The following is a 49,944-nucleotide window of genomic DNA, read 5'->3' as shown; positions in this document are numbered from 1 at the left end:
TCTCCACCCTCGAACGCGGAATCCGCCGAGACGACGACCTCGCCAACGCCTACCGCGACTGGCTCACCACCGCTTGACAGCCCATAGGAGCATCAAGTCACCCCGGAACGAGGGGAGATGAAGGCGTTGCATCAAATCCCTCCGGGCTGCCTACTGATCGAACTGAATCAACCAGTGCCTCCTGACGCCAATCACCGCTGGTCAGGAAGTGTCGGTCCCGCGCTCGCGGGGATAGCTCCCAGATGAAGAAGCCGAGGCCGGCCACGCAGACGTCGGTCCCGCGCTCGCGGGGATAGCTCCTGGCGGCTGTGGTCGTCGCGGTCGGACAGCTTGTCGGTCCCGCGCTCGCGGGGATAGCTCCCGCCCAGGCGCTCGGCCACCTGGCCGGAGGTCGTCGGTCCCGCGCTCGCGGGGATAGCTCGAAGCCCCCGCGGTGCCTGCGGGGGCGTAGGTCGTCGGTCCCGCGCTCGCGGGGATAGCTCTCTCGACCGCGATCCCCACCTCCAAGGCCCGCAGTCGGTCCCGCGCTCGCGGGGATAGCTCTGATGTCCACGGTGTCCATGCCGCTGACCTGGAGTCGGTCCCGCGCTCGCGGGGATAGCTCCGCCTACAGGCCTCACGGAGCCGAGTACGTGCCATCGGCCCCGCACGCGCGGGGATAGCTCGACCAAGCCCAACGACTGCCAGCCCGTCAGCGGGTCAGCCCCGCGTTCGCGAGGATTGCTCGGGGCTTGACCGACCGTCACAGCGCGCAAGGAAGTCGGCCCCGCGCTCGCGGGGATTGCTCCGTCCGTCGGCGCACGTCGCGCTCCTCCATCTGGTCGGCCCCGCGCTCGCGGGGATTGCTCCTGCGGGATCTCCACCGGGCTGTCTGCCCCGTTGTCGGCCCCGCGCTCGCGGGGCTGGCGGACTCATCGGCCCCGCGGTCGCGGGGGTCACTCCGAGCTTGCGGTGCTTCGGAGTCGGGGCGCTCTGTCAGCCCGCGCTCGCGGAGTCTTGGATTCGTACTGAATGGGACGGGCTACGCTGGGGCGAATCACTGCTGGTCAGGAAGTATCGGTCCCGCGCTCGCGGGGATAGCTCCCAGCCTCAGACCAGGGTCTGTTCCATCTACGCCGTCGGTCCCGCGCTCGCGGGGATAGCTCCTCCTCGGCGAGCTCCCGGTAGATGCCGTTGTGGTCGGTCCCGCGCTCGCGGGGATAGCTCCGCCTCGGCGCCCACCGGCCGAGAGGGGTTCGTGTCGGTCCCGCGCTCGCGGGGATAGCTCCGGTCGGGGCCCGTTCCACCGCGTCGGATGGTTGGTCGGTCCCGCGCTCGCGGGGATAGCTCGAGTTCGGCCCGGCCCTCCTCGCCGAGGCGGCAGTCGGTCCCGCGCTCGCGGGGATAGCTCCAGCCACAGACCGGGCCGGTCCGCCCCCGTCCTGTCGGTCCCGCGCTCGCGGGGATAGCTCTGGTCGGCTCCGGAGGCGCGGGCTGGCTGCAAGGTCGGTCCCGCGCTCGCGGGGATAGCTCCGTGCCGGAGGCGTTCGCATCCGCGCCGGAGACGTCGGTCCCGCGCTCGCGGGGATAGCTCGAGCTACCACCTGCCGGCCGAGCAGGCGACGACGTCGGTCCCGCGCTCGCGGGAATAGGTCCGCGCCGCTGATCGACGCGGTGGGCATCCTCGATCACCGGTCGGTCCCGCGCTCGCGGGTGTCCTCTGACTGGCGACCGTGACCGATTGCCAGGTGAGTTTGACTGCCGAGTGGATAGCCGAAGCCTGGTCAGCCGCAGAGTTCCGCGATGGTGTCGTCGAAGTCGGGGAACTCCTGGGTGGCCAGCTCGACCACCGTGGCAGCCGATCGGTTTCGCCCTGGTGCGAACCTTTCTGCGACGGACCTCAGCTCCGGGTTGGGGCGCGTTGCACGCTGGCGCTCGTGCGGGTCTGCTGCTTCGCAAGGTCCGAGGCCGTCGGCCAGCAGCCACAGGAAGTCGCCCAGGTCGCGCGCGATGACCGCGGTCTCCCCCTCGGATCCGAGGAACACGACCGGCTGCTCGGTGAGTGCCAGGGCAGGGTGGGTCAGCCAGAGCGCCGCGTAACCGCCGGTGCCGTCCTGGCCGAAGATGCGGAACCCGTCGCCGTCCAGGTCCTTGTTGCCGGTCCAGGCCCGGAACCAGCCGGTGGTCTCCTCGGCGGGCAGGAAGGCGGGGAAGGGCTCGAAGTCGACACCGTCACCGCCGTCGTAGTCGAACGGAGCCGCCATCGCAGAGGCGAGTGCCGGAGGGAACTGTCGATCATCGGTGTACATCACGCGCACAGGTTAGCGATCGGTCAAAGTCACCTGGCAAACGGTCAAGGTCGCCTGTCAGAGGACAGCGGGGATAACTCCTCGCTGCCCTGACCCAGTTCTTGGAGGCGGTCGTCGGTCCCGCGCTCGCGGGGATAGCTCCCCGGCTACCGAGACCTTGGCCCGCGAGGCCGGCCAGAGCGAACGGGCCGTCAACCTCTTCCGCGAGCACCTCGCCACCAGAGTGCTCGCGCCACGCGACCGCGCGTTCTTCACCGCGCAGCCCTCCGGCGCCCTGGTCGAGGCTGGCGAAGCGGACCAAGCCGCCACCGCCGCGCAGGAAGCCCTCGTCCTGGCTGCGGGCGCCCGCTTCGGGCAGGCCCTCGCCGAACTTCACCGCACCGCCGCCGGCCTCGCGCCGTACGCCCGGCGCCCGGCCGTACGCGAGTTCCGCCGGCGCCTCGGCGAGCTGACGGTGGTCTAACCGGCGAGGAAGGCGCCCACCTTCTCGATCACCTCACGCTGCCACGCCTGCGACTGCGGGTGCAGGTACCGCGGGTCGTCGTGGACGGCGAAGCCGTGCTGGGCGCCCTCCAACTCCACCAGCTCCACCCGGCCGCCGAACATCGGCCGGTGCCGACGGGAGGACTCCACCGGCACGAAGGTGTCCGCAGTGCCGTGCACCATCAGCACCGGCGCCCGCACCCCGGCCAGAATGCTCGGAGTGTCCAGGTAGAACACCTCGTTCAGCAGGGCCCGGTTCAGCTCGAACGGCGACTTCTCGGTGAAACCCTGCTCCGCCAACCACACCGCCCTGTCCCCGGACAGGTAGTCCTCCGACCAGCCCGGCCGGGAGGTGACGTACCGCTCCTTGTAGTCCAGCCGCGGGTTCAACAGCACCAGCTTGTCGACATCGTTCGGCCGGTGGGCCGCGTGCAAGGCGGCGGCACCGCCCGAGAACGAAGCAGCGATCACGTGCACCGGCCCCTGCCAGCCGATCCGCTCGCGCACGTGGTCGCAGGCAGCCCGGATGTCATTGGCCACCGCGGCGATCGTCAACTCCGACTCACGACCGCCGCTCGCCCCGTGAGCCCGCAAGTCGAAACGCAGACTGGTCACCCCCGAGGCAGCCAACCCGGCGGCCAGACGCGTGAAGAACCCGCCCTCCTCCCGAGTCACCCCCGACCCGTGCACAAGCACCGCCACCGGCCCCCGCGTCCTGGCCTCACACAACGTGCCGAACAGCGCGGTACCGTCCAGGGACTGAAACGCCGACTCGTGATCAACCATGAACAGATCGTAGTCACCCGGGCGACCGGCTGCTCCCCTTCGCCGGATCCGGCCTACCCGGGCAGTTCGGCTCGGCGGGCAGCAGCCGAACGCTCCGGGCGCAGAACCTTGACCGGCCCCGTCGAACCGTCACCCTCGGTCGAGTACCCGAACCCACGGCTCCGGCAGTGGTGACCCGCTACGCCAGACCTACCCCGCCCCGCACCTGACGCCCGCTCCGCCAGCCCGAGGCGGCCTGCCGGCCTGGCCGCCTCAGGCTGAACCGACGACGCACACACGCCCCAGTCTCTCGGTTGCACCGGGCAGTTCCGACTGGAGCTGCTGGCCGCCGGACGTGGCACCATGAACGCGCTCCTTGACACCAAAACAGCACAACCGACAAGCCTCCTCCGGGCAGTCAAGAACTGACAAAGGCGCCGCTGCGCCGCAGGTCAGAAAGTGCCCGGTCCGCCCACGCGGAGGTGCCCCGGAACTGCGGGGACGTGCAGGCGTCCGCCCGGTGTCCGCTCCGCCCACGCGGAGGTGCCACGATGAGGCCGGCGGCGAGGGCGAGGGGTCGGGGGTCCACTCCGCGTGCACGGAGGTGCCCCGTTCGACACCACGGGCTAATTCGCACTGAATGGGATGGGCGTACTCTGAGGCGAGCACTGCTGGTCAGGAAGTGTCGGCCCCGCATGCGCGGGGATGGCTCCGGGACGCTCTGGACGACGTGGATGTCGAGGAAGTCGGCCCCGCATGCGCGGGGATGGCTCCTGCCATCCGTCAGCCTGGAGGCTGACCGCCGCGTCGGCCCCGCATGCGCGGGGATGGCTCTACTCGGGGCGCTCCCCGGGCCGCCGCAGGTGAGTCGGCCCCGCATGCGCGGGGATGGCTCCAGTCCATGTCGCCAGCAACCGACCGTTGCACGGTCGGCCCCGCATGCGCGGGGATGGCTCCCTCGGAATGATGGGCTACAAGAACGCGCGGGTGTCGGCCCCGCATGCGCGGGGATGGCTCTGCGCCCGCGTCGCCCGCCCCCGCCGAAGCCGCGTCGGCCCCGCATGCGCGGGGATGGCTCCTGACAACGCCTGCGGGGACTTCCTGTGGATCGGTCGGCCCCGCATGCGCGGGGATGGCTCCTGGCAGACGGCCCCGCCGTCGCCGGCCGTGATGTCGGCCCCGCATGCGCGGGGATGGCTCCACCGAGCTGATCCCGGTCACCCACCGCAGCAGGTCGGCCCCGCATGCGCGGGGATGGCTCCTCGCCGAAGGCGCGAAGCTACCGGCGGTGAAGGTCGGCCCCGCATGCGCGGGGATGGCTCCAAAGAACGGCCCCGGGGATTGCGCCCCCGAGGGTCGGCCCCGCATGCGCGGGGATAGCTCTCCGGGAGTCGGAGCTTCCTCCCTCCCCTTTAAGTCGGCCCGCGCTCGCGGGGATAGCTCCCTAGGCAATAGGGAAGGTCGACATGATGCAGCGTCGGCCCCGCGCACGCGGGGATGGCTCCCAGTAGCCCTGAGCCAGCCACCCCCGGATGTCGTCGGCCCCGCGCTCGCGGGGGTTGCTCGTCTTCATGAGGATGGCGCGCACGCCGTCTCCGTTCGCCCCGCAGACGCGGGGCTCTGGATTCGTACTGAATGGGACGGCTACGCTGGGGGGAATCACTGCTGGTCAGGAAGTGTCGGTCCCGCGCTCGCGGGGATAGCTCCGTCCACTCCGCCGAGGTGCGGTCGTGGCGGGCGTCGGCCCCGCGCTCGCGGGGATGGCTCCCCGCCGCCCACGCCCACCGCGCGGAGCTGCTGGGCCGGCCCCGCGCTCGCGGGGATAGCTCCCGGCCTACCCGGATGGTCCAGGCGACTGAGCGGTCGGCCCCGCGCTCGCAGGGGTTGCTCCCCCGAAGCCGCAGTCCTCGGCCCCGAGTCGACCCCGCGCTCGCGGGGATAGCTCCATCGGCCACGACTCCCGGCAGTGGCGGGAGGGGTCGGTCCCGCGCTCGCGGGAATGGCTCCGGCGTTGTGCGGACCCTGGTCAAGGGCCGCAAGGTCAGCCCCGCAGTCGCGCGGGTTGCTCCGTGAGCGACACCATCCCCCGGAACGCCACGTTCGTGGTCTTTACTCCCGAAGAGACAGCGCCACCTCGGCGGCGCCCAAGGCACCAGGTCACCGTGTGAGCACAAGGACAACGGACCACGCCCAGTAACTCGCGCAGGCCAACGCCCATAGGGAATGATGAACGTCGGCCCGCTGCGCCCCACGCACCAGTCCTTCGAACAACTGGGCCACTAGTAGAAGGAAGACAGCAATGCCAACCGATAGCTCTGACCAGGGGTTTTCTCCAGAGGATCTCGGAAGTGATCATCTGGGACTCCTGGCACTGTGCGCCCTGCGCGCGGACAAGTCCTCGGTCGACTGGAGCCTGGTCGCACGGACCTGCCAGACGCCAGCCGGAGTTCAAGCACTGCTGGCCGGGGACATCCCCGAGGACTCTGCTGTAGCGCGTAAGAGCCTGCTCGTCCTGCGGTCAGCCTTGTCGGACCTCCACGACGCCCGTGCACGGGTCGAGATGGAGTTGAAGGCCGCGGCGGCGGCAGACGCCCGGGTCGTGACCGTCCTCGACAGCGCGTACCCCGCCAATCTGAGACTTGTTCCCAACCTCCCTCCGTTCCTCTTCTACAAGGGGAAGCTTTCGGCCGACGACGCCCGCTCGGTCGCGGTCGTGGGCACTCGAAGCGCCACTGACGACGGACTTCGTCGTGCGGCCCGCATGGCACGTGAGCTGGTACAGCACGATGTCGTCGTGTACTCGGGCCTGGCCAAGGGAGTGGACACAGCCGCTCACACCGCGACTCTGGACACCGGCGGCCGCACAGTCGCCGTGATGGGAACCGGTATTGCGGCGAAGGTCTACCCGGCCGAGAACCGCTCCCTGGCCGAGAAGATCATTCAGAGTGGTGGGGCACTTCTGTCCCAGTTCTGGCCGACTTCGCCCCCTGCAACCTGGACCTTCCCGCGACGCAACGTGGTCACCTCCGGTTCCACCATGGGAAGCATCGTCATCGAAGCCTCCAGCACCTCCGGGGCAAAGATGCAGGCCCGCATTGCTGCCGAACACGGCAAGCAGGTCTTTCTCATCAAATCCCTGGCCACCAAGGAGGCCTGGGCAGCCAAGATGATCGCCGACGGAAGAGCGGTTGAAGTGACGGAACTGGATGACATCCTGCGCCGGCTCGCCACCGCTCGACGAGCACAGAGGACCGGACAGCAGAGGCTCCAGCTCGCGCTGGCCGGCCTGTGACTCACATCTCCGATCTTCCTGAGCCCCTCGGATTCCCCAGGTGCCGCGAGTGCGCCTACCGGATCGTCGGCACCGCGACGGTATGTGCCGCGTGCGCGGCCAAAACGATCAAACCCATCGCGGACGCGCACTGCCTCACCTGCAGTCAGTCGCTTTCCGAACCGGACGCCCGGTGCGGAAACATTATCTGTGGCTGGCCGCCCGACTTACGTGCTTTCTCTCGGGTGAACGCTGTAGCACTCCACACCGACCACCTCCGAACCAGCCTCGCCGCTCTGAAATACGACGGTAAGACCGGATGGGCCCTGATCTTCGGCCGGCTCATCGTCGGATGGCTGGAGCAGCACGCTCACGAGGTCGCCGACATCAGTGTCATCCTCGCCAATCCCAGCGCTCCCGGCCGACAGCCCGTCCAGCACATCGAGACCATAATGAAGGCCGCCCGTGCGGAAGACCCCCTAGCTCGCTGGCCGCTAGGCGACCCGGACGACCCCAGCCAACCGGTCCTGGTGAAAAGCCACCCGACCGCCAGATCCGCTGGCTACGGCTGGCAGGCGAAAATGACCGCGGCACGCGAACACGCTGATGCCCTCGAACTCCGCGGCGACGTGAAAGGAAAACGGGTCCTTTTAATCGACGACGTTTTCACCACCGGGGCACAGTTCCACACCGTCGCCCGATACCTCAAGAACAACTGCGGAGCCGAGGAAGTCCGCGGCCTCGTTCTCGCACGCGCCCCCTTCCGACCGCCACCAAGCACGTGAGCACAGGCGCTCTCTTCTCCGTCGACCTTGCACGCGCAGGGGTTGCTCCAGGCCATCCGACTGTGGTGAGTCGTGCGCCGCGTCGGCCCCGCGTTCGTGGGAATCGCTCCGGCGAGGCCAGGAAAGCCGACCTGCAGCCAGGGTCGGCCCTGCGCCCGCGGGGGTTGCTCCGTGCTCGACCTGGGCGAGGCGGGGAGCGCTGCTCTTCCAAGGGCGCTGGCTCCGAGGCGGTTGACCCCTAGCTCGGGGGCTCTGGATTCGTGAGATGGGCGTACTCTGAGGCGAATCACTGCTGGTCAGGAAGTGTCGGCCCCGCAGGCGCGGGGATTGCTCCGCCATGTCCCAGGGCAACGACGGCAGTTTGAGGTCGGCCCCGCAGGCGCGGGGATTGCTCCGGACCCACCGCCGTCGTCTCCCTCGACGACCGGTCGGCCCCGCAGGCGCGGGGATTGCTCCGGACCCACCGCCGTGTCGGCAACGGCCCAATTTGAGGCCGGTCTCAACGGTTCAATCGTTGGCCATCGTGCGCTCTCGCTGGCTCAGTCGTTGTCGGCGGCGGTGGGGACGCGGCCGAGTTCGCGGCCCCGCATGCGGTAGGACTCGCCCTTGAGGGAGTGGACCTCGGCGTGGTGGACGAGTCGGTCGATCATCGCGGCGGCGACGGTCTCGTCGCCGAATGTCTCTCCCCAGCGTCCGAAGGGCTTGTTCGAGGTGACGATCACGCTCGCCCGTTCGTATCTGTTCGAGATCAGCTGGAAGAACAGGTTCGCCGCCTCGGCCTCAAACGGGATATACCCCACCTCGTCGATCTATGCCGATGTCGGCATAGATCGACCTATGCCGAGACCGCGACTATGCCGAGGACTGCCGCGACTCGCCCTCGTTCGTGTGAATCGGGGCCTTCGGGTCTCTGCATAGTGCCGGGGGTGGGCAGCACCTGACCGCGGGGCAGGGTGCCTTGCGGGAAGGGGGTCGCGATGGCGGGCACACGTAGGAAGGCCGGTGCTCTCGGGCCGCAGGTCGAGGGCTACAGGTCTTGGTTGGCGGCGAGGGGATACACCGAGCTGACGGTCCGGAACATGCTCAAGGACCTGGGCCAGGTCGGGATGTGGTTGTCCCGGCTGGGGCTTGGGATCGCCGATCTCGGCGAGGAGACCGTGGAGCGGTTCCTGTCCGACCAGCGGCGGGCAGGCCGCCGCCGGCTCCCGGGACCGCGTGGGATGCGGCCCCTGCTCGCGTACCTGCGAGAGGCCGGGCTCGTCCCGCCGCCCAAGGCCGAGGTGTCGCCGCTGGACGGCGTCTTGGAGGAGTTTCGCGACTGGATGACCGGTGAGCGCGGGCTGTCACCGACCACGGTGCTGCGTTACGCGAACACCGCCCGTCGCTTCCTGGCCGAGCAGGCGATGCCGGGCGGGGTGTTCTCCCCGGCCGGGTTGAGCGGTGCGGACCTGAACGCGTTCCTGCTGCGGGAGTGCGCGCGGGTCTCGGCCGGCTCGGCGAAGGGGAAGGTCGCCGAACTGCGGTCGCTGATGCGGTTCCTTCACCTGCGGGGGCTGATCCCGATGAAGCTCGGCGCGTCCGTGCCGCCGGTCGGCGGCTGGCGTCTGGCGGCGGTCCCGCCGACGATGTCCGCGGCCGATGTCCAGCGGCTCCTGGACTGCTGTCCGTGTGCGGGTGGTGTCGGGGTCCGCGACTACGCCATCCTGACGCTGCTGGCCCGACTGGGCCTGCGCTCGGTCGAGGTGTCGCGGCTGCGACTGGAGGACGTGGACTGGCGGTCCGGGGAGATCGCGATCCGCGGCAAGGGGCGGCGGGAGGACCGGCTCCCGCTGCCGGTCGATGTCGGCGAGGCCCTGGTCGCCTACCTGTCCGAAGCCCGTCCCCAGGTCAGCACCCGCCGCCTGTTCGTCACGGACCGGGCGCCGCGCGGGCCGATCCGAGCCGACCTGGTGGGCGACGTGGTGGAACGGGCCTGCAAACGGGCCGGCTTGCCGACGGTGGGCCCGCACCGGCTCCGGCACGCTCTGGCCGGGGAGATGCTGCGGCAGGGCTCAGGGCTGACGGCGATCAGCCAGGTCCTTCGGCACCAGGACCTGGCCACGACCGCGCTCTACGCGAAGGTCGACTTCACCGCGCTCCGCGCGGTCGCCCGCCCCTGGCCCGGGACGGAGGCGGCATGACCGGACTGCGGCAGGCCCTGGACGACTACCTGCGGCTCCGCCGGTCGCTCGGGCACAAGCTGGCCGAGGCGGCCTGGCTGCTGCCGGACTTCGTCGCCTTCCTGGACGAGCGCGGGCAGACCACGGTGACCGTCGCCGCCGCGCTGGCCTGGGTCCGGGCGCGGGAAGGCGAGGTGGTGACGACCGTGAGCCCGCGCCGGATCACCGCGGTCCGCGGCTTCGCCCGCTATCTCAGCGGCATCGACCCGGCCACCGAGATCCCGCCGCTGGGCCTGCTGCCGCACCGGCAGCGCTGGCGGCAGCCGTTCATCTACTCCGACGCCGACGTCACCGCGGTGATGGGGCAGGCCGACAGGCTCGGCCCGCCGTTGCGCGCGGCCACCTACCGCACCCTGGTCGGGTTGCTCGCCGCCACCGGACTGCGGGTCGGGGAGGCGATCAAGCTCGACCACGACGACATCGACTGGGCCGAGGGCGTGCTGCGGATCAGGGAGACCAAGTTCGGCAAGTCCCGCCTGGTCCCCCTGGACGCCAGCAGCGTTGACGCGCTCCGCGCCTACGACAACCTCCGCGACCAGGTCACGCCACGTCCAACGGATCCGTCGTTCTTCGTCTCGCGCACCCGGCGGCGCCTGATCTACGCCGTCGTCGCCCCCACGTTCCGGCAGATGGTGACCGGGTCCAGCGTCGGGACCGCTGCCCCCAACCCACCCCGGCTGCACGACCTCCGCCACACCTTCGCCGTCCGGACCCTGCTGACCTGGTATCGCACCGGCGTCGACGTCCAGGCGAGGATCCCGTCGCTGTCCACCTACCTCGGGCACCGGGAACCGTCCTCGACCTACTGGTACCTCTCTGCGGCACCGGAACTGCTGGCCCTGGCGGCCGCCCGCCGCCAGGGCATCGGAAAGGCGGCACGGCCATGACCTCGATCGCTCCCACCCTCCAGTCGTTCTTCACGGACCGGCTGGTCCTCCAACGCCAGGTGAGCCCGCGCACCGTCGCCGCCTACCGCGACGCGCTCCGACTCCTCCTCGGCTTCGTTCACCAGCGCACCGGCACCGCCCCGGAGAAGCTGGACTGGACCGACCTGGACGCCGACGCCGTCTCCGCCTTCCTCAACTACCTGGAGGACGAACGCGGCAACAGCGCCCGCACCCGGAACGTCCGGCTGACCGCGATCCGCTCCCTCTTCTCCTACGCGGCCCTGCAGCACCCCGAGCACGCCCTCCTGATCCAACGCGTCCTGAACATCCCGCCCAAGCGGTTCGACAAGAGGAGCGTGACCTTTCTGACGGCCGCCGAGGTCGACGCCCTGTTGGCGGCGCCGGATCCCCGGCGCTGGGAGGGCCGGCGGGACAGGGCAATGCTGGCCCTGGCGGTCCAGACCGGCCTGCGGGTCTCGGAACTCACGAGCCTGGACTGCGACGATGTCACCTTCGGCGACGGCGCGTCCGTCCGCTGCGAGGGCAAGGGCCGCAAGCACCGCGCCGTCCCACTGGACCGAAGCATCCAGGACCTGCTGCGGGCCTGGCTCGGTGAACGCTCCGGAAAGCGCGGTGAACCCCTGTTCTGCATCCGAACCGGGCGGCGTCTCACCCGCGACGCCGTCGCCCAGCGCCTGGCCATCCACGTCCGAGTCGCTGGCGAAGCCTGCCCGACCCTCCTCGACAAGCGCGTCCATCCGCACGTCCTCCGCCACAGTTGCGCGATGTCCCTGCTCCAGGCCGGTGTCGACACCACGGTGATCGCGCTCTGGCTCGGCCACGCCGGCGTCCGCTCCACCGACGCCTACGTCCACGCCGACATGACCATCAAGGAGAGGGCGCTCTCCTTGACTGCACCGGTCACCGCCCGCCCCGGCCGCTACCAGCCCACCGACAAGGTCCTTGCGTTCCTCGACCGTCTGTGAGTCGTGAGCGGAGCCGGGGGTGACAGTCCGCTTCGATAGCCTGCGGCGGTGGCTGATGATTCGTTGAAGTTCCTGATCGATGCCGATCACGGGCAGTTCTATGTCCAAGACCTTGAGCCCTATGACGCGTGGATGGCCGAGCACGCGATGGACCCGGACCTACCGCCGGCTGGCTGGACCGACGAAGCGGTACACGTTCACCGCATCGGAGTGGAACCGCACTCGATCTCCGTCGGCACCGCACGGGATGACATGGTCGAATCGCTGATCACCGTCCACACGTCCGCGCCAATGATCGAGTCGGCGGCTGAACACATCGTGGAGGTGGACCTGGCTGCCCCAACTGGCCAACTCGCCGTGTCCAGCCCGGGAGTCCACCCGGAGGACGGGCCGAGCATGACCGTTCCCGCTGGGCTGTTGCGAGCCCGGGTCTCCTACATCCCGTCTGACCCACCGGCCGTCGACACCAACGGTGGGCCCGGCGATCACTTCCTCTATCGGATCGACCTCTGGCCGACCGACCAGTCATGCGGGCTCTTCGTCCTCAAGCAGGGCCCGAATCCCTGGGCAGGATAGATCCTCCCGCCGTCGACTATGCCGAGCAGAACAGCCCGCCGCACAGCCCACGATCAGGCTTGCCAACAGCCTTCTCGGCATAGTCGCGGTCTCTGCATAGGTCGATCTATGCCGATGTCGGCATAGATCGACGACATCGGCCTGCTGCCCGTCGGCGAGGACTCCGCCGAGGCGTTCTACCGCATCATCGACGCCGCCTACGAACGCCGCTCGATCGCGGTGACCAGCAACATCCATCCCTCAGGCTTCGACACGATCATGCCCAAGACGCTCGCCGGAGCCAGCACCGACCGACTCATGCACCACGCCCACCTCGTCACCACCACCGGCGACTCACACCGCCTCGCCGAGGCCCTCGCCGGCAAGGGAGTGGTCCCCTTGACCTGACCCCCCACCCCCAGGAACACCACTGGCCACAGGCATGGATTTCTGATGGCCACCAGCCCGGACACCGGACGGCCGCCCACCTGGGCATCTCAATGGCCGTTGACACATCGGAGAAGCAGAACGCGAAGGCGGCCCCGGCGTCGGTCCCGCGCTCGCGGGGATAGCTCCCCGGCGACGGCCGCTTCGGCGTCGGCCTTGTCGTCGGTCCCGCGCTCGCGGGGATGGCTCCGCCAGCAGCAACGCCTCGGCCCACTGCTCGGTGTCGGCCCCGCACCTTGGGGGGCTTGCATTCGTACTGAATGGGATGGGCGTACTCTGAGCGAATCACAGCAGGTCAGGAAGTGTCGGCCCCGCATGCGCGGGGATAGCTCCGCCCACACCCACCTGCACGACTTCGCGTACAAGTCGGCCCCGCATGCGCGGGGATAGCTCCGTGCTCCATGGTCGTGTTCCTTTTCGAGTAGAGTCGGCCCCGCATGCGCGGGGATAGCTCCTCGCCGTACTGGGTCTGCAACTCTGCCAAGTCGTCGGCCCCGCATGCGCGGGGATAGCTCGGCCAGACCGGCGGGGCCGAGCCGGCGCGGCAGGTCGGCCCCGCATGCGCGGGGATAGCTCTCATGAGGGTCCGACACCGCGTCGCGCTGGCCGGTCGGCCCCGCATGCGCGGGGATGGTTCCCGATGCTGGATCTCACCCAGTCCCTCGGTTCCGTCGGCCCCGCGCTCGGGGGGATGGCTCCTCGCCGATGTGCTCGGCGCCCTCGCGCAGCTCGTCGGTCCCGCGCTCGCGGGGATGGCTCCGTGGTCCAGGAGCAGCAGCTCCAGTGGGCCGCGTCGGCCCCGCGCTCGCGGGTATAGCTCGGGTGGTCGGCGCCGTCGAATAGACGTCGGTCGGTCGCCCCGCATGCGCGGGGCTGGCCCTCGCCGGCTCCATGTCGAAGATGTCGGCCCCGCGCTCGCGGGGGTTGCTCCGGAGTGGTCGAGAAGGACACCGGCCTCGACCAGTCGGCCCCGCACTCGCGGGGGTTGCTCCCAGTACACGGCCAGCGGCACCGCTGGCCAGAAGTCGGTCCCGTGCTCGCGGGGGTTACTCGAACATGATGCAGGGCGAGCAGGCGAACGGGTAATTGGCCCCGCGCTCGCGGGGGTTGCTCCACGGTCGAGATCCCGCAGTCGATGTTGGCGTAGTCGGCCCCGTGCTCGCGGGGGTTGCTTACGAGAAGTCCTGCACCACGCCGTTCCAGTCGGCCTCGCGTTCGCGGGGGTTGCTCCCACGGTGCGCTTCCCGACAATGGGTACGTGCCGTCGGTCCCACGCTCGCGGGGGTCGGCTCCCCCTGCCGGAGTTCGGTCGCTTTGGTCGCTGTGTCGGCCCCGCGTTCGCGGGCGTCGCTCCTCGACTGGCAGATAGGCCTCCACCTTGGCGAGGTCGGCCCCGCGCTCGCGGGGGTTGCTCGATGTTCACCGAGGTCGAGCGGCTTGGGATGCCGTCGGCCCCGCGCTCGCGGGGATAGCTCGACCAAGCCCTGCGACTGCCTGCCCGTCAGCGGGTCAGCCCCGCGTTCGCGGGAATAGCTCCCTGCACGAGATCCTGCTGTTCAAGCCGACCTCGTCCGTCCCGCGCTCGCGGGGGTTGCTCGTCCTTCATGAGGATGGCGCGCACGCCGTCTCCGTTGGCCCCGCAGACGCGGGGCTTTGGATTCGTACTGAATGGGACGGGCTACGCTGGGGCGAATCACTGCTGGTCAGGAAGTGTCGGTCCCGCGCTCGCGGGGATAGCTCCGGCACCGCGCCGACGTCGCCCAGGAGCTCGCCGTCGGTCCCGCGCTCGCGGGGATAGCTCCCGCTGCTGTGGGCACTCCACGACTCGCCGGCCGTCGGTCCCGCGCTCGCGGGGATAGCTCGGGGAAACGTTCATGCGCTACCTCAAGCCGTTCGTCGGTCCCGCGCTCGCGGGGATAGCTCTTCCTCCGGGCCGAGCTTGGCGAGCGCGGCGAGGTCGGTCCCGCGCTCGCGGGGATAGCTCGCCGTTCTCGACGCTGCTCATCGGGGGCATCATGTCGGTCCCGCGCTCGCGGGGATAGCTCCTTCGGGTCGACCTCGGCGAGGCCGGCCTGCTCGTCGGTCCCGCGCTCGCGGTGTCGGCAACGGGTTTGGAGTGAACCCGCAGGATCTTCGGGACGTCGGTCCCGCGCTCGCGGGGATAGCTCCATCTGCTGCCACTGGGCGATGTCGGAGGCCTCGTCGGTCCCGCGCTCGCGGGGATAGCTCCGGCGTCTTCGTCCTCCAGTGGATCGACGACCAGTCGGTCCCGCGCTCGCGGGGATTGCTCTACCTCTCCATCCCCATCCCCGATGGCCCCGGCGTCGGCCCCGCAGGCGCGGGGATTGCTCCCCGGCGGCGGCGAGCAGCGCCTCCATGTCCTGGTCGGCCCCGCAGGCGCGGGGACAGCTCCAAGCTGCTGTAGACCCGGGCCGGTCGCCTGGCGTCGGCCCCGCACACGCGGGGATAGCTCCCGTCGGGCCGAGCGGACCCTCACCCGCGCGCAGTCGGGCCCGCGCTCGCGGGGATAGCTCCGGCAGGTTGTACCACCAGGCGGAGAGCTGGTTGTCGGCCCCGCACACGCAGGGATAGCTCCTGACCACCGACCGCGAATCGGTACGCGGAGGTCGGTCCCGCGCTCGCGGGGATAGCTCTCCGCATCCGGCGCGTTGGTGGTGAGCCCGATCGTCGGCCCCGCACGCGCGGGGATAGCTCTCGACAGTGGGCGGTCGGGACGGCCCCTCACCAGTCGGCCCCGCACGCGCGGGGATAGCTCGAGCCGACTGGCCGACCTCGGGTACGCCCCTCGGTCGGCCCCGCACGCGCGGGGATAGCTCCTACCGCTGCCCCGGCTACCCGGGCCGGGCCGTGTCGGCCCCGCACGCGCGGGGATAGCTCCGCGCCGCCCGCAAGGTCGCCCGCATGATCCTCGTCGGCCCCGCACGCGCGGGGATAACTCCGAGACCACCGAAGCGGTCAGGATCCCGCCGGTCAGCCCGTGCTCGCGGGGGTAGCTCCCCGCCGTAGAGGCTGACGAAGTTCGACCACGAGTCGGCCCCGCGCTCGCGGGGATGGCTCCCTCCTCTGGCGTGAGGGGCGCTGTCGGAACCCGTCGGCCCCGCATGCGCGGGGATGGCTCCCACGATCTTCCGCAGGGAGGACATGATGGCCCGTCGGCCCCGCATGCGCGGGGATGGCTCCGGGACCGACAAGCTCATCCGCGGCGCCCTCTTGTCGGCCCCGCATGCGCGGGGATGGCTCCCGCATCGAGGCCGAGCACACCGCCAGCCGGCCGTAGGCCCCGCACGCGCGGGGATGGCTCGGTCGGTGATGCGCTGGCCGAGACTCGTCCGGCCGCCATCGGTCCCGCACTCGCAGAGCCTTGGATTCGTACTGAATGGGATGGGCGTACCCTGAGCGAATCACTGCTGGTCAGGAAGTGTCGGCCCCGCACGCGCGGGGATAGCTCCGGGACCAGGGCGACGTCATGGTCGTGGACGAGGTCGGCCCCGCACGCGCGGGGATAGCTCCAGGTAGGCCAGGCGGTCCGCGCAGTCCTCGACGTCGGCCCCGCACGCGCGGGGATAGCTCTCAGGTCGTAGACCGACGCGATGGCGGCGGCGGGTCGGCCCCGCACGCGCGGGGATAGCTCCGGAACAACGGGATGCCGGTGTGGCCGGCCTCGGTCGGCCCCGCACGCGCGGGGATAGCTCCACGACCTGGTCCTCTTCGTACTCGAGCACCGGGTCGGCCCGCGCTCGCGGGGATAGCTCCACAGAGCGACAGGCAGAACAGCGGGACGAATTGTCGGCCCCGCGCTCGCGGGGATGGCTCCGCGTCAGGCGAGTCAGGGAGGCCGAGCTCTGCATCGGCCTCGCGCTCGCGGGGGTTGCTCCTACACCCGGCAGGGTGGTCACGGGGGTACCGCGTCGGCCCCGCGCTCGCGGGGATAGCTCTTGTCGGCTACCAAGACCGAGCTGAGGTGACGCGTCAGTCCCGCGCTCGCGGGGATAGCTCCCGTCGCCTGCCGGGCGGTGCGCGGGCGGGGGCGTTGCCGCTGGTGCGGGCGGCCTGGCGGGCGGCGCGCAGGGCGGTGCGGGCCAGGCCGGCACCGGTGGTCGCGGTCATCAGCGGCTCCCGACGAGTTCGCGCTCACGGCGGCGGGCGGCCAGCTGCTCGCGGAAGGCAACGCCCTCGGAGCGGTCCACGGTCATCCAGGCCGGGACCGTGACCGGAGGCAGCTCGGCGCCGTCGATCGCCCGAGGGACCTCGGACAGGGCGGGCTGGTCCAACAGCGGCACGCACAGGCCGCACGGCAGCTCGATCCGCACGTGCCGGTCGCAGTAGGCCGGACGCTGCTCCTCGGCCTGGTCGACGAGGCCGCTGGTGTCCGCCGACGTCGGGGCCGCGGCGGCACCGGACTGGGTGCGGGCCTGGGCCTGCTCCCGCTTGGCCTGGCGGCGCACCGCGTGCCGGTGCTGGGCAACCTCGACGTGGTACGCGCAGGTCTGGCACTCGCCACCGACCTCCACGTCCGTGCCGGACTCGCAGCTGGGCAGGTGGCAGCCGCGCCGGACCAGGCCGCGGTTGCGTCCCGGGGCGGCGAGCCAGGCGTACGGGTCACGGATCTCGTCGCGCTCCAGGACGTACCGGCGCTCCAGCCGCTGGGCGACGCGCTCGATGTCGCCGCCGACCTCGCGGATCGCCTGACCGATCGCCCGGGCCACCTCCCGCTGCTGCCAGCGGTTCATCCGGTCCACCAGCTCCGGTACCAGGCGCAGGACCCGGTGGACCTCGGCGCTGACCGTCATCGGCGCCAGGGCGGAAGCCCCGTTCGTGGGGTTGGTCGTGGTCGCGCTGGGGGTCTTCGGCGGTTCCGGCGAAGCCGCAACCAGGCTGGCCACGACGGCGGTCTGCTCGGCGACAGCGGTCACCGGCTCGCCCGGCCCAGCGTCGCCCTCGCACGCGTGGGTGTCGCGCGGTACGGACGTTGCGGCTACGCCGGAACCGCAACCACCAGCGGCGCTGGGGAGCTTGTTCAAAAAAGCTTGATCAAGGGAGCTTGTTTGGGGAGTCGAAACGAGGGGGGTGGTGGGAACCGAAACCGGGGGGGTGGTGGGAACCGAAACGAGGGGGGTTTCCTCGCTCTCCATCAGGTCCTGCGGAGCGGGCGCGCACGATTGCGGGGACGGACCCTCTTCGGCGAGTGCGGGACGCATCGGTGCCGGGTTCACGGTGTACCGGTACGCCTTCCCCTCGTCTCCGTGCCGGGTGACCCAGCCCTCGGCGACCAGTTGCTTGGCGACCTTGCGGGTCGTCTCGGCGTCCAGCGAGCATAGCTTCGCCAGCTGGCCCGCCGAGGTCGTCGTGCCCAGGTGCTCGCGGTAGCTCAGCCCCGAGTACACCTTGAACCGGCTCCCGGAAAGGGTGTCGCGGGCGTACGCCGAGATGCACACCGCCCGGACGTCCGGGCCGATCGGATCGACACGCCGGGCACTCGTGCCGCCACTGCGCGGCACGCTGTGCACCAGGACGCCCTCGACCTCGCGCAGCATCGCGGCCACCGCCTTCGGGTGCAGGTCCAGGCCAGCGGCGATGGTGGCGTTCGCCGCCCAGCAGTAGCCGGCCTTCCCACAGGAGTAGTCCGCCACGACGGTTACCGCGCGAACCTGGTCTCCTGTCGCCAGGCCCAGCCAGGCGACAGGGAAGCGGACCGGGAACGACGAGCCGGCGTCCGTCTCCCGCTCAGCCGGCGCCTGGCCGATGTCCTCCTGGCAGGTCCCCCGCGCGGCGGCGGCGAGTCCGGTTCGTGCCTCCGACCGCTGGCCGGGAACCCGCGGGGCGGCCTGAAGTACACCTACCAGGGTGGTCGCGGGGGTGCCGCCGCGCTCACCCGAAGGAGTGATATGTGTCACGTCGACCCGGGGGCTGGCCAGCGAGCTGATGGCCCGTCCGCCGACGACCGCGTCTCGACAGGCCAGGCAGGAGGCGGGATCCGACTCGGTCGGACGACCAAGAACAGTGCCAGCGTCGTCGAAACCTGTGGCGCCGACGACGGCACCACGAGCACGACGACACTGGCAGCCCGGACGGGGCTGCTGCATGATGACAGGGCCTCCTAGAGATAGGTGGGCACGCAAAAGGCGCCCTCGGCGTCGGATGCGGTTCTGGGGAGAACCTGAATTCGCCTGGTCACCCGGTTGGTAGCCGGAGATTGGGCCTTCGCTCCCGGGTTGGTAGCCCGGTGGCGGTGATGAGGGCCGTAGGAGTCGGTGGTGGTACACCGGCCACGGCCAGGCGGCGAAGAACCCGGTGGTACGGGTTGGCCGCCCTAGACGACTACGTCATCTCAAACCCCCTTCGGGGGCGAGGTGTATCCACAACGACAACGACGGCACCCCGCCGGAGCGACCGACTGGTCGCTTCCACGGCGGGGTGCCGTGTGTGTGCTCGGGAGCGCGTACGGGTACGCTGCATCATGTCGTGACCTACCTTCGATGGGTCTGACCACGGAGAGGGCCCCTTGCAGGGGGCGCCGATCCATTCGCGCCGTCCGGACTTGCCTAAGGTCCGGACGGCGAATTCTTTTGTGCCAAGCACAGCAACCCTACCCCCTCCAGCACGCCCCGCACGCAGCTGACAGCATGCCGTGTCGGTCTGACGCCTCGACGAGATGAAAGCCCGACAAGTTCGCCCCTCCTAGCTCGTTGTCAGGTCGTCAAGGCCATGCTGCGCGGGCTCGGCGGGGCGCTGTGCGACCCAGCCGGAACCGCCAGCCTCGGGGTCGTGGACAGTGCGCACATGCTGGAAGCCTCGCTCCGTGTAGTACCGCTGGAGCCGGGTGTTGCTGGTCCAAGCGTCCAGCCGCAACCACTGTGCCCCGCGATGTGCCGCCCGATCGCCAGCCCAGTCGAGCAGTCGAGTCCCGAGGCTCAGGCCGGCGAACTTCCTATCCACCGTTAGCTTGTGGACGTACAGTGCTTTGTCCTGGCGCTCCTGAGGCGTCCAGAGAAGGGGATCGGCTGCGCCGTCGAGCGTGATGGTTGCCACGAGTTCGTCGGCATCTGCTGACTCCCGCACGACGAAAACTTCGCCGGACCGGATGCTCTGCGCTATGTGGTCGCTCGGGAAGGGCGTGGACCACTGGTCGCTGCCGAGTGCAGCCAGCCACTTTGCTGCATCGACGCGGAACTGCGTCAGACGAGTCAGGTCCTTAATCTCAGCGCGCGTGATGATCACTCTGCAGCCTCCGAGTTCTCCTCGGTGCGCCTCTGCCGCTCGTAGACAATCACGTGACGGTCGCCAGGCAGCAGACAGATCGTCACCTGGACCGGCCTACCCGCGCGGTCGTGCCCGGTGCTGATCAGCTCTGCTATCGGGGTGCCGGCTGGGAGAGCAAGCCGTTCCAGCTCGGCAGGTCGAGGCATCCGCGGATAGATCTCGTCTAGCGCTTCGACCAGTTCGTGATCAAGCTCAGCAAGAACCTGGTTGGTGCCGCGTTCGACATCGTCCGGCGTCATCCACTCCGAGCCCTCCACGATCCGATGGGGAACGTAGGAGTCGTCGGTGGCGAAGGGCATGTCGTCAACGAAGCTCGTTCGCCGGCGGAACGCGACGGGCTCGCCCGGGGCGAGCTGCAGTCGCTGCCGTACGGTCTCGTCTGGAAGCTCGACGCCTACCTCGATGGTCTGCGTGCCGTCCCGCCCCTCGGTCTGGAGCAGGTTCGTGAAGATATCGACAGCTGGCGGCTTGCGCCGGAACTCGCTCTGCGGTCGGTAGACCAGAGGCCGCCACTCGCGGACGTAGACACCAGAGCCCTGGACTGACCTGACCACACCGGCGGCCTTGAGCTTGATGATCGCCTGCCGCACCGTTTCGCCCGTGACGCCGTACTGCTCGGTCAGCTCCCGCGTGAGCGGGAGCCGGTCGCCGGGCCCCAGTTGGCCAGAGTCGATCTTCTCGCGCAGGTCTTGCGCGATCCTGTCGGCTGCGCCTGGGCGCCGATGATCACGAGCAGCAGTCATGCGAGGAGAGTACCCGATTTCACTAGCGAAGTCTGCGGGGAGGGCCTGATGGTTCCGAAGCCACCTTGGTGCCGGCATCACCTGGACTTCTAGGTGGCTCCGTGGAACTTGGTGTGGAACTCCCTCAGGCCCACCTGGTTACGTCGTGGCCCGCACCGCAGCGGAGTAGTAGCAGCTCAGAACCGCCTGGGCACCCGAGCCCTGGGCTGTAACGATGCGTTGGAACCGGGCTGACCGGAGGTCACCGGCCGTCGCGACGAGCGGCTCCTGCGACTCGGATGGGCAGTAGCCATCCTCGTCCGCGGTCAACCCGGGGAGCGCGGCGGGCCTGCTGCCGATGTTCGTGAGTAGCGTGTCGCAGGCGTAGGCCGTGGCCGAGCCGTCCATCGCTTCGACCTCGACGATGTAGCCGCCGCCAGGAGCAGGGTTGAGCGTGACGTGGCGAGCGCGGCGCAACTGGGCGCGGGAGTCCTGCTGCACTTCGGCGATCTTGTAGTCGTCGGTGGCGGGATGGACGACCAGGAGTTGCCGCTGGACGTCCGGATGGGCGCGCAGCCAAGTACCCAGCGGCCGATCACCGCCGAGGACACATACGCGGCCCTTCAGGTCTGCGGGCCGTGCTCGCCAGAGCGGCGCCGGCTCGAGGTCGGCTGGCGCGGAGATCCAGCCAGCCTCAGCTGGAGTAACTGACGCGACGCCCGTAGCGGCGATCACCGAGTTGCCCGTGATCGTCGAGCCGTCAGCCAGAGTGACGCTTGCCGACCGGCTGTCGGCAGATACCGAAACCGCGCGGTTCCTGATGACCGTGCAGTGGCCTGATCCCTGGATCCGCTGGATATCGCGCGCAAGCGCCTTGGCGAGTGACGGCCCATCGGCCCAGTCGCCGGGCACGTTCGAGAGCGCACCGATGACATGGAGGCGCCCGCCGATGTCGTTGCCCTCGATCAGTACCGAGCGCAGACCCAGGCTGGCCGCCATCAGCGCTGCCGCACACCCGGCCGGCCCGCCGCCGACGATTACGAGATCCGGGTTGCCGAACGCAGTGCTCACGAATAGGCCCCTTCGGTACTGGTCAGACGCTCGATAGCGTCGTGGCTTGTGACGAGTTGAGCGCGACCGATGTTGCGGCGGGCCAGCAGCAAGGCCGCGGAGTGGTACTCCTCGCCACCGCTTGATGCGCAGGCGTCGACGGCGATCCAGGGGCGGAAGCCGGAGTGATAGGCGTCGACGGCGCTGTCGTAGACGCACGAGTCCGTGTCGATACCCACGAATACCAAGTCGGTCCAGCCGGCCTCGGACAGGGCACGTCCCGCGCCGTTGGCGAAGACGGAGGAAGTCCCCTTGTCGATCACTGCGGCTGCGTCCCCGACGTGGGGCTGGAGTTCCGTCACGATGGCCTGCTCTTCGGGCGTCCGCAGCCGGGTCCACCCGCTGATCTTCTCGTAAGGAGAGTTCGGCGGGTTCTGGAAACGGGCGAACACGACAGGGGCACCCGCCGACTTCCAGGCCTCGACCATGCAGACGATCACCGGGACTGCTCTGACGCTGTGTGCATTGATGAAGCCTTGCTGTACGTCGATGACGATCAATGCCGTGGTCCGAGGGTCCATCTCTGCCTCTCTCGCCTGCTCACACACGACTGTCTCGGAGGGCTTCCTGGGCGTCGCGGAGGCGGCCGGGCAGATCGCTCGTACTCAAGATCGCCTCTCGCATGGCCCGGTGTTGTGCGGTCTCGGCCGGGCGGGACGCTCGAAGCCGAGAGTACGCGCCCCTTAGGTAGCGCCAGCCATACTCCTCGGGCATGACCGGATCCTCCCCGTCCTCGATGGAGTCGAGGACCCGGGAGGAGAGCGCCCACAGGCCCTGGACGTCGACCTCCAGCGCGAGAATCTCGCGGACCGTCAGAGCGTGTTCGTCAGGCTGAGGGTGATAGGTGACGCCGGACCAGCCAGCGAGGCCCGGCGATGAGCCGCCGTGGAAGGCCACGACATCGGGATGCGTCCAGGCCGAGGTGAACTTCTCAGTCTCCACGTGCGGACCGATGGGTTCGACGGCGTCAGGGTTCTGCCGGTTGACCAGCACGGAGGGAGTCGTGAGGAGGTGCAGTGCCGTCGGGAGCGCCGACGCTGGCCAGTGCTGCTCGCGGAGCTCGTAGACGGACAGGACGTACTGCGGATCGTCGATCCGGGGCTGGTCAGGGAGTGCGGCGTCTAGAAGAGCGTTGAGGCCGGACCCAGCCCACGCCCGATCCGTCGGGTAGGTGCGGTATCGCCAGAGGGCGAGCTCGGTGATGCTCTCGAGCGTCAGCTCCTCGGCCAGGTGAACCACGGCCACGCCGCACGCCAGCAGATGTGCGGTAGCGGTACCCCCTTCCGGACGCTCCAGCGGCAGCACTCGCTGTTCCAAACCGCCCGGCCCTTCGGGATGAGGCAGGGCCTCCTCGAACACGGGTCGGAGCCGTGATCCCACGTAGGCCGGGATGAACTTGTGTGAGACGACCGCGAATGGGCCAGCCTGTTGTCCAGGCTTCGCAGCGGTGTCCACCGGCTGGCTGGCCATCTGGATGTAGAAGGTCTCGCGCTGCTCCTCGGACGCCAGGTTCAGAGTCAGACTCAGCACCTCCTGCATCTCATCGTTGCAGGTCAGGCCCTCTCCATGCTTTCGCCACTTGGTGACGGTGCGTGGGTCTACGCCCAGCTTCCTCGCGAACTCGCGGACCGAAAGCCCGAGCGTCTCCTGGAGTAGCCGCGCCTTCTGGCCGGTCCACCGGATCGCCGTGTCCACAGCCACCTCCCCGTCACTTCCCGCTGGTGTGGGCCTTGCCCGGTTCCACAGCAGTGCCACGCGGGAGGCTCGCGCCCACTCACGGTGCTGTGGATCCTGATTGACGAACAGTCATGGGTGAAGTACCCAAGGCCATCGCTGAAGCAATTTCACTAGCGAAGGCCTTGACGGTCAAGCCCAAAGCCTGTTCACTAGTGAAATCAGGAGGCCGCCTAGCGGCTCTCCAAGGCCCCCGAATGCCTCCCTTCCAGGGCTTATTCGGCGTGCCTAGCCGCAGGTAGTCGCCGCCCTAAAGGGGCGAGGGCTGGTAGCTCCACCAAACCGCCCGCGCGACCGCCACGCAGCGCTGATGCGCTGTCCGCCCTCTAGGGCGCCGGACCTTCCGGTCGGCCTGGCGGGCGGAGAGAGCACCGCGACGCGGCCCTCAGCCTTCCCTCCGCATCTCACGAGGAGCCTTGATGCCCACCTCGACCGCGATCCCCACCGCCCAGCCCCGCAAGCGGCGGACCCGTACGGCGAACATCTCCTCCCTGCCGGCGATCGTCGCCTCGACCTTGCCGGTCAACCTGATCGAGCTCACCCCCGGCAAGGAGCACTTGGCCTGCTCGAACTGCGACACCTGGTGCCCCATCACCACCGACAAGGGCAGCACGCAGTGGAAGCTCGTCCCGCACCACACCCTCCCGGCCGGCACGCCCGGCGCGCGCCGCTGCTCCAACTCCAACCGACTGGTCGTGATGGATCTGGCGGTCGAGAAGTGGCAGCGGCGGCGAGCCGAGGCCATCGCGGACGTCGCGTCCCGTCGGCCGACCAAGGTTTTGCGCAAGGTGAAGGCGCCGCAGCCGCCAGCGATCACCCAGCTCGACCCGGCGCCAGCCACCGCCGACTCCGCCCGCAAGACGTACGAGACCCACCGCTCCCGCTGCGCGACCTGCGTCGGCAAGAAGCACTGCCAGGACGGCGAGCGCCTGGGCACCGACTACCTGCGCCTGCTGCGCCGCGAGCCCCAGCAACGCCGCAACCGGGCGCTGTACGAGGAGCTCCGGGCCGCTGGTGACTGCGCCCGGGCCCGCCAGCTCCCGGCCCGCCGGGCGAAGGAGTGGGCCGCGGTCGAGCCGGCCGTCGCCCACGCCGACGCGGCCCGCCGCCAGGCGCTGGTCGGCTCCAGGTCCCCGATCCTCAGCGCCGGGGTGCCGACCGACCACGAGGACACCACCCAGCAGTCCCGGGCGCTGGCGAGGACCCGCACCGAGCGGGCGATCCGCGAGGCGAGCCCGCTGCGCAAGGCCGACGCCGCCTGACCGCCCCCCTCGATCCCACGAACTGAATCACCGACACCAGCTGCGGCGGCCCGGATTCTCCGGGCCGCCGCTTCGCATGCCCGTACAGCCACCACAGCAGCGCCACCCATCCCGAGGAGATCGCCATGCCTAACACCCCTAGCCAGCTGCTTACCGACGCCTACACCTGGTACTCGACCGGTCTGCGGGACCTCGTGCGGGAGCTGCTGGACGAGGCCGGCCTGGACACCGACAGCGACGTCGCGGATGACCTGTGCGGCGAGCTGTGGCTGCACGCGGCGGAGTTCACCGCGACCCGCAGCCTCTCCTTCACCGAGGTCCTGGACCTCCTGGACGGGAACGCCGACGTCCTGGTGAACCGCCTCCGCCACCAGCCGACGCCCATCTTCGCGGGCCGGCTCGACACCGCCGCCGACCCGGTCGACGTCGCCGAGCTCGCCACCAACTCCGTGGACGCCACCGGCCACCGGCCGGTCCCCCGCCCCCACCGCCCCGCCAACTCGAGCATCGCCTTCGAGCACCTGACCGCGCTGCGCTCTGCGGCCTGACCAGCGTGCTCTCTCTCCTGCGACGCTGCCCGTCGTTTCCGCCCCGGTCTGCCGGTGCGGGGGCGGCGGGGGGACGGCAGGAGTCGCCCTCACAAACAGCGACGGCCCCGGGATTGCCCTCCCGAGGCCGTCAACGTCGCGCCTAGTTGGAGGCAACGACTGTGCTGCACAACATCATTGCACGCACCCGGCAGGACTACACCCCCGTCCCCGGGGACAGCGACCCCGACCCGGAGGAGCTGCTGCGCCGGGCCATGGAGCACCGGGGAGGTCGTCGGTGATGGCCGGCCGCAGTTTCGCCGGCGGGACGCCGGTGGCCAAGCCCAGCAAGCCGAAGGGCGGGAAGCGATGACGCCGCCTACGGTCGTCGGTACCGGCACCGCGGCTGGCCTGACCGCCCACGACCCGGCCCTGCCCCCGCCTCGCCCCGGCCTGTACCTGCGACAGCGGCCCGGCGGGATCACCGCCCACCTGACCGCCGGCCAGGACGCCGTCCACACCGTGCGATCCCTGGCTCTGACCGTCCTGCTCGCCCACGGCATCGACCTGGAGACCGCGCAGTCCGCGCAGCTCGTCGCGTCCGAGCTGATCGGCAACGCCGTGCGCGCCTGCGGCGAGTACGTACCGCTGGTCGTGGAGGTCTACCGCTCCCGGGCGGCCGACGCGGTCGTCGCCGTCCACGACCCGCTCGCCGACGTCGCCCCGCGCCGCACCAACACCCCCGCGGACAGCGACGAGGCCGAGTCCGGCCGCGGCCTGACCCTCCTCGACATCCTCGCCCCCGGCTGGACCGTCGAACCCTCGCCGATCGGCAAGCGCATCTGCTGCCGCGTCCGCGCGGCCGGCTGACCAACCCTGCCACTCCCCTACGCCGCCGCACCCCCCTGAACCGGCCCTCCGGCCCAGGGGGTGCGGCGGCGCCCCGCGAACTTCCCCGGCCGGAGGCCACCCATGAGGCACCACGCCCGCACCTCCTCCCCCGCCCGCCGCGCCTACTACGACGCCGCCAGCTACCGCCGCTGGGTCGCCCGCCAGATCGGCCCGCGCCGCGTCGGCGGTATCTACCGCGGCGGCTACGCCGGCGTCGTCTACGAGGTCCTGGAGATCGAGCCCGGCCCGCGCGAGGACTGGCCGGTCTGGCAGATCACCGTGCGCACGCTCGGCCAGAGCGAGGCCCGCCCGCACTGCGGAGCCTGGGACGCCGACCGCGACGAGGTCGTCGCCGAGCCCGGCGAGGCCGCCTGGAACTACTGGACCAGCCAGGCCCTCGACTGCCCGGCGGCCACCGGCGCGCTCCTCGAACAGCGCCACCACCTGGACGAGGCCGCCCACCCCGGCACCGTCGCCGCGCTCCACGAGCTCGCCCGCACCGCCCGGCTCCCCCAGAACGCCTGAACACACCCCGACGACACAGAAGAAGGAGAGGCCGTCATGGACTGGCGCCACCGCGCGGTGTGCCGCGAAGAGGACCCGGAGCTGTTCTTCCCGATCGGCAACACCGGTCCTGCCCTGCTGCAGATCGAGGAGGCCAAGGCCGTCTGCCGCCGCTGCCCCGTCATGGAGCAGTGCCTCCAGTGGGCTCTCGAGACCGGCCAGGACCACGGCGTGTGGGGCGGGATGAGCGAGGACGAGCGCCGCGCCATGAAGCGCCGCGCCGCCCGCAACCGCGCCCGCACCACCTGACCCCGCAGCGGTCGCTGCCGTTCGCCCCCGCCCCGGACCGCCGGTCGCGGGGGCGTTCGACGGTGCCCGACGCACCCCGGCGTCACCGCCGTACAGAGAGGAGACGAGGTGACCATCACCATCGACAACCCGGCCCGCACCCACCAGGTGCCGGCCGCACGCCACCCCGCCCCCGCAGGCGGCCCGGCCCCGGTACCCACCGCCGGCCTGGTCCACGTGGTGACCCGCCAGGAGTACCTGGCGGCCAAGAAGGCGCTGGAGAAGCTGGAGAGTCTCGGCGACCTGATCACCCGGTCGCTGATGACGATCGGCGGCGGCGCCCTCATCTTCACCTGCGTCAACGTCACGTTGTTCGCCATGAGCCACGACATTCCCGCCTGGATCGCCTGGATGCTCGACCCGCTGGCCTCCCTGGCCCTGATCACCGTGCTCTACGTGGACGGCGTGCTCACCGAGCAGGGCGGCGAGCGGGCCAAGGGCTGGCCCTTCCTACTGCGCTGGTTCGCCGGCCTGTCCACCTGGCTGATGAACTCCTGGACCTCCTGGTTCCCCGACGGCGTCTTCCACCTGGTGCCCCAGCACCCGGACGCCGGCGGCTTGCTGCTCCACTCTGTGGCCCCGTTTCTCTTGATCACCCTGGCTGAGGCCTCCTCCGGCTACCGCGCCTACCTGGCCAAGCGGCTGGAAGCCGTCCGCGAGGTCCTCCAGGTCTACGAGGACCAGGAGCAGGGGGCCAAGAAGGAGCACGAGGACCGGATCCGGGCCGAGCGCGAGAAGGCCGAGGCGGATCGTGCCGAGGCCGTGCGGGCAGAGCGCGAGGAGCGCAAGCTTCGCGAGGACCGCGAGTACGAGCAACGCCGGGAACGCGAGCAGGTCGCGGCGATGGCCGAGCAGGCCGAGCGCGCCTCGAAGGCGGAGATCGAGCGGCTTCGCGAGCAGGGCCGGCTGGAAGCCGAGAAGGCGGAACGCGAGGAGCGCAAGCTTCGCGAGGACCGCGAGTTCGAGACCGCGAAGGCACAGCGCGATCGCGAGGCGGAAATCGAGCGGCTCCGCGAGCAGACCGCACTGGAGAACGCGAGGACGCTTCGCGAGACCGAGCAGGCCCGACTCGCCCAGGAAAACGAGGACGCCAAGGCCCGCCGCGAGCAGGAAATCGAGACCGAGCGCGAGCGCCTCGCGCGGGAAACCGAGGAGGCTCGCAAGCGGGTCGAGGCGGAGGCCGAGGCGCTGCGGATCAAGGCCAAGGGCGAGGCCCAGGCCAAGATCCTGCTGGCGGAAGAGCAGGTCAGGCAGCAGCAGGTGGCCGAGCAGGAGCGCCGGGAGAAGGAGGCCGCAGAGGCTGCAGAGAAGCGCCGCAAGGCGGAGGAGCGCGCATCGGCGAGGCAGCAGCGGCTGGCCTCGCAGACCGCTCGCACCTCCCGCACCGGCGCCTCGCGTTTCCCCTCGGAAATCGCCTCGCAGAACGGCGGCGCCACCGGCACGGTGCCTCGCGAACTGCGCTCGCAGTTGCGCGAGCAGGCCGAGCGCGAGGTCGCGCGGCTGATGCTGGAGGGCTCGCCGATTAACAACGACGCGATCGGCGAGCGCTACGGCAAGGGCGAGACGTGGGTCGGAGACCGCATCCGGAACGCGAAGAAGCGCCTCGCGGACGACTCGCAGTTCGGGGACGAGGTCATCGCCTCCGCACTGGAGGACGAGATGCCGGTCTCGGACGAGACGAAGAACAGCGACCAGGACGGCGGCGAAGCCGCTGCCTGACGGACCCGTCGGCTCTTCCGCTGACCACCAGGGCGCTCAAATCGCCCTGGTGACCGGCGAAGGCGCCGAAGCGCCGAACACCACGGTAGCGATCGGATCAGCCCCGGCGGGGCCGATCCCGGAAGGAGGCACCAGTGAGCAGCCCCGCCCAGCCGCCGGCCTGGCGGCGCAAGCGGACCGAGAAGCGCAGCGAGCAGCGGGCCCGGCGGGTCGGCGCGCACGCCGCGACGATCCGGAGCAAGGCGGCTGGAGGCGGCCCGAAGGAGGCCGCGGAGGCCGAATGGGACGTCCTGCGGTCGGTGATCGGCCGGCTGCCGGAGGCGGCAAGGGATGGGGAGTGGATGCAGATTGCCGCCGTTCTGCGCCAGATTTCAGGAAAGCTTGCAGGTCAGAAGCGGTGAGCGGCAGCTCGCCGACGAAGGCCGACTGCTCGGTGGTGTACGTCATCGGGTCCAGCCAGTTCCGTCCGGTGAAGATCGGCACGACCAACGACCTGTCCCTACGCCTAAGGGCGCTGCAAGGAGCCTCGCCGTTTGCCTTGTATGTCCTGTGGGCGGCCGAGGGTGGCAGGGCTCTAGAACTGCGGATTCACCAGTGGCTTGAGCGGTTTCGGGTCCGTGGCGAGTGGTTCGACTTCGGCGACGGCGACCCGGTGAGCATCGTCTCCGGGGCCGTCCAGGCGCTGACCGGCTGCCCTTGGCCCGCTGGGCCTGGGCGGCGGGCCAAGATGCGGACCCAGCCACAGATGAGGTTGAGACCGCGAGCCCGCAGGGCGGCGGCCAGTATTCCGTGGCCCCGTTCGCCGCGGCGGCCGGCGCCACGGATCTCAATCGCGGACCGCGTCCTGGAGCTCCTCGAAGATCGAGGAGTGGTCACCACAGCGGTGATTGTCGAGCAGCTGAAGGCCCGCCAGTCGACGGTCGTGACGGCGCTTCGGCGACTCCAGAAGGACGGCTTGGCGGCGCATATCGCGCACGGATTCTGGGCCGCCGCCGACCAACACGCACCGTAGCCGAGAACGCGAATTACGCATGGATGCGAAGTCGCGTACGCGTATCTGCCCGGGCCCAACGCGTAGGGGCGCGCAGGCGCGCGCGCGAGAGTACCGGCCCACGGTGCGTAACCGCAACTTGCGGCGTGGGCCTCCTTTTCCGGCTTCCTGACGGGGGTCCGGCACTCACTTTTCTTGATCCACTACACCCCCTTGGGAGGGGACGATCATGGCTGTCATCGAGTCCGTTGTCGGCGCCGGAGTCGGCGTCGCGAGCATGGCCCTGTCGGTGGCGATGCAGGTGCTCGCCAGCGGCGGGCAGACCGTCACCGCCGGCATGGGCCGGCGCCACCGCGGCGGCGCCGGCCGCTCCGGCGGCGTGTCCGGGGCGATCAACGGGGCGCTGTCGAAGCTGGAGATGCCCCGGCTGCACATCGCGATGTTCACCGCCGGCGGCGTCGGCCTGGCCGGTACCGGGCTGGGTCACCTCATCTCCACCTGCACCACCTGGGCCAACGACACGGTGGCGCACCTGATGACCGACTGGGTCGGCGTCGGGCTGGGCTGGCTGATCTCGCTCGGCGCCGCGGTGATCCTGCTGATCGACATCCGGGACGACAAGTGCACCCCGCGCACCCTCGCCCTCGCCGCCTGCATGCCGTTCTTCATCACCGCGATCCCCGGCAAGGTCGGCGACGGCGCCGCCACCGCGATCAGCGCGATCGCGAAGTTCATCGGCCACCTGGTCGCCTCCGCCTTCGGCATGCAGTAGAGGAAGGGGACAGCGCGATGGAACTGCTGATCGCGATGGCGCTGGCGTACGCGCTCGGCGGCGGGGTCACCGCCGGGCGCGAGAGCGCGGCGAAGCACACCAAGACCCCCAAGCCGCCGAGGCCGATCGACCGCACGGACACCGGCCGCAAGATCGCCGAGGGCGCGATCAACTCGGTGGCGCGCGTCTACACCTTCACCTCCGGTGTGAAGGAGGGCTGGCGCAAGGCGTGGCCCGAGACCAAGGCGGCCATCAGCGAGCGCCGGGCGAAGGTGAAGGCGGCCAAGGCCGAGCGGGAGGCGGCCCGCGAGAAGGCCGAGGTCGGCAAGGAGGCCGGGGCCGCGGGGCCGGAGGCGGCCGACGACGGGATCATCGACGCCGAGATCGTCGAGGACGAGGCCGTCAACACCGGCGGCCCGAAGGCCCCGACCGCCGAGGCGAAGGAGCCGGCGGAGGCGGCCGCGAAGGCGGACGCCTCCGTGCACGTCCACGTCACCACCGACCCGCCCGCGCCGCCGCCCAAGCCCGACTACCCGCCGACCGTCCCGCCCGGCCAGCCGCCCGCGCCGCCCGGCGGCGGTGGAACACCGCCGGTGCCGCCCCCCAGGAACGCCCCCTCCGGGACCGCCCCGGCGGGGGCGCCGCCGTCGACGGCCGAACCGCAGGACTACCCCCCGCTGCGGATCGTCAAGGACGACGACAGCACCTCACCCACGGCCCCCGCCAGCGACGGGGCCGCCAGCACCCCGAGGAGCCCCATGAGCAACCTGCCCACCACCGCGACGCGGGTCACCGAGGTCACCGGCGTCGATTCCCTGATGCAGTACCTCGCCCAGCTCTCCCGCTGGGCGCGGATGGAGAAGGACGACGCGATGGCCGCCGTCGCCCGCCTGACCGACCTGCGCGCCAAGGCCGAGCACGCCTACAACGCCGCCGCGGCCGCCAAGTACGACAAGGCGACGCTCGGCGAGCTCGCCGCGATCGTCGAGAAGCTCACCGAGCTGAAGGGCACCCGCGAGGAGGACCTGCGCGCCTCCGACCTCGCCGAGCGCAACGCGACCCAGGCGTCGACGAACGTGTGGGGCCGCCACGGCGGCATCCAGGAGGCCCGCAACGCCTCCGACGTCGACATGGCCGAGACCACCACCTACGGCGACTGACCACAGGTCAGCACCCGAGAAGAACTGCGAGGACCTGCATGGCAGAGATCACCTACGGCCAGATCCAGGAGAACCTGGTGCAGCTGGCGACCGCCACGGCCGCCGAGGAGGCCGCCGCCCGCGACCGCTTCGAGCGCCTGAACGCCAAGGTCGTCGAGGCGGAGCGCAACTACCACGCCATCACCGAGCTCGGCTTCGACCCGCTGACGCTGAACGACTTCCAGCAGGTCGGCGGCGCCCTGGTCGGCCAGGCGCAGGCGGTGGCGGCCGCCGCGAACTCCGCGATCGAACTCAACGGCATGGCCCGCGCCGCCGGGCTCGCGATCGAGCGCCGGCACGGCGGCTTCGACCGGGCAGTCGCCTCCGCCCCGGTCCCGGCCGCCAAGCGCGAGGCCTACAACAACCGCATGTGACCTCCCGGTCAGGCACCGCCCGCCCGCCCTGCGACCTGCCGCGGGGCGGGCGGTTCGGTGCCCGGCCGAGGTGCCGCACCCGGTACCCGGACACCCGCCAACCGAGAAAGGGGGGGCGCCAGATGCGCCGCGACCCCATGGACCTGATCTACCTGCTCGGCATGTTCGGGCCGGTCATCGTCCTGCTGTTCATCCTGCTCGCCCACTGAAACCCGGGAAGGAACCACGACCGCCGTGATGAAGAAGCCCACGACCGCCCCCGCCGCCCCGGCCGGGGCCGGCGCCGCCGAAGGCGGCACCCTCAGAAGCCGTATCGCGCGCGGCGCCTGGCGCCGGCTGCACCGCAACCGCCGCCACCTACCGCCCATCGCCGCCTCCCTCGCCCTGGCCGGCTACGGCCAGGCCCTCACGGCCGCCCAGCACGGCATCGTCGGCGCGCTCGCCGTCGACGCCGCCCTGCCGGCCGCCGTCCTCGCCACCCGGGCCTGGCGGGCCAAGCAGCCCTACACCGGCCGCACCGCCCGCTTCCTGAACCGGCACCGGGTGCTGCCGACCCCGCCGAACCGGCCGATGCGCCGCGCCGAACTGATCCGCACCAGCGCGGCGGCGGTCGCGGCCGGCGCCCTGCTGACCGCGATGCCCGTCACCGGCACCGGGCCGTTCGAGGCGCCGATGACCGGACTGTGGTGGCTGGCCCTCACCCCCGCCACGGCGATCCCGTGGTGGTGGCGCCGCCGGATCCGCGCCACCGCCGAGCCGCTCGGCCAGGAGGAGCGCATCGCCCGCTGGGAGGAGAAGGTCGCCACCCGCGGCGCCCTGCCCGGCTCCAAGCTGGTCAACCCGGTCGACACCGGCGACGGGGCGTGGGAGGCGCTGATCGAGCTGGACGGCGGCCGGCAGACCACCGCCACCGCGATCTCCGCGACCACGATGATCGCCTCCGCCTACGGCCTGCCGATCTCCTCCATCGCCGTCGACGGCGTGCCCGGCGGCGCCGCCGACAAGGCCAAGCTGCTGGTCTACGACAAGAACCCGCTCAAGACCGTGCCGGTCTTCCCCGGCCCCGAGGCCCTGGACGTGAAGACCGGCATCGCCCGCCTGGGCCTGCACATCGACGGGGGACCTGCGCAGTACCAGATGTGGCGGCCCGGCTGGGGCGCCGTGCACACCCACATCTCGGGCGCCACCGGCTCCGGCAAGTCCGCGCTGCTGCGGAGCCTGTTTTCCATCGAGCGGCACTCCGGCCTCGTCACCTCCTGGGGCGGCGACCCGCAGGAGGGCAAGTCCTTCGGGTTCTGGCAGGACTACCTGTCCTACTTCGCGCCGGGCGTCGACGAGTGCATGGGCATGCTGATCGCCGCCGACGCCGAGCTCACCCGCCGCTCCAAGGCCTCCGCCCTGACGGTGTGGGAGGACGAGGACGGCGACCTGATGTACGGCGACACCGACTGGTCCCCCACCCCCGAGGAGCCGCTCATCTCGGTGACGATCGACGAGTGGCAGGACGTCTGGGGCAACTACGCCGAAGCCCTCGACTACGCCGTGCGCATCGCGATCCTCGGCCGCAAGGTCGGCATCAAGCTGCGCCTGGTCACCCACCTGCCCACCCTCGACTCCCTCGGCACGGGCAAGCTGCGCCAGCCGCTGACGGCGGGCAACAACATCGCCTTCCGCACCACCGAGCGCTCCGCGGGGTACGTCATCAACCTGCCCGCCGACCCGAACGACATCCCCGCCACCTGGCCGGACGAGCCCGGCGTGCCGACCTCCGGCATGGGCTACCTCAAGGGCGTCGAGGAGCGGGCCGCGATGTTCCGCGGCTGGGCGCCGGAGCGGGCCGGGATCGCCACCCGCTGGGCCAAGCGCGGCACCCCGGCCGTCATCTCCGAGGAGGCCGCCGAGCACATCGGCCCCGCCTACACCGAGTGGCGCGAGCGCCTGGCGGCCCGCCGCCGGGGCGAGCTCCCGGCGGTGCCCGGCGTCACCGACGACGCCGAGACCACCACGGCGGCCGCCCCGGCCGCCAAGGCCAAGCCGCAGAAGAAGGGCAGCGGCACCGTCGCCCCGGCGAAGGTCTCCTTCGCCAAGCTGCCGGCCCAGGCCGGGCCCGGCTTCGAGCAGCAGCTGACCACCACTGCGACCAACGGCAGCACCCCGGCCCGCGGGGACAAGAAGAAGGCGATCCTCGCCTTCCTCGAGACCGAGGGACAGGCCACCACCGGCATCATCGCCGCCCGGCTCGGCATGCCGCTGTCCACCGTCTCCTCCACCCTCAAGCGGGCCGCCGAGAAGAACGAGGTCGTCGACCTCGGCCACGGCGCCTGGGCCTCCCCCGCCGCCACGGCCGCCGCCTGACCCACCCTCACCCACCCGCCCGCCGCCCCGACCCCGGGGCGGCGGGCACCACGCACCCCGCGAAGAAGAGGAACACCTCATGGACATCCGCCACCCGCTCATCACCGGCACCTCCACCAGCGGCAAGACGAGCCTGCGCCTGATCCTCGAGGCCGAGGCGGCGGCCCGCGCCTCGGGCGCCGTCACCTGGGAGAGCAAGCCCGCCGCACCCGCGCTGCCCGCCGCCGGCCGCGACGACCGGTACGCCGACACCACGGCCATGCTGACGGCCGCCCAGGCGCTCGTCGCCCTGCGCGGCACGGCCCAGAGCACCGGGCAGCCGGTCGTCGTCATCGACGAGGCCCCGCACGTGCTGGTCGCCGCCGGCCCGGCCGGCGATGCCGCCCGCACCGCGCTGCGGCGCATCAGCCGCACCAACCCCTGACCCGGCCTCTCCTGGGGCCGCCGGACCCGCCCGCTACCCGGGCCGGGCCCGGCGGCCCTGGAAGGCGCCGAGCCGCCCCCACAGCCCCTTCCCCACCCCGCCCTCAGCTTTTCGAAGGAGTCCCCGGTGAACACCCCCGCCAACGCCTCGCACACCGCCGCCGACCGGGCGGCGGACCCCCAGATCAACATCCTGGAGACCGGCTACACCCCGGTCATCCTCGACGGCCAGATCCTCGCCGTCCCGCTGCGCCCCACCCTGGACGGGCCCGAGTTCGTGCCCGCGATCGTCGGTGGCAAGGCCGTCGCGGTGCCGGTCCACAACCCGCTCGCCATCACGGCCGCCGCGCACCCGCAGCCGGCCCCGCAGCCCGCCGCCACGGCGCAGCCGGTGGCCGAGCAGGGCATGCCACTGGCGGTACGCCAGTACCTGCTCGTCGGCTCCGTCACGGCGCTCGCGGCCAGCGGCGCGGTGTGGGTGATCGGCGCCGCCGTCGCCGAGGTCGCCCCGCACGCCGACAAGCTCGGCGAGGTCCTCAAGTGGGCCGCGGTCCTGGTCGGCGCCGTCGTCATCGGCGTGGCCGCACTGATCGGCAAGCTGCGCTCCGTCACCTCCGGCGCCACCAGCGGCAGTGGAGCCTCCGCCACGGCCACCGGCGACGGGGCGAGTGCGACCGGCACCGTCCTGGCCCTGGTCCACCGCACCCACCAGACCAACATCGGCAAGCAGTCCGCCGGGTGGCGCGGCTCCATCACCAACAACAACGGCTGAGCCAACCGACCGAAGGAGACACCCCGTGCGACTGCGACTCGCCCGTCTGCTCCAGTTCCTCAACCGCCGCCCCGCCCCGTTGTGGGAAGACGACGACCTGCCCAGCGTCTACCTGCCCGCCGGCGCCGAACCGCCTGCCCCCGACCCGGACGGCGAACCCGACTGGTGTACCTGGCGCCAGGACCCAGCCGTCCAGAACCTCCTCGCGGCCGCCGAATCCGAGGCCGAGGCCCGCCGCCACGCGGCCGTCGAAGGCTGCTGAGCCCGGTCGGCCAGTCTCGCCCCCGGCCGCGCACCGCCCGCCCCTGCCACCCAGGCCGGGGCGGGCGGAGTGCTTCCGGGGGCGGGGCCGGCCGACCGGCCGAACCCGCAGCCGAGAGGAAACCCAGTCGTGGACGTCACCTTCGACACCCTCATCCGCCGCTACTCCGAGGACATCGCCTACCTCGCCGGCGGTGACGACGGCCCCCTGACGGTCCCCCAGGAGGGCTTCACCCCCGAGCGTTTCACCGAGCTCGTCGAGGACGCGGCCGCCTACCTCGACCGCATCACCGTCGACCCGTACTTCGACTACGCCGAGGAGCTCCACCAGGCCGCGATCTACCTCAACGACGCGCTGACCGCGGAGCCCGGACCCGTCCAGCACGCGTTCCTCGCCAAGGCGGGCAACTGCATCGACGTCGCCGAGCCCGCGGCCCAGGACCTCGCGCTCAGCTGCTGACCCGCCGCCGAAACTCCTGAACCGGACCACCGGTCCCGTCCCCAGCCGCGCCCCGCCCACCCCGCACCTGTCGGGTGGGTGGGGCGCACTGGTGGCGCCACCGGCCGCCCGGCCGCACCCACGACCCCGTCCGGAGGACCCCAGTGAGCGTCACCGCCGACCCGACCAAGCCCGGAGAAATGGCCGCAGCAGCCGTCACCGCCATCACCAAGGCCGCCCAGGCCGCCGCCGGGCGGCACACCGCCCCTGCGGGACCCCTGCCCACCGCGTCCTGGCGCAGCAACCGCATGAACGCCGGCGAGCTGCTGGAGCGCCTGGCCGAGCTGCCCGACTGCGCCCCGGTGATGGTCGACGGCGAGCCGCTGTCCGACACCACCTACGACGGCACCGTCCACCTCCACACCGCGCACACCGCCCCGCCCGTGCCCGGCGCCGGCCTGCCGGTCGCCCCGGCCTCGGTGTGGGGCAGCACCCGCACCCGGCTGCTCGACGTCGGCGAGCTGCGCGAGCGCCTCGCCCAGGCGCCGGACTTCGCGCCGGTCACCGCCGACGGCGGGGTGCTGACCGACACCGACTACGACGGCGACCTCCACCTGCACACCCCGTACACCGGCGTCCTCGACGAGGACGACGAGGACGAGGACTGACGCTCCGCCCTCCAACCGCACCCGCAACCTGCGCCACCACACCCGAGGGAAGTGCTCATGAAGCTGCGCCTGTTCGCCGGTCCGCTCGCCGACGCCGTCGCCTACGTCGCCCGCGCCCTGCCCGCCCGCACGCCGGTGCCGGTCCTGGCCGGCATCCTCCTCGCCACCGGCGACAAGGGCCTGACCCTGTCCGCGTTCGACTACGAGGTCGCCGCGACCACCAGCACCGGCGCCGAGATCGCCGACGACGGCACCGCGCTGGTCTCCGGCCGCCTCCTCAACGACATCGCCAAGACCCTGCCCAAGGGAGGTGAGGTCGACATCGAGGTGTCCGGAACCCGCCTGCTGCTCACCTGCGCAAGCGCCCGCTTCACCCTGCCCACCCTCCCGGTCGAGGAGTACCCGGCGCTGCCCGCCGCGCCGGACACCGTGCTCACCGTCCAGGCCGACGCGCTCGCCGACGCCGTCGCCCAGGTCGCCATCGCCGCGAGCACCGACGCCTCGCTGCCGGTGCTGACCGGCGTTCACCTGGCGCTGGACGGCGAGCGGCTCACCCTGGCCGGCACCGACCGCTACCGCTTCGCGGTGCGCGAGCTGACCGTGAAGCCGACCGGAACCCTGCCCGCAACCAAGCCCAAGCGCGGCAAGAAGAAGGACACCGACGTCGTCGTCGACGACGGCCGTACCGTCCTGGTCCCCGCGAAGTTCCTCCTCGAGGCCACGAAGGCGATGGCCGGCGAGCACCCGATCGGCCTCGGCTGGTCGGACGGACAGCTCACCCTCACCACCCCCGGCGACACCTTCGGCACGCGGCTCCTGGAGGGCGAGTTCCCCAAGTTCCGCAACGTCTTCCCCACCCCCGAGGACGCCGCCCTCACCCTGACCGTCGCCGTGGACGACGCGCTCGCCGCCCTCAAGCGGGTCTCCCTGGTGGCCTCCGCCAAGACCCCGATCCGCCTCACCGTCGCCACCGCCTCCGACGGCCGCACCGAACTGCTGCTGGAAGCCGGGCACGGCGACGACGCCCACGCCACCGACCGCATCCCCTGCAACGCCGACGGCGCCCTGGAGGGCGGCGCCGCCATCGCGTTCAACCCCGCGTACCTCACCGACGCGCTCAAGACCCTGGCCGCCCCCGAGGCGACCTTCCACATCACCCACCAGCACAAGCCGGCGCTGCTGACCGGCCGGGCCGGGGACCTCGCCGACAGCGACTACGAGCACCTGCTCATGCCGATCCGCCTCGACGGCTGAACCCCGCCGCACCGCACCACCAGCCATCCCGGCCCGGCCGCACGACGCGGCCGGGCCGCCCGCATCACCGACCCGACCCCCAGAGAGCGCAGGAGATCGCCGTGAACCAGCCCAACACGCCGCTCGACCAGGCCGTCACCGAGCCGGACACCGAGGACCCGGACCTGATCTGGCGCACCCCCCGCCGCACCCCGCGGTGGATGATCCGCGACATCTACGGCATGCCCAGCGTGAAGGCGACCCTCGTCCTCGCCTTCTTCGCGCTCCTGATGCTGACCATGCTGTCGCTCGCCGTCGGCCCGCACGCGCTGCGCGCCCTCCACTGGATCACCCAGCCCGAGCACTCCACCCTGCCGGCCTCCCGCCTGTGGCACACCGTCAACGACCCGATCTACCACTACCTCCAGATCCACTCCGCCGGCCTGCCCGCAGGAGCGCGGACCCTGTTCACCTTCTGGGGCCTGGCCGGCGCCGTGATCCTGATCCGGGCGCTGCGCCAGGGCGCCACCGTCGGCGTCCAGCTCGGCTCCCTCGTCTTCGGCGCGCTGACCGTCTCCATGGTCTGGTCCGGCACCGAGGGCCAGGGCAGGCCGGTGGCCGCCGGCTTGGCCGCGCTCGCGTGGGCCGTGCTCGCTGCCCTCGCCCTGACCGGCTCCTGGATCCACACCACCGTCATCAACGAGCCCCCCGCCGCGCCGCCCGCCCCCGCTCCGGTCCCGGCGCCGCCGGTGACGGTGCCGGTCACCGTCGAGGTGCCCGAACCGCGGATCGAGGCCGTCGTCGTCGACGTCCAGCAGCTCCAGGTCGACATCAACGGCCGCCGCCTCACCGGCGACGACAGTCAGCACGCCTGATCCCACCCCTGGGGGCCGCCCCGTGCAGCACCGGGCGGCCCCACCCTCCTTCGCCCGCTGACCGTCCCCCGTTCCGGGCACTGACGCTGCCCACCGGCCGCCCCGCCGACCCCGCCACCTGGCCGGGACGGCGGGGCGCTCCGGTGCGCGGCGCGGCCACCCGGCCGGGCAATCGCCGACCACCAGGAGACATCCGTGACCCTCCCCCGCCAGCAGCCCCACACCGGCGCACACACCCCGGTCCCCTACCGGACGCGGCAGCCGGCCCCGTACACCGGCCAGGCCGGTCCCGGCGAGCGGGTCATCATCGTGCAGCTGCCCGCCGACCAGCCGCTCGCCGACCAGAACGAGCCCACCGCGGCCGACGTCGCCGCCGTCCGGGCCGCCGTCCGGCGCGACGCCCGGTTCTTCGTCCTGCTCCTGGTCGGCGTGATGCTCGCCGCCGCCTCGCTGGCCGCCCTGCGCTGGGCCGCCAACGCCACCATCCCCGCCCCGGCCCCGGCCCAGACCGCCCCGGCCATCCGGTGATCCACACCCTGCTCCAACGGGCCGCCAACCGGCTGCGCCGACCCCGCATCATCTGTCCGCACTGCTGGGGCCACGACCTGGAACACCACCCGCCCGCCTTCTGGCGCTGCGCGAGCTGCCAGTACGAGTGGGGCCCGAACGCCACCTGGAACACCCGCAATGGTCGGCCCAGCCCGCCACCCGCACCCACGACCTCTACGCCTAACCGGACACCGTCCGCCCGCCACCACCACCTACAGACGGGAACGCCGCCCCGTGAACACCCACACCACCGACGACATCGAGCAGGTCTTCGCCGGACTGACCGCCCAGCGCCACTCCGGCCTGCTCGACCCGGACGACGCCTACGACGTCCTGCTGCGCGTCCTCGCCCGCGCCCGAACCACCGGCCAGACCCGCACCACCGCCGACGAACTCCACACCGCCATCCACCAGCTCGACGGCAGCCACGTCTTCGGCGGACGCGGCACCCTGCGCACCCTGCTGCGCAACGCCGCCGCCGACCGCGAGATCCGCATCACCGCCACCGGCCACATCCTGCTGCGCTCCGACGCCCCCAGCGACGGCGGCCCCGAACACACCTGGATCCGGCTGGAGACCAGGCGCGGAGCCGAGGTCGAGATCGTCGGCGCCGACCCGTGGCCGGACTACCAGCAACAGGCCCCCGGCCCGGCCTGGTGGCGCTGCACGGGCTGCCGGATGTCCAGCGGCAGGCTCGCGCAGGACCTGGACCTGATGCGCATCGAGGCCACCGGCCACGCCCGCGACTGCTCCGCCAGGCCCGCCCCCGCCGCCTCCACCGACGCCCACTGACAGCACCCAGCCGGCTCACACCACCAGGAAGGACCACGCCCGTGCGCATCGAGATCATCTCCTTCGGCCACCTCCACGGCCCCGCCCCCGCCGCCCACCTCGCCCTTGACGTCCGCGCCCACTTCCACGACCCCCACCGAGACCAGGCCGTACGGCACCTGACCGCCCGCCACCCCACCATCCAGGACAAGGTGGCCACCACCCCCGGCATCCCCCAGCTCCTGGACGCCACCGTCGCCGCCGCCCAGGCCTTCGCCGCCGGACCCGCCGCCGACACCGCACCCCTGACCATCGCCGTGGGCTGCGCCAGCGGAAAACACCGCGCCGGCTACCTCGCCGACCAGCTCGGCGAGAGCCTCACCGCCGCCGGCCACGACGTGCACGTGACCCACCGCGACATCGACAAGGCCGTCGTCGTGGAGCGCTGACCGCCGTCCCGGACGCTCACGCTGCCCACCACCGCACCCCGCCCCCCGAGCCGGCCAGGCCGCGGCGGCGGGGCACGGTGGTGCGCGGCGCGGCCGCCCGGCCGACACCACCCACAAACCTGTACCAGGGAGCCGAGAAGATGACCGAGGCATTCGAGTCCATCCGCTACACCGCCGACGTGGTCGCCATGACGCCGGACGGCCGCGTCCTGCTGATCGAGCGGGGCTGGGCCCCCTTCGAGGGCGAATGGGCGCTGCCCGGCGGCCACGTCGACCTGGGGGAGACGAGCCGCGCGGCGGCCGCTCGCGAGCTGGAGGAGGAGACGGGTGTGCGCGTGGACAGCGCCGACCTGCTCCAGCTCGGCGTCTGGGACGCCCCGGGCCGGGACCCCCGCGGCCGGTACGTCACCGTCGCCTACCTCGCCGTCGTCCCCGAAGACACCGCGATCACCGCCGGGGACGACGCCCGTGCGGCCCGCTGGTGGCAGCACGACGACCTGCCGCAGCAGCTGGCGTTCGACCACGCCGCCATCCTCGCCACGGCCCTCAAGGGGGCGTCGGCTGCCGACCCCGCCGGCACCGCGATCTGACCGGGCTCTGACGCCACCCACAACCGTGCCCGTCGCTCCCCGCCAGCCCGGCCGGGACGGCGGGCACGGTTTGCGCCAGGACCGCCCCTTCGCCGGCCGTCCACTCAGCTCTCACCAGCCGCCACCCGACCGGGAGGACCCCGTGCTCGCGGACGTCTTCGTCCTGCTCTTCGCCGCCCACCACCTGAGTGACTACCCCTTTCAGACAGATCACCAGGCCACCCGTAAAGCCGGATGGACCGAGGGCGAGGACGACCCCAACCCCGGCCGTCACCACCACGGCTGGGGCCCCAACCTCGCCCACGCCGGCACCCACGTCGCCACCAGCGCCGCCCTGCTCACCATCGGCGTCCTGGCCCTGGGCCTCGACGTGCGCCTGCCCGCGGCCGCCGCCGCCCTCGCCTGGATCGGACTGTCCCACTCGCTCATCGACCGCAGGACCGGCGTGCGGTGGTGGATGGAGCACACCGGCCAGCGCCACTACCTCGCGACCGGCGGCTCCGCCCAGGTCGACCAGGCCGCCCACATCGGCCTCGGACTGCTCCTCGCCGCCCTGCTGCTCACCGTCCTGAGCTGACCAGTGTCCCTGACCGACCCCGACGGGCTGTTCGACGCACTACGCGCCCTCGGGCTGCCGTCCGGCCACTGGGTGGTGTGCGGATCCGCCCCGCTGTACGCCCGAGGCCTGCGTGCCCGGCTGAGCGACCTGGACGTCCTCGCCCGCGGCCCCGCCTGGCGGCAGGCTCTCACTCTCGCCCCGCCCCCGCCGGCCGGATCCGGCCTCGGCCTGACCATCCGCCACCCGAGCCTGCCGATCGAAATCTTCGACACCTGGCTCACCGCCGGCCGCCCGGACGACCTGATCGACCGCGCCGACCTGATCGACGGCATCCCGCTCCTGACCCTCGACGACACCGCCCAGTTAAAGGCCACCGCCGCGCGCCCCAAGGACACCGCCGACATCGAGGCGATCCGCCAGCTGCAGAGCCGCTGGCACGGCTGACCCAACAGGCCGCACCAGCGCCGCCCCCGCTCCGCCCTTCCAGGAACCGACCACACCACCCCGGAGACAACCAGCATGACCACAGCCCAGACCCGAGTCCTCGAATCCGTCCGGCCCGCTGCTGGTAAGTCCGGCTATTCGAAGGTGCGGAGTACCGGGTCTTTAGGCAACGCGATCGAGAGCCATGCTGCTCCGTCCGGGCAAGGGTGGCGCGGCTGTCCGACCGTGATCGGCAACGGATTCGGAGCCACCTCGAGCGTGTCTCGAGGACGCAGCGGGGCAGGTTGCGATTGGGCTTCTGCAAGCTTGAGCCACCGGTCCGTCTGGAAGCATGGGCATGACCGTTGTCGTCCAGGGGGGGACAATCTCGATGAGCGCGTTAGACGATCTTGCCTCAGCCGTGGTCCAGCTGATGGCAACCGCCGCCACAGCGGCCGCCACCAGCGCGGGCAGCGCCGCCGCCTCGCTGGTCGGGGATCTGGTCCGAACCCGGCTCACGGGCGCCGGGCAGAGTGCGGCCGTGGCCACGTTCGACGCGGCCCCCCAGGAGCCCGCAGCCCAGGCTAGCCTTCACAGCGCCCTGGTGACCGTGATGGCTGCCGACCAGCCCTTCGTCGTCCAGCTCACCAGCACCATGCCCGCTGCGGAGCCGGGACCTCAGCCTGCTGCGGCTGCGCCCGCCAACGTCGCCTCCGGCGGAGGCATCACCATCCAGGGGACAGGCAACAAGGTCCGGGGCAACTTTGCAGGCCGGGACCAAATCATCAACAAGATCCGCAACGGCGACCCCTGGGCACTGGTGGTCCTTGCCCTGGTCATCGTCGTCCTGGCGCTCGCCGGCTACGGCGGTGTGCAGCTCATCGGCGGCGGGGACTCCCCGCCGACAAACGAAAAGTCCGTCACCAGCCTGCCCTTCGGCACCACCGACGGGCAGGAGGGCCGGACCAACGCACAATCGGCGGCGCCGACCGCCGCTTCGAAGGCCTCCGAGTTGTGGTCGATCCCCAGGAACCCGTGGGCGTTCGCCTCCCCCGTGGTCAGCGATGGCAAGGTCTACTACCTCAGCTACAGCTCCTCCACGGGGATCGACCTGCTGGTGGTCGACGCCTCCAGCGGAACCGTAAGGTCCACGCTGCACCTGGATGACAATGAGTTCGGGGTGCCCGGCGCTCTGGCCGTGTCGGGCAGGAACTTCTACCTCGTTGACCACAACGGTGTCCTGCATGCTGGCAACGACGCGGGGATGCTCTGGAAGTACCACACCGGCGCCTCCAACCAGGCGCCGATGAAGGCGCCGACGGTTGCCGACGGCATGGTGTTCGTTGGCGGCTGGAATGATGTCCTTCACGCTGTGGACGCCGCCACGGGCACAAAGCGCTGGTCGTTCACCGCCAAGGACCGCATCGTCTCGTCCCCGGCTGTCAGCAAGGGCGTTGTGTACGCCGGCAGCCGCGACGGCCACCTCTACGCGCTGGACGAGGCGACCGGAAACCCGCTGTGGGCCTTCCCGAGCGGTGAGGCATTCCACGACTCTTCCCCCGTCGTGGCAGACGGGACGGTCTTCATCGGCGGGACGAAGGGCACGTTCTTTGCGGTGAACACCGCCGACGGCTCGGAGCGCTGGAAGTTCCGGACCGAGGGCACCGACGATCAGATCTCCTCCGACCCCGTGGTCTCCGGCGGCCTGGTCTACTTTGGCTGCAGCAACAAGATCTTCTACGCCCTCGACGCGGCCACCGGGACGAAGCGCTGGTCGGTGTCCACCGGCGATTTCATCTTCTCCTCACCCGCCCTGGCCGACGGGGTCGTCTACTTCGGAGGTTGGGACGGCAAGCTGCGCGCCGTCGACGCGGCGACCGGTACGGAACGCTGGACATACACCAGCGAGGGCCAGGTAATGGAGAACCCCGCCATCGGCAAGGACACCGTCTTCATCGCCACCAGAAAGAACCGAGGGGCGGACGGCACCGTGTCGGACAGCGGCCATCTGTACGCCCTGCGCCGCTAACGGTGGTGAGCGACCCGAGAGCCGGGCCATCAGCCCAGGTTCTCCAACTACCTTTTCTGCCACCGGACGTCTACCTATGCTTGACGCTGCTCGGCCGGTCCACTCATCGGGGGGTTCCGCAAGATGAAGCGTCGTTTGACCGCTGCACAGCCTGGGCTGATGGCCTTGATGACGTTTGCCTTTGCCCTTGTGGGTTGCTCCCAAGCAGTTGTACCTGCCCCGACCACTACAACATCGGCGTCCCCGCCGCCGCAGAAGACTGCGTCCGCATCGTCAAACGCGACAGGGGAAGCCGAGTTACCGCTCAGGTATGCGGACGCAAAGGTCACTCTCAAGACTGACAGTTTTGTATCGCCGGATGCTTGCGAGTTGGATACCCCGGGGCTGTATGGGGACCAGCCTGTACCGAGCGGCAAGCTGGTGAATGTTGGGCGTTCAACCCTTACCCCCGGGGACCTTCCTCCCGAGGTGAGTACCCAAATGCGCCTCGGAGACAGCCTGTATGCCATCAAATGCGGCACTTGGCCGGATACGCCGGGACAAATGACAGTGCTGGCATACGTTAACCCTGGACTCTTTCAGACCGCTGAGCCGATCAATGATGCCCGAGGCTGCCAACGGGTCGTGAACGGCGCGGGATCCCACGTCAAGGGGATCGCCGGCGAGGTCGGAGCCCGCTACTGCATGGCAGACAACAGCACAGGCGCTCTCTGGGCTCTCACTGTTCTGGAGAAGACGTCAGAGCCGGCCTCGATCACCGTTTCGGTCACCCACTGGGGCCGTCCCGGGTACTAGGCACGTATTTGACACTGACCGGGGCAGCCAGGGCTGGCTCGGCGCCGTGTATGGCCGGGCCCGCCCTGGCTGAGGCCGGCTGACGTCATCAAGCCCGCTGTGGGTATCCGTAAAGACCGCAGTCCGCCGGGCAGTTGAGGCACTTAGCAGGAGACCGGCCGAGCATGTTTGACGTGGTGGCGCACGAACGGCGAGAGCCGGCGACCCGTGCCTGCACGCTCCGGGGCCCCGGCAACCGCGACCGTCTGTCAGCGCTTGGCCCGACGAGAGACCTCTGCCGCATAGCCGGGGCGGGTGTTGCCGGCTTCTTCGGACCAGCCTGTGGCGGTGCGGATGCTTATGCCGAGGAGGTCGCTGAGGACGGAGGCTGGTAGTTCAGCGGCCAGGTCCAGCAGGGCGGTGGATCGCCCGGCGCGGGTCTTGATGCCCAGTTGGTAGAGCCTGGCTGCTTGGCGTTGGGCGCTGATGGGGCGGCCGGCGCGCACGCCGGGGAAGAGCCAGCTGTGCTCGTCGGTGTGTCCGAGGGCCCCGTAGCCGCGGCGGGTGCGGACGAGCTGGCGGATCAGGTCGGCCAGCGGTGCGGGGATCTCCAGCGGCTTGGCGCCCAGGTGTAGGTGGAGGGCGTCGCCGATGTCGAGGACGTGGTTGGTCGTCAGGTGGGTGATCCGGCTGACGGGCTGGCCGTAGAGCAGGACGAGGCAGCCGGCGACGCGGTCGCCGGTCGCTAGTGAGGTGTCGTGCAGCAGGCGTTTGCTGATGCTCCACCGCAATTCGGCGTCGGGGAACGTGTCCGGGCCGCGGGTTCCCTTGCGTTCGGGGACGGATAGGGGACGGGAGTGGCCGCGGTTGGCGGACCAAATGAGGAAGTTGCGGACCAGGATCCGGCCCCCGGTTTTCGAGGTGAGCCACAGGTCGATGTCGGCCTGAGTGCAGGCTGACAGGGTTGTGCCGTGCTCGCGCAGCCAGGCGAGCAGGCGGATGGCGGCCTGGATGTCCCCCTTGGCGGTCTGGTACTGGCCGTGGGTCAGCGGCCAGCGCCGAGCACGGCGCCGGAGCTTGTTGAGGTGGAACCACGTCGCGAAGCTCTTGATGACGACCCGGTCGTCATGGTCGCCGATCGCGGCGACGGCCCCGGGCAGCCACCGCTCGAAGGCGGCCAGGTGCTCGTCGCGCCCCGGCAGGACGCCGTGGGCGGTGAGCGCGGCACGTAGATGGTTGATGGCTTTCGGCGGCTGCATCGCGTCGAGCGTGGCGTGGGTGAGGGGCTCGGTGAGGTCGCGCAGCCGCACCACCAGCTCCCGGCTGCCGGGGCGCTTGAGCCACAGCAGGAGCGAGGACGGCGGCCCTGCGGTGAGCGCGGCGGCGATCGGCTCGTGGCGCGGGTGCACCTGGTCGGCCGGGCCGGCGAGCAGGGCGCGCAGCTGGCGCCTGGCGGCGCAGGCCGGACAGAGTCCGTGGTGGTGGAGGCGTTCAAGGCTGCCGCATCCGGTGCAGTGTCGGAAGGAGATCGGGTCCTTGGCGTAGCAGACCTTGCACAGGTTCTCGCCGTCGGCCGAGCGGGCGTAGGCGTACCGGAGGGTGCCGCAGGCCGAGCACACCTCGTGGCGACGGCTGCACGGTGCGCAGAGTGGGTCACCCTCTGACCCGCGTGCGTTGATGACGCGGTGGATGCCACAGTTCGAGCATGGTGCGCGGTTGCTTCGCCTGGTACAGGTCGCGCAGCGTGGAGCGTTGGTGTCGGCGTAGTGGCACGGCTTGCGGACCTGGCAGACGGAACAGATGGCCGTAGGGGGCCGCTGGCACCTGCCGCACACGGCCCGGCCGGCCGCGTCGCGGTGGGTCAGAGCGACACGGCCGCACTGGGTGCAGGGTTCGTGGTTGACCGGGTCGCGGCGCATGCACGGGGCGCACAGGGGCTCGCCGTCGGCGGTGCGGGTCGTCACCGGCGAAGGGATCTTGCACGAGGAGCAGGGCTGGAGCCGGGCTTGGTCGTAGCAGCGGCGGCAGCACCGCGCGTTATCGCGGGCGTAGTTCAGCGGGGCCACGCGCTGACAGATGGGGCAGGCCGGCACGGTGATGTTGGTGGCGCCTCGGGCGACCAGAGCCGCGATCAGGGCGATCACGCGGGGAGAACCGTGAGCGCCCTGCCCGGTCAGCAGGTCCGGGCGGTTGGTCAGGTCCCGTGCCATGGCCTGCTGCTGTGCGGGAAGCGGCAGCACTTCGGTGACGACGGCGGCAAGCTCGTCGTCGCTCAGGCCGGTGCACGCCCGGCCCAGGAGCCGACGGACCTCGGCGTGCCCGTCCACCGGCTCCTGGCGGTGCCGCCCGCACAGCGGCCGGCCCTCCCGGTCGCGGCCCGCAACCTGCCGCCTCTGGCCGCAGACCGCGCACGGCTGCGGGCCGCTGCCGGTCGCCTTGTTGCCGCACGTCGAGCAGATGCGCCGGGTCCCGTCGACGCGGTTGAGGACGCCCTGCTTGCCGCAGCCCGCGCAGCGGGGCAGCACCAGGCGGTTCTGGCCGTGCAGCAGCAGTTCGCGCACCAGCAGCTCGATCAGCCGCGGCCCCTCTGGGCGGCCCGAGGTCAGCAGGGCTGGGTCAGCGGCGAGGGCCTGGGCGAGCCGACGTTGCTTCGCGCGGGTGTCGGCGACCCGGTCGACGGCCAGGGCAATGGCCGGCTCGGGTATGCCGGGGTCCGCGGCCGCGACCGCCTCGGCGATTACAGAGCGCGGCTCGGTCAAGAAGCGCGGAGCCGGTTCGGTACCAGTCACTGCGGACCGGGCAGGACACGGGCCCGCTTGGGCCTGAACGAGCCCACGCCCGGCTCCGGCCGTTCCCCGCCCGGCACGGGCGCCGCGTCGGAGGCCGTCCGGCGGCCGCGGGATGCGGCGCGGACCGGCTCGATGAGGTCGTCCATGCGGCAGCCCAGGATGTCCAGCAGGGCCATGAGCGTCTTCATGCTCAGCCGCTCGGGCTTCTCCACCACCAGCCGGTAGGTCTGGCTCGGCGACAGGTCCACCCCCCGCTCGGCCAGCAGCGGCCGCAGATCGGTCGTGGAGAACATGCCGCGGGCGGCCATGAGCTCCCTCAGGTGCCAACGGTAGTCGAGCTTCGCGGTCATGCCATCTGCCCTTCGGTGGTGAAGGCGCGATCCAGCGCCTTGCGCATCATCGTGTTCATGAAGTCCGTGCTGACCCCGGTGTAGATCGCGGTGGTGGAAGCGAACCGGTGCCCGACCTGCTCCTGAATTATCTTGGGTTCGCTTGTTCGGCGGGCTGTTGAACTGGGTGTTTGCGTCGCGGTGGTTGTCCGTGACGTAGCGGATGCGGGCACTGGGAGCCCTTTCAGCACGGGCCGATCGTTATTGACCTGGGATGTCCGCGTACTCGTTGAGGTGCTCAGCCAAGTACGGATGAACGTGCTCAGCTCGGACCTGTCGGCCGACCGTATTGCCGGGCCTGATGCGAGGGCGGGCGCCGTTCTGTCGGTCCATGGCGGCAGGATGCTTCCAGCACCAATGGGACACGGCAGATGGGGGCGGTCATGCCAGCAACGGCGCTGGACAAGTTGAGAGATCGGCTTGGCAAGCCGGAGTGGTGGGGCCAGGCGCGGCCGGAGTTGTGGCAAGCGTCGGAGGCCTACCTGGGCCTGGCCCTGCCGACCGATTACAAGGCGTTTCTGGACCTCTTCGGGCCCGGCGCGGTAGACGGATACGTGTGGTTGGACCGGCCGATGGACGGCAGCCACAAGGAGGCGGAGCGGCTCTGGCACCAGGGGTGGCAGGGAATGAATGACCCCGAACTGTACCCATGGCCGTTCCATCCCGAGGAGGGCGGTCTGATCAACTGGGGGCACGACGAGCAGGGCAACACGTACTACTTCCTCGCCGTGGAACCGGACCCGGACGACTGGCGCATCATCGTCTGGAGCGAGATCGGAGAGTGGTTCGAGACCGCCGGCACCTTCACCGAGTTCCTGCTGCGGTGCTTCGAGCGGGTGGACCGCCCGCCGTTCATCGACCGCGGCTGGCCCAAGAAGGACGCCCGGTATCACCGGAGTACGGCGGGCAACCAGCCCAGCGGAGCAGAGGCGCGCTGACGAGCGGCGCCAGCGCGCGCCAGAGAGCCAACCAGCGGCGCCTGCGCCGTCCCCAGGCAGGCCCCCAGAACCAAGCACGTTCACTGGGTCTGTCGCAGATCGTGTGATCGGGCCCGCGCTGGTGGTTGCTTCTGTCCGCCGGCATCGGTCAGCTACGGTCCTCTCATGCCGCTTACTTCCGATGACGAGATCCGCAGCCGTGAAGAACTGGTCGCGTTCATTCGCGACCTGCACCAGGACTACCTCCGCCGAGGGCAGGACTGGGAGAACTCCACCCTCGACCGCTTCCTCGAAGCCCTGGCTGCCTGGACCGAGTCTTCCGACGGCTGGTACCGGAACTTCGGCAAGGACCTTCCGGCCAATGGGGACTGGACCTTCATCGCGCGGGCCCTCAGCGCGGCCACCGTCTACGAGTAGCGGAGTGAGCGGCCGCACCCACCACCGGTGAGTCGGCCCGGGGCGCGGTGCCGGGATTGCTCCCGGTCCGTTTCCCCGGACCGCTCTCCGAACCCGGCGTGCGACTCTCACCGCACCGGGC

Annotated in this window: 49 protein-coding genes, 1 pseudogene and 5 CRISPR repeat arrays; of the genes and pseudogenes, 37 read left to right on the top strand and 13 right to left on the bottom strand. The window is 71.0% G+C overall.

Going from position 1 to position 49,944, the window contains the following annotated elements:
• Nucleotides 1–1,054: 1,054 nt before the first annotated feature.
• Nucleotides 1,055–1,634: a CRISPR direct-repeat array (repeat unit 28 nt; unit sequence GTCGGTCCCGCGCTCGCGGGGATAGCTC).
• Between the two features lie 129 nt (nt 1,635–1,763).
• On the bottom strand, nt 1,764–2,288 hold the full coding sequence (locus ACZ3YL_RS38315; RefSeq protein WP_465662161.1) for an SMI1/KNR4 family protein: 525 nt from the start codon (nt 2,286–2,288) through the stop codon (nt 1,764–1,766).
• A 157-nt stretch (nt 2,289–2,445) separates the two neighbouring features.
• Between ACZ3YL_RS38315 and ACZ3YL_RS38310 the strand changes: the two genes are divergently transcribed.
• Complete coding sequence (locus tag ACZ3YL_RS38310) at nt 2,446–2,751, top strand: hypothetical protein (RefSeq protein ID WP_465662159.1); 306 nt, start codon at nt 2,446–2,448, stop codon at nt 2,749–2,751.
• Here ACZ3YL_RS38310 and ACZ3YL_RS38305 read toward each other — a convergent pair.
• The gene (locus ACZ3YL_RS38305; protein WP_465662157.1) at nt 2,748–3,557 is read right to left on the bottom strand and encodes an alpha/beta hydrolase; all 810 of its coding nucleotides are present in this window, start codon (nt 3,555–3,557) and stop codon (nt 2,748–2,750) included. The genes ACZ3YL_RS38310 and ACZ3YL_RS38305 overlap by 4 nt on opposite strands.
• Nucleotides 3,558–4,220: 663 nt before the next feature.
• Nucleotides 4,221–4,920: direct repeats of the CRISPR family, unit length 29 nt; unit sequence GTCGGCCCCGCATGCGCGGGGATGGCTCC.
• 915 nt (nt 4,921–5,835) lie between these two features.
• Here ACZ3YL_RS38305 and ACZ3YL_RS38300 point away from each other — a divergent pair.
• Together ACZ3YL_RS38300 and ACZ3YL_RS38295 are read left to right on the top strand one after the other, a co-directional pair.
• Nucleotides 5,836–6,828: a DNA-processing protein DprA gene (locus ACZ3YL_RS38300; protein ID WP_465662155.1), complete on the top strand. Its 993-nt coding sequence runs from the start codon at nt 5,836–5,838 to the stop codon at nt 6,826–6,828.
• 224 nt (nt 6,829–7,052) lie between these two features.
• Nucleotides 7,053–7,592 carry a ComF family protein gene (locus tag ACZ3YL_RS38295; RefSeq protein ID WP_465662153.1) on the top strand — a complete coding sequence of 180 codons (540 nt, stop codon included), beginning with the start codon at nt 7,053–7,055 and terminating at the stop codon, nt 7,590–7,592.
• Between the two features lie 539 nt (nt 7,593–8,131).
• On the opposite strand, the gene ACZ3YL_RS38290 is transcribed toward ACZ3YL_RS38295, so the two are convergent.
• On the bottom strand, nt 8,132–8,392 hold the full coding sequence (locus ACZ3YL_RS38290) for an ATP-binding protein (RefSeq protein ID WP_465662151.1): 261 nt from the start codon (nt 8,390–8,392) through the stop codon (nt 8,132–8,134).
• A 279-nt stretch (nt 8,393–8,671) separates the two neighbouring features.
• Here ACZ3YL_RS38290 and ACZ3YL_RS38285 point away from each other — a divergent pair, with 279 nt between their 5' ends.
• From ACZ3YL_RS38285 to ACZ3YL_RS38265, 5 genes and pseudogenes are all read left to right on the top strand, one after another.
• Nucleotides 8,672–9,772 carry a tyrosine-type recombinase/integrase gene (locus ACZ3YL_RS38285; protein WP_465662149.1) on the top strand — a complete coding sequence of 367 codons (1,101 nt, stop codon included), beginning with the start codon at nt 8,672–8,674 and terminating at the stop codon, nt 9,770–9,772.
• Nucleotides 9,769–10,698 (top strand): tyrosine-type recombinase/integrase, encoded by a 930-nt coding sequence (locus ACZ3YL_RS38280; RefSeq protein ID WP_465662147.1) that lies wholly within the window; start codon nt 9,769–9,771, stop codon nt 10,696–10,698. Before ACZ3YL_RS38285 ends, ACZ3YL_RS38280 begins: the two co-directional genes overlap by 4 nt.
• Nucleotides 10,695–11,684, top strand: a complete 990-nt coding sequence (locus tag ACZ3YL_RS38275; RefSeq protein ID WP_465662145.1) for a tyrosine-type recombinase/integrase — start codon at nt 10,695–10,697, stop codon at nt 11,682–11,684. The genes ACZ3YL_RS38280 and ACZ3YL_RS38275 overlap by 4 nt, the downstream gene beginning before the upstream one ends.
• Before the next feature lie 48 nt (nt 11,685–11,732).
• Nucleotides 11,733–12,260, top strand: a complete 528-nt coding sequence (locus ACZ3YL_RS38270; protein WP_465662143.1) for a hypothetical protein — start codon at nt 11,733–11,735, stop codon at nt 12,258–12,260.
• 126 nt (nt 12,261–12,386) lie between these two features.
• Nucleotides 12,387–12,647: pseudogene (locus ACZ3YL_RS38265) on the top strand (ATP-binding protein); the annotation flags it as partial.
• A gap of 342 nt (nt 12,648–12,989) precedes the next feature.
• Nucleotides 12,990–13,262: a CRISPR direct-repeat array (repeat unit 28 nt).
• A gap of 1,135 nt (nt 13,263–14,397) precedes the next feature.
• Nucleotides 14,398–14,731: direct repeats of the CRISPR family, unit length 28 nt; unit sequence GTCGGTCCCGCGCTCGCGGGGATAGCTC.
• 1,004 nt (nt 14,732–15,735) lie between these two features.
• Nucleotides 15,736–16,008: direct repeats of the CRISPR family, unit length 28 nt.
• Between the two features lie 668 nt (nt 16,009–16,676).
• Here the strand turns inward: ACZ3YL_RS38265 and ACZ3YL_RS38260 are convergent.
• The 7 genes from ACZ3YL_RS38260 to ACZ3YL_RS38230 all read right to left on the bottom strand — a co-directional run bounded on the left by ACZ3YL_RS38260 (nt 16,677) and on the right by ACZ3YL_RS38230 (nt 23,494).
• Complete coding sequence (locus ACZ3YL_RS38260) at nt 16,677–16,814, bottom strand: hypothetical protein (protein ID WP_465662141.1); 138 nt, start codon at nt 16,812–16,814, stop codon at nt 16,677–16,679.
• Entirely contained in the window at nt 16,814–18,337 is a 1,524-nt protein-coding gene (locus ACZ3YL_RS38255) for a hypothetical protein (RefSeq protein ID WP_465662139.1), read from the bottom strand. The genes ACZ3YL_RS38260 and ACZ3YL_RS38255 overlap by 1 nt, the downstream gene beginning before the upstream one ends.
• 1,048 nt (nt 18,338–19,385) lie before the next feature.
• Nucleotides 19,386–19,925 (bottom strand): GNAT family N-acetyltransferase, encoded by a 540-nt coding sequence (locus ACZ3YL_RS38250; RefSeq protein ID WP_465662138.1) that lies wholly within the window; start codon nt 19,923–19,925, stop codon nt 19,386–19,388.
• Nucleotides 19,922–20,710 carry a GntR family transcriptional regulator gene (locus ACZ3YL_RS38245; RefSeq protein WP_465662136.1) on the bottom strand — a complete coding sequence of 263 codons (789 nt, stop codon included), beginning with the start codon at nt 20,708–20,710 and terminating at the stop codon, nt 19,922–19,924. The genes ACZ3YL_RS38250 and ACZ3YL_RS38245 overlap by 4 nt, the downstream gene beginning before the upstream one ends.
• A gap of 138 nt (nt 20,711–20,848) precedes the next feature.
• Complete coding sequence (locus ACZ3YL_RS38240; protein ID WP_465662134.1) at nt 20,849–21,760, bottom strand: FAD-dependent oxidoreductase; 912 nt, start codon at nt 21,758–21,760, stop codon at nt 20,849–20,851.
• Nucleotides 21,757–22,299, bottom strand: coding sequence for a cysteine hydrolase family protein (locus tag ACZ3YL_RS38235; RefSeq protein WP_465662132.1), 543 nt, complete (start codon nt 22,297–22,299; stop codon nt 21,757–21,759). The genes ACZ3YL_RS38240 and ACZ3YL_RS38235 overlap by 4 nt, the downstream gene beginning before the upstream one ends.
• Nucleotides 22,300–22,339: 40 nt before the next feature.
• Nucleotides 22,340–23,494: a helix-turn-helix domain-containing protein gene (locus tag ACZ3YL_RS38230; RefSeq protein ID WP_465662130.1), complete on the bottom strand. Its 1,155-nt coding sequence runs from the start codon at nt 23,492–23,494 to the stop codon at nt 22,340–22,342.
• A 458-nt stretch (nt 23,495–23,952) separates the two neighbouring features.
• On the opposite strand from ACZ3YL_RS38230, the gene ACZ3YL_RS38225 reads away from it, so the two are divergent.
• From ACZ3YL_RS38225 to ACZ3YL_RS38095, 27 genes are all read left to right on the top strand, one after another.
• Nucleotides 23,953–24,795 (top strand): hypothetical protein, encoded by an 843-nt coding sequence (locus tag ACZ3YL_RS38225; protein WP_465662128.1) that lies wholly within the window; start codon nt 23,953–23,955, stop codon nt 24,793–24,795.
• Between the two features lie 125 nt (nt 24,796–24,920).
• Nucleotides 24,921–25,343 (top strand): hypothetical protein, encoded by a 423-nt coding sequence (locus tag ACZ3YL_RS38220; RefSeq protein ID WP_465662126.1) that lies wholly within the window; start codon nt 24,921–24,923, stop codon nt 25,341–25,343.
• A 348-nt stretch (nt 25,344–25,691) separates the two neighbouring features.
• Entirely contained in the window at nt 25,692–26,192 is a 501-nt protein-coding gene (locus ACZ3YL_RS38215; protein WP_465662124.1) for an ATP-binding protein, read from the top strand.
• 102 nt (nt 26,193–26,294) lie between these two features.
• On the top strand, nt 26,295–26,738 hold the full coding sequence (locus tag ACZ3YL_RS38210; RefSeq protein WP_465662122.1) for a hypothetical protein: 444 nt from the start codon (nt 26,295–26,297) through the stop codon (nt 26,736–26,738).
• Between the two features lie 36 nt (nt 26,739–26,774).
• Nucleotides 26,775–27,026: a WhiB family transcriptional regulator gene (locus tag ACZ3YL_RS38205; RefSeq protein WP_465662120.1), complete on the top strand. Its 252-nt coding sequence runs from the start codon at nt 26,775–26,777 to the stop codon at nt 27,024–27,026.
• Nucleotides 27,027–27,134: 108 nt separating this feature from the next.
• On the top strand, nt 27,135–28,784 hold the full coding sequence (locus ACZ3YL_RS38200; protein ID WP_465662118.1) for a hypothetical protein: 1,650 nt from the start codon (nt 27,135–27,137) through the stop codon (nt 28,782–28,784).
• Between the two features lie 134 nt (nt 28,785–28,918).
• Nucleotides 28,919–29,185, top strand: a complete 267-nt coding sequence (locus tag ACZ3YL_RS38195; protein WP_465662116.1) for a hypothetical protein — start codon at nt 28,919–28,921, stop codon at nt 29,183–29,185.
• Nucleotides 29,182–29,796, top strand: coding sequence for a GIY-YIG nuclease family protein (locus ACZ3YL_RS38190; RefSeq protein ID WP_465662114.1), 615 nt, complete (start codon nt 29,182–29,184; stop codon nt 29,794–29,796). The genes ACZ3YL_RS38195 and ACZ3YL_RS38190 overlap by 4 nt, the downstream gene beginning before the upstream one ends.
• A gap of 208 nt (nt 29,797–30,004) precedes the next feature.
• A complete protein-coding gene (locus ACZ3YL_RS38185) occupies nt 30,005–30,547 on the top strand; it encodes a hypothetical protein (RefSeq protein WP_465662112.1) in 543 nt (180 codons plus the stop codon).
• A gap of 17 nt (nt 30,548–30,564) precedes the next feature.
• Complete coding sequence (locus ACZ3YL_RS38180; RefSeq protein WP_465662110.1) at nt 30,565–31,707, top strand: hypothetical protein; 1,143 nt, start codon at nt 30,565–30,567, stop codon at nt 31,705–31,707.
• A gap of 38 nt (nt 31,708–31,745) precedes the next feature.
• Nucleotides 31,746–32,120, top strand: a complete 375-nt coding sequence (locus ACZ3YL_RS38175) for a hypothetical protein (protein WP_465662108.1) — start codon at nt 31,746–31,748, stop codon at nt 32,118–32,120.
• Nucleotides 32,117–32,329, top strand: a complete 213-nt coding sequence (locus tag ACZ3YL_RS38170) for a hypothetical protein (RefSeq protein ID WP_465662106.1) — start codon at nt 32,117–32,119, stop codon at nt 32,327–32,329. The genes ACZ3YL_RS38175 and ACZ3YL_RS38170 overlap by 4 nt, the downstream gene beginning before the upstream one ends.
• Nucleotides 32,330–32,357: 28 nt before the next feature.
• Complete coding sequence (locus tag ACZ3YL_RS38165) at nt 32,358–34,475, top strand: hypothetical protein (RefSeq protein WP_465662104.1); 2,118 nt, start codon at nt 32,358–32,360, stop codon at nt 34,473–34,475.
• 79 nt (nt 34,476–34,554) lie between these two features.
• On the top strand, nt 34,555–34,899 hold the full coding sequence (locus tag ACZ3YL_RS38160; protein WP_465662102.1) for a hypothetical protein: 345 nt from the start codon (nt 34,555–34,557) through the stop codon (nt 34,897–34,899).
• A gap of 126 nt (nt 34,900–35,025) precedes the next feature.
• A complete protein-coding gene (locus ACZ3YL_RS38155; RefSeq protein ID WP_465662100.1) occupies nt 35,026–35,670 on the top strand; it encodes a hypothetical protein in 645 nt (214 codons plus the stop codon).
• A gap of 25 nt (nt 35,671–35,695) precedes the next feature.
• On the top strand, nt 35,696–35,932 hold the full coding sequence (locus tag ACZ3YL_RS38150; RefSeq protein WP_465662098.1) for a hypothetical protein: 237 nt from the start codon (nt 35,696–35,698) through the stop codon (nt 35,930–35,932).
• A gap of 129 nt (nt 35,933–36,061) precedes the next feature.
• Nucleotides 36,062–36,391, top strand: coding sequence for a hypothetical protein (locus ACZ3YL_RS38145; RefSeq protein ID WP_465662096.1), 330 nt, complete (start codon nt 36,062–36,064; stop codon nt 36,389–36,391).
• Between the two features lie 143 nt (nt 36,392–36,534).
• Nucleotides 36,535–37,038 (top strand): hypothetical protein, encoded by a 504-nt coding sequence (locus ACZ3YL_RS38140; protein ID WP_465662094.1) that lies wholly within the window; start codon nt 36,535–36,537, stop codon nt 37,036–37,038.
• Between the two features lie 57 nt (nt 37,039–37,095).
• Entirely contained in the window at nt 37,096–38,292 is a 1,197-nt protein-coding gene (dnaN, locus tag ACZ3YL_RS38135; RefSeq protein ID WP_465662092.1) for a DNA polymerase III subunit beta, read from the top strand.
• A gap of 101 nt (nt 38,293–38,393) precedes the next feature.
• The gene (locus tag ACZ3YL_RS38130) at nt 38,394–39,146 is read left to right on the top strand and encodes a hypothetical protein (RefSeq protein ID WP_465662090.1); all 753 of its coding nucleotides are present in this window, start codon (nt 38,394–38,396) and stop codon (nt 39,144–39,146) included.
• 195 nt (nt 39,147–39,341) lie between these two features.
• On the top strand, nt 39,342–39,674 hold the full coding sequence (locus ACZ3YL_RS38125) for a hypothetical protein (RefSeq protein ID WP_465662089.1): 333 nt from the start codon (nt 39,342–39,344) through the stop codon (nt 39,672–39,674).
• 255 nt (nt 39,675–39,929) lie between these two features.
• The gene (locus ACZ3YL_RS38120) at nt 39,930–40,487 is read left to right on the top strand and encodes a hypothetical protein (protein WP_465662087.1); all 558 of its coding nucleotides are present in this window, start codon (nt 39,930–39,932) and stop codon (nt 40,485–40,487) included.
• Between the two features lie 41 nt (nt 40,488–40,528).
• Entirely contained in the window at nt 40,529–40,915 is a 387-nt protein-coding gene (locus ACZ3YL_RS38115; protein ID WP_465662085.1) for a RapZ C-terminal domain-containing protein, read from the top strand.
• A 140-nt stretch (nt 40,916–41,055) separates the two neighbouring features.
• The gene (locus ACZ3YL_RS38110) at nt 41,056–41,505 is read left to right on the top strand and encodes an NUDIX domain-containing protein (protein WP_465662083.1); all 450 of its coding nucleotides are present in this window, start codon (nt 41,056–41,058) and stop codon (nt 41,503–41,505) included.
• 142 nt (nt 41,506–41,647) lie between these two features.
• Nucleotides 41,648–42,082, top strand: a complete 435-nt coding sequence (locus ACZ3YL_RS38105; RefSeq protein WP_465662081.1) for a DUF3307 domain-containing protein — start codon at nt 41,648–41,650, stop codon at nt 42,080–42,082.
• A 3-nt stretch (nt 42,083–42,085) separates the two neighbouring features.
• Nucleotides 42,086–42,508 carry a hypothetical protein gene (locus ACZ3YL_RS38100; protein WP_465662079.1) on the top strand — a complete coding sequence of 141 codons (423 nt, stop codon included), beginning with the start codon at nt 42,086–42,088 and terminating at the stop codon, nt 42,506–42,508.
• 337 nt (nt 42,509–42,845) lie between these two features.
• On the top strand, nt 42,846–44,516 hold the full coding sequence (locus ACZ3YL_RS38095; protein WP_465662077.1) for an outer membrane protein assembly factor BamB family protein: 1,671 nt from the start codon (nt 42,846–42,848) through the stop codon (nt 44,514–44,516).
• Between the two features lie 1,043 nt (nt 44,517–45,559).
• Here ACZ3YL_RS38095 and ACZ3YL_RS38090 read toward each other — a convergent pair.
• From ACZ3YL_RS38090 to ACZ3YL_RS38080, 3 genes are read right to left on the bottom strand one after another with little or no spacing between them, the layout of a single operon-like run.
• Nucleotides 45,560–48,049 carry a hypothetical protein gene (locus ACZ3YL_RS38090; RefSeq protein ID WP_465662075.1) on the bottom strand — a complete coding sequence of 830 codons (2,490 nt, stop codon included), beginning with the start codon at nt 48,047–48,049 and terminating at the stop codon, nt 45,560–45,562.
• A 26-nt stretch (nt 48,050–48,075) separates the two neighbouring features.
• Nucleotides 48,076–48,429: a helix-turn-helix domain-containing protein gene (locus ACZ3YL_RS38085; RefSeq protein ID WP_360267262.1), complete on the bottom strand. Its 354-nt coding sequence runs from the start codon at nt 48,427–48,429 to the stop codon at nt 48,076–48,078.
• Nucleotides 48,426–48,659 (bottom strand): hypothetical protein, encoded by a 234-nt coding sequence (locus ACZ3YL_RS38080; protein WP_465662073.1) that lies wholly within the window; start codon nt 48,657–48,659, stop codon nt 48,426–48,428. The genes ACZ3YL_RS38085 and ACZ3YL_RS38080 overlap by 4 nt, the downstream gene beginning before the upstream one ends.
• A 192-nt stretch (nt 48,660–48,851) precedes the next feature.
• On the opposite strand from ACZ3YL_RS38080, the gene ACZ3YL_RS38075 reads away from it, so the two are divergent.
• Both ACZ3YL_RS38075 and ACZ3YL_RS38070 read left to right on the top strand, forming a co-directional pair.
• Nucleotides 48,852–49,406, top strand: a complete 555-nt coding sequence (locus ACZ3YL_RS38075; protein WP_465662071.1) for an SMI1/KNR4 family protein — start codon at nt 48,852–48,854, stop codon at nt 49,404–49,406.
• Between the two features lie 165 nt (nt 49,407–49,571).
• Complete coding sequence (locus ACZ3YL_RS38070; RefSeq protein WP_351855062.1) at nt 49,572–49,823, top strand: DUF7660 family protein; 252 nt, start codon at nt 49,572–49,574, stop codon at nt 49,821–49,823.
• The last annotated feature ends 121 nt before the right edge of the window (nt 49,824–49,944 follow it).

The sequence above is a fragment of the Kitasatospora sp. NPDC023176 genome, assembly GCF_055560495.1.
The sequence above is the reverse complement of the archived record's forward strand: the minus strand, read 5'-3'. Positions and strand labels throughout refer to the sequence as shown.

Coding starts and splice junctions, on each gene's coding strand:
- ACZ3YL_RS38315 (WP_465662161.1), bottom strand. CDS start 2,288: ATGTACACCGATGATCGACAGTTCCCTCCGGCACTCGCCTCTGCGATG.
- ACZ3YL_RS38305 (WP_465662157.1), bottom strand. CDS start 3,557: ATGGTTGATCACGAGTCGGCGTTTCAGTCCCTGGACGGTACCGCGCTG.
- ACZ3YL_RS38300 (WP_465662155.1), top strand. CDS start 5,836: ATGCCAACCGATAGCTCTGACCAGGGGTTTTCTCCAGAGGATCTCGGA.
- ACZ3YL_RS38285 (WP_465662149.1), top strand. CDS start 8,672: ATGCTCAAGGACCTGGGCCAGGTCGGGATGTGGTTGTCCCGGCTGGGG.
- ACZ3YL_RS38280 (WP_465662147.1), top strand. CDS start 9,769: ATGACCGGACTGCGGCAGGCCCTGGACGACTACCTGCGGCTCCGCCGG.
- ACZ3YL_RS38275 (WP_465662145.1), top strand. CDS start 10,695: ATGACCTCGATCGCTCCCACCCTCCAGTCGTTCTTCACGGACCGGCTG.
- ACZ3YL_RS38260 (WP_465662141.1), bottom strand. CDS start 16,814: ATGACCGCGACCACCGGTGCCGGCCTGGCCCGCACCGCCCTGCGCGCC.
- ACZ3YL_RS38245 (WP_465662136.1), bottom strand. CDS start 20,710: ATGACTGCTGCTCGTGATCATCGGCGCCCAGGCGCAGCCGACAGGATC.
- ACZ3YL_RS38225 (WP_465662128.1), top strand. CDS start 23,953: ATGCCCACCTCGACCGCGATCCCCACCGCCCAGCCCCGCAAGCGGCGG.
- ACZ3YL_RS38220 (WP_465662126.1), top strand. CDS start 24,921: ATGCCTAACACCCCTAGCCAGCTGCTTACCGACGCCTACACCTGGTAC.
- ACZ3YL_RS38215 (WP_465662124.1), top strand. CDS start 25,692: ATGACGCCGCCTACGGTCGTCGGTACCGGCACCGCGGCTGGCCTGACC.
- ACZ3YL_RS38210 (WP_465662122.1), top strand. CDS start 26,295: ATGAGGCACCACGCCCGCACCTCCTCCCCCGCCCGCCGCGCCTACTAC.
- ACZ3YL_RS38205 (WP_465662120.1), top strand. CDS start 26,775: ATGGACTGGCGCCACCGCGCGGTGTGCCGCGAAGAGGACCCGGAGCTG.
- ACZ3YL_RS38185 (WP_465662112.1), top strand. CDS start 30,005: ATGGCTGTCATCGAGTCCGTTGTCGGCGCCGGAGTCGGCGTCGCGAGC.
- ACZ3YL_RS38180 (WP_465662110.1), top strand. CDS start 30,565: ATGGAACTGCTGATCGCGATGGCGCTGGCGTACGCGCTCGGCGGCGGG.
- ACZ3YL_RS38175 (WP_465662108.1), top strand. CDS start 31,746: ATGGCAGAGATCACCTACGGCCAGATCCAGGAGAACCTGGTGCAGCTG.
- ACZ3YL_RS38165 (WP_465662104.1), top strand. CDS start 32,358: ATGAAGAAGCCCACGACCGCCCCCGCCGCCCCGGCCGGGGCCGGCGCC.
- ACZ3YL_RS38160 (WP_465662102.1), top strand. CDS start 34,555: ATGGACATCCGCCACCCGCTCATCACCGGCACCTCCACCAGCGGCAAG.
- dnaN (WP_465662092.1), top strand. CDS start 37,096: ATGAAGCTGCGCCTGTTCGCCGGTCCGCTCGCCGACGCCGTCGCCTAC.
- ACZ3YL_RS38110 (WP_465662083.1), top strand. CDS start 41,056: ATGACCGAGGCATTCGAGTCCATCCGCTACACCGCCGACGTGGTCGCC.
- ACZ3YL_RS38095 (WP_465662077.1), top strand. CDS start 42,846: ATGACCGTTGTCGTCCAGGGGGGGACAATCTCGATGAGCGCGTTAGAC.
- ACZ3YL_RS38085 (WP_360267262.1), bottom strand. CDS start 48,429: ATGACCGCGAAGCTCGACTACCGTTGGCACCTGAGGGAGCTCATGGCC.
- ACZ3YL_RS38075 (WP_465662071.1), top strand. CDS start 48,852: ATGCCAGCAACGGCGCTGGACAAGTTGAGAGATCGGCTTGGCAAGCCG.
- ACZ3YL_RS38070 (WP_351855062.1), top strand. CDS start 49,572: ATGCCGCTTACTTCCGATGACGAGATCCGCAGCCGTGAAGAACTGGTC.